Source organism: Roseateles saccharophilus (genome assembly GCF_031458095.1).
Lineage (GTDB): Bacteria > Pseudomonadota > Gammaproteobacteria > Burkholderiales > Burkholderiaceae_C > Pelomonas > Pelomonas saccharophila_A.
In genome coordinates, this window is sequence record NZ_JAVDXU010000001.1 from 2,251,950 (window position 1) to 2,307,362 (window position 55,413).

A 55,413-nucleotide genomic window follows, 5' to 3' on the forward strand; every position below is an offset into this window, starting at 1 on the left:
GCGCTGGGCAGCGACTATCACTACGGCAAGCGCCACCTGCTGCCCTTCGGCGAGTTCATCCCGCCGGGCTTCGCCTGGTTCGTTCATGCCATGAACATCCCGCTGGACGACCAGGCCCGCGGCGGCCACCAGCGCCCCTGGGCCGTGGCCGGCCAGAAGCTGAGGCCGCTGATCTGCTACGAGGATTTGTTCGGCGAGGACCTGGTGCAGAGCGCCGTGGCGGGACCGGATGCGGCGACGGTGTTCGTCAACGTCAGCAACCTGGCCTGGTTCGGCACCCTCATGATCCAGGACCAGCATCTGCAGTTCTCGCAGATGCGGGCCCTGGAGTTCCAGCGCCCGGTCGCGCGCTCGACCAACACCGGTGCGACGGCCGTCGTCGATCACCACGGCCTGGTCACGATGCGCCTGCCGCCCCTGGCGCGTGGCGTGCTGGAGGCCGAAGTCGAGGGCCGCACCGGTGCCACGCCCTACGCGCGCTGGCTGGCCGCCGTCGGCCTGTGGCCGCTGTGGATCCTGTCCCTGTTGGCCCTGACGGCCGTGCGCAGAGCCGCCCAATAGAATCGGGCACCCCCTTCTCGCCCCAACACATGCTGACCTTCCAGCAAATCATCCTGACGCTTCAGGACTATTGGTCCCAACAAGGCTGCGCCCTGCTGCAGCCCTACGACATGGAAGTCGGTGCCGGCACCAGCCACACCGCCACCTTCCTGCGCGCCCTCGGCCCCGAGCCCTGGAAGGCCGCCTATGTGCAGCCCAGCCGCCGCCCCAAGGATGGCCGCTACGGCGACAACCCGAATCGCCTGCAGCACTACTACCAGTACCAGGTGGTGCTCAAGCCCGCGCCGGCCAACATCCTGGAGCTGTATCTGGGCTCGCTGGAGGCCCTGGGGTTCGAACTGAAGAAGAACGACGTGCGCTTCGTCGAGGACGACTGGGAGAACCCGACGCTGGGCTGCTGGGGCCTGGGCTGGGAGGTCTGGCTCAACGGCATGGAAGTCACGCAGTTCACCTACTTCCAGCAGGTCGGCGGCATCGACTGCAAGCCCATCACCGGCGAGATCACCTATGGCCTGGAGCGCCTGGCCATGTATCTGCAGGGCAAGGAGTCGGTCTACGACCTGGTCTTCACCGACGGCCTGACGTATGGCGACGTCTTCCACCAGAACGAGGTCGAGCAGTCGACCTACAACTTCGAGCACAGCGACGTCGACTTCCTGCTCGGCGCCTTCGCCGCGCATGAGCGTCAGTCCAAGAGCCTGATGGAACACCAGCTGGCCCTGCCTGCCTATGAGCAGTTGCTGAAGGCCGGCCACAGCTTCAACCTGCTGGATGCCCGCGGCGCCATCTCGGTCACCGAGCGCGCCGCCTACATCGGCCGCATCCGCAACCTGGCCCGCGCCGTGGCGCAGAGCTATGTCGACAGCCGCGCGCGCCTCGGCTTCCCGATGGCGCCCAAAGCGTGGGCCGACGAAGTGATCGCGCAGATCGAACTGAAGAACAAGAAGGCGGCCGCGTGATGACGAATCTGCTCGTTGAACTGTTTGTCGAAGAGCTGCCGCCCAAGGCGCTGAAGAAGCTGGGCGAGTCCTTCGCCAGCGTGTTGTCCGACAGCCTCAAGGCCCAGGGCCTCGCCGCGGCCGATGCTGCCGTCACGTCCTTCGCCTCGCCGCGCCGCCTCGGCGTGCATGTGGCCAACGTCGCGGCCAAGGCCGCCGACAAGGCGATGCAGCAGAAGCTGATGCCCGTCGCCGTCGCCCTGAACGCCGATGGCCAAGCCACACCGGCCCTGTTGAAGAAGCTGGCATCGCTGGGCGCCGGCCCCGAGGTCGTGCCCCAGCTCAAGCGCCAGCCCGATGGCAAGGCCGAAGCCCTGTTCTGGGACAGCCTGCAGCCCGGCGCCACGCTGGCCCAGGGCCTGCAGAAGGCCCTGGACGAGACCCTGGCCAAGCTGCCCATTCCCAAGGTCATGACTTACCAGTTGGCCGACGGCTGGACGGACGTGAAGTTTGTGCGTCCCGCCCACGGCCTGATCGCCCTGCACGGCAGCGAGGTCGTGCCCGTCCAGGCCCTGGGCCTGACGTCGGGCCGCGCGACCAGCGGCCACCGCTTCGAGGCGGCGCAGCCCACGGTCAGCATCGAGTCCGCCGACAGTTATGCCTCGCAGCTGCGCGAGCAGGGTGCCGTCATCGCCAGCTTCGCCGAGCGCCGCGCCGAGATCTCGCGCCAGCTCAAAGGTGCCGCCGACGCGCTGAGCCTGACGCCGATCGATGACGAAGCCCTGCTGGACGAGGTGACGGCCCTGGTCGAGCGCCCCAATGTGCTGACCTGCGCCTTCGAGCCCGAGTTCCTGGCCGTGCCTCAGGAATGCCTCATCCTGACGATGAAGGCCAACCAGAAATACTTCCCGCTGCTGGACTCGCAGGGCAAGCTGACCCGCCACTTCCTGGTGGTCAGCAATATCGCCCCCGCCGACGCCAGTGCCGTCACGCAAGGCAACGAGCGCGTCGTGCGCCCGCGCCTAGCCGACGCCAAGTTCTTCTTCGACCAGGACCGCAAGAAGAAGCTGGCCGACCGCCTGCCCGGCCTGGCCAAGGTCGTCTATCACGGCAAGCTGGGCAGCCAGGGCGAACGCGCCGAGCGTGTGACCGCCATCGCCCACGCCATCGTCAACCAGCTCAGCATGGCGACCCTGCCCTACACGGTGGACGCCGATGACGAGTTCAAGGTGCTGGACAGCAAGGTCAAGCAGGCCGCCCAGCTCGCCAAGTGCGACCTGCTGACCGACATGGTCGGCGAGTTCCCCGAGCTGCAGGGCATCATGGGCGGCTACTACGCCCGTCACGAGGGCCTGCGCGACGGTGTGGCCATCGCCATCGAGGACCACTACAAGCCGCGCTTCGCCGGCGACGCCCTGCCGCGCAACCACACCGGCACCGTCGTGGCCCTGGCCGACAAGCTGGAGACCCTGGTCGGCCTGTTCGGCATCGGCCAATTGCCCACCGGCGACAAGGACCCCTTCGCGCTGCGCCGCCATGCCCTGGGCGTCATCCGCATCCTGGTCGAGAAGAACCTGCCGCTGGACCTGCCGGCCATGATCGACGCGGCCCTGCCGCCCTTCGGCGAGCTGATCGAGAACCCGCAGGGCACGCGCGAGGCCCTGCTCTCCTTCTTCGCCGACCGCCTCGCGGTCAGCCTGCGCGACCAGGGCTACAGCGCCCAGGAAGTCGACGCCGTGCTGGCGCTGCAGCCCGCGCGCCTGGGCGACGTGCCCAAGCGCCTGGTGGCCGTGCGCGCCTTCGCCGCACTGCCCGAAGCGGCCTCGCTGGCCGCCGCCAACAAGCGCGTCGGCAACATCCTGAAGAAGGTCGAGGGCGAGCTCCCCACGGCCATTGCGCCCGAGCTGCTGAAGGAGGCCGCCGAGCAGGCCCTGGCCGCGGCCATCGCCGAGGTCCAGCCCCAGGCCGATACGCTGTTCGAGCAGCATGACTACACCGGCTCGCTGCAACGCCTGGCGGCGCTGAAGGCCCCGATCGATGCCTTCTTCGACGATGTGATGGTCAATGCCGAGGATGCCGCCTTGCGCGCCAACCGCCTCGCGCTGCTCGGCCGCCTGCACGCCGCCATGAACCGGGTCGCCGACCTGTCGCGCCTTGCCTAAAAGTCAGATGCGCGCCGACCACGCCCATGGCATGAAGCTCGTCATCCTGGGGCGGGACGGCACACTCAACCGCTACCGTGACGATCACGTCAAGGCGCCGGAGGAGCTCGACCCGCTGCCCGGCGCGATGGAGGCCGTCGCGCGCCTGAACCACACCGGCTGGCACACGGTGCTGGCCACCAACCAGGCCGGCATCGGCCGCGGCCTGCTCGACATGGCCTCGCTGAACGCGGTGCATCTGCGCCTGAACCAGCTGCTGGCCGAAAAGGGCGGGCGCCTGGACGCGGCCTTCTTCTGCCCGCACACGCCCGAGGAAGGCTGCGACTGCCGCAAGCCGCTGCCCGGGCTGATCCAGCAGATCGGTGAACGCTTCGACGTCGAGCTCAAGGACGTCCACATGGTGGGCGCCTCGCTGACCGACCTGCTGACGGCCCAGAACGCCGGCTGCGTGCCTCATCTGGTATTGACCGGGCCCTTCGGCAACCTGGGCACCGAGGAGCTGGCCAACCTGCTGGTGCAGGTGCCCCATGCCAGGGTGCACGACGACCTGACAAGCTTTGCCGAGACCCTCATCCAGGAAGAGCGCCGCCGCGTCGCCGAGGCGCGTGGCCAGGCCCTGACCCCCGATACCCAGGCCGGAGACCTGAACTGATGTCCACCCTGCTGAGCGCCATCCGCTCGCTGATCTTTGTCATCGTGCTCATCGTCACGGTCATCCCCTGGGCCCTGGGCGTGCTGCTGCTGTCCATCTTCCGGCGCGGCGACCCGGTCTACTGGGCCTGCGCCAACTGGCTGAAGATCGCCATCTGGAGCGCGCGCTGGATCTGCGGCATCCGCTGGCGCATCCAGGGCATGGAAAATCTGCCGCCCGCGTCGGACCGCCGCGCCGGTGTCGTGCTGCTGTCCAAGCACCAGAGCACCTGGGAGACCTTTGCCTACCCCGCCCTGCTCAGTCACCCGCTGGCCTATGTCTTCAAGCGCGAGCTGCTCTATGTGCCCTTCTTCGGCTGGGCGATGGCGCGCATGGACATGATCCACATCGACCGCAGCCGCCGCACCGAGGCCTGGAACAAGGTGCTGGCCCAGGGCAAGCGCCTGGGCGGCCAAGGCAACTGGGTCATCATGTTCCCCGAGGGCACGCGCATCGCGCGTGGCCAGGTCGGCGAGTACAAGACCGGTGGCACCCGCCTGGCCATCGAGGCCGGCCTGCCCGTCGTGCCCATCGCGGCCACCGCCGCACGCTGCTGGCCGCGCAAGAGCTTTCTGCTCAGGCCCGGCATCGTCGACATCTCCATCGGCCAGCAGATCAGCCCCGTCGGCCGCGAGCCTGCGGAGCTGATGAAAGAGGTCAAGGACTGGATCGAGGCGGAGATGCGCCGCCTGGACCCCGAGGCCTATCAAAACCCTCCGCCCGCCGGCGTGGCCGGCACCGCCAACCAGCACTGAGCACCATGCCTGCCAAGCGCCCGGCCCCACTCCTGCAGGACAGCCAGCTGTCGCTGTTCGACGTGGAGCCGGAGATCACGCCGGCCGAGCCCGGCACGCCGCGCTCGCGACGCGAGCTGTGGCTGGGCCAGCACCGCATCGGCTATGAGCTCAAGCGCGCCCGCCGCCGCAGCATCGGCTTCGTGGTCGGGCCGCAGGGCCTGCGCGTCAGCGCGCCGCGCTGGGTGCCCATCAACGAGATCGAGCGCGCCTTGCACCACAAGGGCGAGTGGATCCTGCGCAAGCTGGTCGAGCAGCGCGAACGCCAGCAGCGCATCCAGGCCTCGCGCATCGAATGGCTGGACGGCGGCCGCCTGCCCTATCTCGGCGAAGCCCTGACCCTGGTGCTGGCCCCGTCCGAGCGCGAAGTCGTGTGGGACGCGGTCACGCGTCAGCTGCGCCTGCCCCTGCCCGGCGGCGCCTCGGCCGAGCAGATCCGCGACCTGGCCCAGTCCTGGCTGCAGGCGCGCGCCAAGGAAGATTTCCTGCCGCGCTGCCAGCACTTTGCGCAGATGCTAGGCGTGTCCATGAAGATGCTGCGCCTGTCCTCGGCCCAGACCCGCTGGGGCAGCGCCAGCGCTGACGGCTCCATCCGGCTGAACTGGCGCCTCATCCATTTCGCGCCAGCCATCATCGACTACGTCGTCGCCCACGAACTGGCCCATCTGCGCGAGATGAACCACAGCCCGGCCTTCTGGGACACGGTGCGCTCCGTGCTGCCGGACTTCGAGCGCTCCCGCGACGCTTTGCGCGAGGAATCGATAGTCGTGCAGTGAGCCCCTCGCCTGGTCTTGCTCCGCTGAACGCGGGCCAGCCCAGTCGGTCCCCCGAGGGGACGGCGATGCTTGCCGGATTGACCGGCAAGCACATCGCCCAGGCGGGCCGGCTAGGGGCGGCCCCGCGCTCGGCCCGAATACGGGAACGCGCTGCAATGGATTGCATGTGAATACTACCGAGCCACTGCCACCCTGACGACTTCACAAAGCGCAACACTTCGCTCCGACGCTGTCACCACAGGTACCGCGGGAGCCGGCAAAGCCGGAGGGAGCGAAGGTACCGAGCTAAGCAAGACCGCCGCCGCACGATTCACATCGTCGGCGGCGTTTCTCTTTGGCGCGGTTCAGGCCGGCAGGAATCGGTAGACGCCGTCGGCCCCCAACTCGCGCTTGAGCTCACCCTTGAGCCACAGCGCATTCAGATGGGCGATGGCCTCGCCCATGGCGAAGGTGGTCTGGTGCAGGTCGAGCTTGCGCTTGAACAGCACCGACAGCAGGCCGGCCGCATGCGTGGGCTCGGCGCGGCAGGCGGCAATGACCTCGGCCAGGCGCTCGTCATGGTGCTCCTGCAACTGGTCGATGCGCTGGTGCAGGCCCGTGAAGGGCTTGCCGTGGGACGGCAGCACCAGGGTGTCGGCCGGCAGCTCCAGGTAGCGCTTGAGCGAATCCAGATACAGCGTCAGCGGGTCGGCCTCGGGCTCGACGTCGACGACCGACACATTGGTGGAGATGCGCGGCAGCACCATGTCGCCGCTGATCAGCAGCCGGGCTTCCTCGCAGAACAGGCTGATGTGCTCCGGCGCATGACCATAGCCGGCGATGCAGCGCCACGGACGCCCGCCGATGTCGATGACGCTGCCATCCATCAGCCGCCGGTAGCTGGCCGGCACAACGGGCACCATCTTGGGGTAGTAGTCGGCGCGGGCGCGGATCTTGTCGAGCGACTCGAGGTCGGTCAGGCCATGGCTGCCGAAGAAGGCGGCCGCCGACGCACCGCCCATGCCCACCGTCGAGCTGCTGGCCAGGCGGGCCAGGTTGAAGTCGGTCGCGCTCATCCACAGCCGGCAACTCCACTTCTCGGTCAGCCAGTGGGCCAGGCCGAGGTGGTCGGGGTGGAAGTGCGTGGCGATGACGCGCAACACCGGCAAACCGTCCAAATGAGTGGCAAACACCTGCTCCCAGTTGGCACGCGTGTCGTCGCTGGCGATGCCGCAGTCGACGATGGTCCAGCCCTCGCGGCCGTCGATGCGATCGCGCAGCAGCCACAGATTGATGTGGTCCAGCGCAAAGGGCAGGCCCATGCGCACCCAGCGCACGCCGGGCGCCAGGTCCAGGGCCTCGCCGGGCTGGGGCAGGGTATCGCCCAGGGGGTAATGCAGTTCGGATTCGCGTGCGTTGGCCATGATGCTGCTCGGCTGGACTTAGACTGACGTTTACGTCAATCGAGTGTAGCCATGCCCTCCCGCAAGTCTGTCTCCGCCGCGACCGAAGCCCCACAGCCGACGTTCACGATCACCGAACTCGCTGCCGAGTTCGACATCACGCCGCGCGCCATCCGCTTCTACGAGGACATGGGCCTGCTCGAGCCCGGCCGCAAGGGGCGCAACCGCGTCTACACGCCGCGCGACCGCACCCGCCTGAAGCTGACGCTGCGCGGCAAGCGCCTGGGCCTGGCCCTGCAGGAGATCAAGCAGCTGGTCGACATGTACGACAGCCAGGCCAGCGCCGCGCCCCAGTTGCGTGCCTTCCTCACCATCCTGGCCCAGCACCGCGAGCAGCTCGAGCAGCAGCGCCATGACATCGAGGTCACGTTGGCCGAGATCCAGCAGCACGAGAAGCGCTGCCGTTCCCTGCTCAGCCAAGCGTGACGCTTTGCCGGAAAAGCCCCGCGCGTGCGTTGCGTGAGGGGCAAACCCCGCTGACGTCTTTCTCAAGCCTGTCTAGAGTCCGCCGCTCGGACCCCGTCCGGCATGTCTTTGTGGAGCTGTCATGACACTCGGACCGCGCCCCGCCCTGGCGCTCGCCCTGCCCGCCATCGCGGGCGCCCTGCTGATGCTGGCCCAGGCGGCCAGTGCCCAACAAGATGCGCCCAAGGCCGAAAGCCTGGAACGTGCGCAGAAGGCCGCCGACGCCGTCTTCCACTGGATCAAGCTCAACGCCGACAAGGGTGCAAGTCGCGACAAGCCCGCCGCCGCACCAGCGCCCGCACCCGCCCCCGTCGCACGCAAGCCGGCGCCGGCCCCGGTGACCGCCGCCGCGCCCAAGCCCGCAGCGGTTGCGAACGCAGCGCCCGCGCCCGTGCCGGCCGCCCCGGCACCGACCGCGGTCGCCGCCGCACCGCAGGCAGCACCCGAGCCCGAACCCGAACTCGAGCGCGCTCCCGTGGTGCTCGCCTCCGCGGCCCCCACGCCCGCCCCGGCTGCCCCCATGGCCGCCGCGGCCCGCGCAGCCGAGCCCCCGCCCAAGCCGGCCGAGGAGGAGGTGGAGGAGCCGCTGCGGCTGCTGGCCAAGGTCGAGCCGACCATCCCGCGCCAGTTGCAGCAGGGCAGCTTCCGCACCGGCTTCGCCCAGGTTCAGTTCACGGTGGGGCCTGACGGCTCCGTCCAGCAGGCCTCGGTCATCAAGGCCAGCCACAGCCGCCTCGGCACCGCCGCCGTGGATGCCGTCAAGCAATGGCGCTTCGCGCCCATCCGCAAAGCACGGGAAGCGGCCGTCGAAGTCGCCTTCAAGGGCGACACCGACTGATATCAGGTTCGGATGTCTCCGGCTTGACGCTGAGCCGGGACGCAGGGATGCTGTGGATGAGCCGTTAGAAGTCCTGCGGCCACCATAAGGGAGTCCCCATGTCCATCCGTCTGCTCGCCCGCGCCGTCGCGGGCATTGGTCTTTGTGCGTCCGCCCTCGTGGCATCCGCCGCCGGGCCCTACTCCAGTCTTGTCGTCTTTGGCGACAGCCTCTCCGACAGTGGCAACAACGCCTTCCTGCTGACGCAGGCCTATGGCGGCCTGCCGCCGGTGGACATCACGGGTGACGGCTACTACAGCAAGATCCCGTCGACGGCAGGCACCTATACCAACGGTGCGGTCTGGACGCAGTACTTCGCCCAGTCGCTGGGCCTGCCCCTGGCGCCTTCGCTGACCGGCGGCACCAACTTCGCCTTCGGCGGTGCGCAGACCGGTGTCGACGGCCACGAGACGCCTCAGCTGCCGGGCTTCCCGTACAGCATGAACACCCAGCTAGGCATGTATCTGGGCGCCACCGGCAACCACGCCGATCCGAACGCCCTCTACGTCGTGGCGGGCGGCGGCAACAACATCCGTGAAGCGCTTGAGGCGATCCAGCAGGGCGCCGATCCGGCCACGACGGTGCAGGCCACCGTGGCCGGCTATGCCGCCGACATGGCCGGCATCGTGGGCAGCCTCAAGCTGGCGGGTGCCCAGCACGTGCTGGTGATGAACACGCCCAACTTCGGCCTCACGCCGCTGGCCAATGCCATGGGCGTCAGCGCCGATGCCTCGGCCCTCAGCTTCGCGATGGACTCCGCCCTCGCCAGCGCGCTGTCGGGCAGCGGCGCCCTGGTCTTCGACATGTATGGCTTCATGACAAATGCCGTCGACAACGCCCCTCAGCTGGGCTTCAGCAACTGGACCAACGCCTGCGGCGCGACCGGCAGCAGCTGCGACCTCAGCACCGCCCTGTTCTGGGACGGCATCCACCCGACGACGCTGGCCCACCAGCAGCTCGCCGCCGCCGTGTTCGCGGTGGCCGTGCCCGAGCCCGACATCGCGGCGCTGTTCGCCGTCGGCCTCGTCGTCGTCGCGCTAGGGCGCCGGCGTCGGGCAGGTCTCCAGCAAGGCTGACATCGCCTCCAGAAACACCCGGGTGCGCAGCGGCATCAGCCGCCGCTCCGGGAAGACGGCCCAGCAACTCGAGCCGGGCAGGCTCCAGTCCGGCAGCAGGCGCTGCAGCCGGCCCAACTCGACCGCATCTCTGACGATGAGGCGGTCGATGCCGGCGATGCCGACGCCGCTTTGTGCCAGCTGGGCCAGCAGGCTGGGTGCGTTGGCCAGCGTGCGCTGGGCCGGCCGGGCCAGATAGGGCTCGGCCCCTTCGCGCTGCAGCCGCCAGGGCACGGGCTCGCCGGTGCGGCTGAGCAGCATCAGCCCGTGCATCTGGTCCAGGGCCTGGGGCAGCAGGGGCTCGCCGACGCGGGCCAGATAGCCCGGCGAGGCATACAGGCCCCAGTGCGTCGTCGCCAGCCTGCGCGCCGTGAGCTGGCTTTCCTCGTCCAGCATGCCCATGCGGATGGCGAGGTCGAAACCCTCGCCGATGATGTCCACGCGACGCGGCGTCAGGTCCAGCTCCAAAGACACCTCGGGGTACTGGATCGCGAACTCGGCCAGCATGCCCGCCGCGACGGTCTGGGCGAAATCCGCCGGCATGCTGACCCGCAGCCGGCCGCTGGGCTTGCGCTGGCGATGCAGGGCCAGGGCCAGGGCGCCATCCACCTCGGCCGCGACGACGCGTGCATGCTCCAACACGCCGGCGCCAAAGTCCGTCAGCGCCAGCTTGCGCGTCGTGCGCTGCAACAGCTTCTCGCCCAGCCGCGCCTCCAGCGCCGCGATGCGCCGCGACACCGTGCTCTTGGGCCAGTGCACCCGCTCTGCGGCGCGGCTGAAGCTGCCGGCGTCCATGACACGGGCAAACAGCAGCAGGTCATCGGCATCGGATTCCATCTGTATTGCTCCACCATTCGTCGCGGCCGTGACGCGTGAAATTTGCGGGCCGAGCGCCGGGCCGCTCCCCAGCCGGCCCGCCTTGGGCGATGTGCTTGCCGGTCAATCCGGCAAGCATCGCCATCCCCTCGGGGGATCGGCCAAGGTAACCCTTGGACGAGGGGCGACGTTCCATCAACGGAACAATCTTATGCAAATTGGCGACTTCCGGTGCTCGGACAGCAATCCTAGAGTTCATCCCATCGCAACCGACCCCGTACCGGAGCCCCAGATGAACATCCTGCAAATCAATGCCAGCGCCCGCCGTGCCACCGATGACCAAGGTTCGGTCTCCACCCGCCTGGCCAATGAGCTGACCGCCGGCCTGCGCGCCACCAACCCCGTCGCCACCCTGACCGTGCGCGATCTGACGCTGACGCCCCAACCCGTGCTCGACGAGATCGCCCTGGGCGCCCTGTTCACGCCGGCCGACCAGCGCACGCCCGAGCAGGCTGCCCGCGTCGCCCTGGACGATGCGCTGATCGCCGAACTGCAGGCCGCCGACACCGTCGTCATCGGCGTGCCCATGTACAACTTCAACGTCACCGCCCAGTTCAAGAACTGGATCGACGCCGTGGCCCGCGCCGGCGTCACCTTCAAGTACACCGAGAAGGGCCCCGTCGGCCTGCTGACCGGCAAGAAGGTCTTCATCGTCACCAGCCGCGGCGGCATCCACCGCGACCAGCCCAGCGACCAGATGACGCCCTATCTGCGCACCGTGCTGGCCTTCCTGGGCATGACCGACGTCGAGTTCGTCTACGCGGAAGGCATGGCCTTCGCGGCCGAACAAGGCCTGGCCAACGCCCGCGCACAAATCTCTGAACTTCTGACCGCCTGATTGAAGAACTAGGAACCGCCATGAGCACCGTCGCTACTTCCCTTGTTACCCAACCGCGCGAGGTCGAACGCCTTGTCGCCGGTCAGCCGACCAGCGACGGTGCCGGCGTCAAGCTCAACCGTGTGCTGACGCAGAACCTGCAGAAGCGCCTGGACCCCTTCCTGATGCTGGACGCCTTCGGCACGGACAACCCCGACGACTACCTCGCCGGTTTCCCCGATCACCCGCACCGCGGCTTCGAGACCATCACCTACATGCTCAACGGCCGCATGCGCCACCGCGACTCGGCCGGACATGAAGGCCTGATCAGCGATGGCGGCGTGCAATGGATGACGGCCGGCCGCGGCGTCATCCACAGCGAAACGCCCGAGCAGAACGCGGGCCGCATGGCCGGCTTCCAGCTCTGGCTCAACCTCGCTGCCAAGGACAAGATGCGCGAGCCCTGGTATCGCGATGTCGCCAGCCACGAGGTGCCCGAGTTCGAGCGCGACTGCGTGAAGGCCCGTGTCATCGCCGGCGCCAGCCACGGTGTCGAGGGCGCCGTGCAGCGCGACAACACCGAGCCGTTGTACCTGGACCTGCATTTCGCGCCGGGCGCCCGCTTCGAGCAGGCCCTGCCGCCGGAGTTCAACGCCTTCGTCTACGTCTACGAGGGCGGGCTGAAGTTCCAGACCGGCTGCCAGGTGCTGTCGGGTCGCATGGCCATACTCGCCAACACGCCGGGCAGCGACGGCGTGCGCCTGCAGGCCGGCGAGGCGCCGACCCGTGCTCTGCTGATTGCCGGCAAGCCGCTGGGCGAGCCCATCGCGCAGTACGGCCCCTTCGTCATGAACACCGAGGCCGAGCTGGTGCAGGCGGTGCGCGACTTCCAGGCCGGCAGACTGGCATAGCCGAAACCCCTCGCCCACCCTCGCTTCGCTGAACGCGAGCGAGTCCGGTCGGTCCCTCGAGGGGACGGCGATGCTTGCGGCGTCGAGCCGCAAGCACATCGCCAACCGGGCCGGCTAGGGAGCGGCCCGTCGCTCGGCCCGAATACTCGAATTCGTGCGGCATAGTCCGCTGGCATGGATCGTCTGCAAGCCATGGAAGTCTTTGTCGCCGTCGTTGACAGCGGCGGCTTCGCCAGCGCAGCGCGCAAGCTGGACCTCTCCGCCCCGGTCGTCACACGCGCCGTGGCCGAGCTGGAAGAGCGCCTCGGCCTGCGCCTGCTGACGCGCACCACCCGTGCCGTGCGCGTGACCGAGGCCGGCGCCCGCTACGCCGAGGATTGCCGGCGCATCCTTGCCGACATCAGCGACTCCGAGGCCGCCACCAGCGGCAGCCGCAGCCAGCTCAAGGGCCTGCTCAGCGTCACGGCGCCGGTGCTGTTCGGCAATCTGCACGTGACGCCCATCGTCACCGACTATCTGCGCCGCTACCCCGACGTCGACGCGCAATGCGTCTTCGTCGACCGCGTCGTCAACCTCGTCGACGAAGGCCTGGACGTGGCCGTGCGCATCGGCGAGCTGCCGGACTCCTCGCTGCGCGCTGCGCGTGTCGGCCAGGTGCGGCGGATGCTGGTAGCCTCGCCCGACTATCTCGCCGCACATGGCTGCCCGCAGCGTCCGGACGACCTGGGAGGGCATCTGCTCATCCAGCCCACCCAGGTCGCGCCCTACCCCGAGTGGCGCTTTTCCGAGGGCGACAAGCCGCTGGTGCAGCGCATCCGCCCACGGCTGCGCACGACGACCAACGACGCGACCCGCTCCTTTGCATTGGCGGGCCTGGGCATTGCACGCCTCATCAGCTACCAGGTGGCGGATGCCCTGAGGAGTGGCGCCTTGCTGCCGCTGCTGGAAGAGTTCGAGCTGCCGCCGGTGCCCGTGCACGTCGTGCATCACGAGGGCCGGCATGCGACGCAGAAGGTGCGCGCCTTCGTCGACCTCGCGGTGGACACCCTGCGCGCCAACCCCGCCCTGCGTTAGAGGTTCTGCGGCGCCCAGTCGCGAAAACGCCAGCGCAGCGGCAGCGCATCGCGCAACCACCAGCCCTCGTCGAGATGGAAGCGCCAGGCGCGTTCGGCATTCGCGAGCCCGGCCAGCTCGGGGCCATCCCAGACGATCTCCGCGCGCCCCGTCAGCGTCAGCAGGTCGCCACTCTCGAAGTCGATGAAGAGCAGGCCGGCGCGGCCGTGGAGCTGCAGATTGCCCAGGGTCATGAACATGCGGTTGCCGGAGTAGTCCGGCACCAGCAGCGTGCGGGCGTCCTCCTGCACGACGAAGCCCGCCGGACCGCCGCGATGCGACACGTCCGCGCCTGCCTTGCCCGCATGCGTGGCGACGAACAAGGTGTCGGCGGCGGCGATGAACCAGGCCGTGTCGCCATCCAGGCTGTCCACGCGCTCGATGGCACGCGGCCGCGTGTCCGCCGCGTCGCGAACCCATTCATATTCGCGACCCTGGATGTATTGCGGGCAGTTGCCGACGGTCTGCTTCACGCGCAGGCGCAGCCCCTCATCGCCGACCTCCTGCAGTTCACCGTTGACGCGATTGCGCCGCCGCGTGTGCAACTCGATCCCCAGCAGGCCCAGCGGCGCGCCCGCCGTCATGCCGGCCGCGGCCGGGTCGCCCGGGATGGGCTTGGCATCGAAAATGAGGTGCCAGGCATCCGGCGCCTGCACAAAGCCCGGCCGCCCCACCAGCACGGTGGCCCACGGTCGGCCCGCCTCGTCCACGCTGCCGGCCAGCATCAGCGGCAGTTGCTCGTAGAAGCGCTGGTGCTGCTCGGGCATGTGGTCGCGCACGACCTTGCGGCCGATCTCGTCCATGCGCTCAGCCACGCCGAGGCGGGCTTGCACGGCGACTTCGCCGGCGTGGAAGGGGGCGGCGTCCATGGTGGTCAGACTGCAGCGCGCAGGCCGGCGGCAGTGGTCTTGAAGGGAACGAAGCCCGGCAGCGCTTCAACGCGGCCAAGCCACGCGCGCAAGGCCGGATAGGGCGCCAGGTCCACGTTGCCCTCGGGGGCGTTGACGATATAGCTGTAGCCGGCGATATCGGCCAGCGTCGCATGATCACCGACGAGGAAAGGGCGGCGGGCCAGTTCGCCCTCCATGACCTTGAACAGGCCATGGGCGCGGGCGATGACCTCGTCGGCATTGAAGGGCGCGCCGAACACCGTGACGAGACGGGCCGCCGCCGGTCCGTAGGCGATCAGGCTGGACGCCACCGACAACCAGCCCTGCACCGCGGCGCGGCCGGCGGGGTCCTGCGGCAGCCAGCGCCCGGTGGCGTCGTACTTGCTCGCCAGGTAGACCAGGATGGCCGTGCTGTCCCAGACAGGGTGGCCGTCGTCCTCCAGCAGCGGCAGCTGGCCGAAGGGGTGGCGGGCGACGAACTCGGGGGTCTTGTGCGCCCGGGCCGCCAGGTCGACGTCGACCAGCTCGTGCGGCAGGCCCAGCAGGGACAGGGCGAGTTCGGCGCGATGGGCGTGGCCGGACAGGGCGTGGCGGTAAAGCTTGAGGGTCATGCGAGGCTCCTTGGCAATCAACGCCGCCCACTGTGCCCAGCCAAGGGCGATGGAGAAACCACGCGCGCCGCAAGTCATTCTTTCCACGGCTGGCAAGATTGGGGCGATGAACGAACGCCGCCACAGCCCCGCCGCCGAACGCAACGGCCCACCCATCCTCGCGGCCCTGCAGCGCCTGCTGCCGCCGCAAGGTGTGCTGCTGGAGATCGCCAGCGGCACGGGCCAGCACGCGGCCTTCCTCAGCGCCGGCCTGCCGGGCTGGCAATGGCAGCCCAGCGACTTCGAGCCCGCCGCCCTCCCGTCGATCGCGGCCTGGTGCGAAGGCCTGGAGCGCGTGCACGCGCCGATCACGCTGAATGTGCTGGATGACGTCTGGGCCGTGCCGGCACAGCTCGACGCGATCTACTGCGCCAACATGATCCACATCGCGCCCTGGGCCTGCACCGCCGGGCTGATGCAGGGCGCCGCACGGCATCTGACGCCCGAGGGCCTGCTCATCACCTACGGTCCCTACATCCTCGATAACGTGCCCACGGCGCCGAGCAACCTCGCCTTCGACGCCGACCTGCGCGAACGCAACCCGGCCTGGGGCATTCGCCGCCTGGCCGACGTGGTGGCCGCGGCCGGCAACGCCGGTCTTTGCCTGCGCGAAACCCTGGGCATGCCGGCCAACAATATGCTGCTGGCCTGGGCGCGCGCGCCTGCCGCCTGACTCTCTTTCCCCGACATGCTTCTTGGACTCCTGGTGCTCGCCGGCCTCTGGGCCGGCCTGCAGAACTCGCTCGCCGGTGGCGGCTCCTTCGTCACCTTGCCGGCACTGATCCTGTCGGGCATGTCGCCGCTGGCCGCCAACATCACGTCGACGGTGGCCCTGTTCCCGGGCCAGCTCAGCTCGGGCTGGGCGGGCCGGCGCCTCGTCGTCGGCACGGGCAATCTGTCCTTCCGCGCTCTCGTCATCATCAGCCTGCTCGGCGGTGCCGTCGGCGCCTGGCTGCTGCTGAATACGCCGTCCTCGGTGTTCGCGCGTCTGGTGCCCTGGCTGGTGCTGTTCGCCACCAGTGTGTTCGCCTGGGGCAGCTTCCTGCGCAAGCCGGTGGCGGAGGATCACCACCTCAGCGCCCGCGCAACGGCCGCGATGCAATTCCTCATCGCCATCTACGGCGGCTACTTCGGCGGTGGCATCGGCTTTCTGATGCTGGCGGCGCTGACGGTGGCGGGCATGCCGACACGCAACGCCGGCGCGACCAAGAACGTGCTGGCCGGCGTCATGAACGCCTCGGCGGTGGCCCTGTTCGTGCTGTCGCCCGAAGTGCACTGGCTGCAGGCCGTCGTGCTCGGCAGCAGCGCCATCGTCGGCGGCCTGGCCGGTGCCTGGGCCCTGCATCACGTCAACGAGAAGGCCCTGCGCATCGCCATCGTCGTGCTGGGCGTGGCGTTGACGATAGGCCTCTTCCTGCGGCCGATTTAGGCCAGCCCGGCGGCCAGATGGTCGCCAAAGGCCTTGACCTTGCCCGACAGCCGCCGCTGCGGCGGGCTGACGAGCTGCATGGGCAAGGCCTGGCCCTGCCAGTGCGGCATGGCCAATTCCATCTCGCCGCTGGCCAGCTCCTTCTCCACCAGCCAGTGCGGCGCATAGGCCAGGCCCATGCCGGCCAGCACGGCCTCGCGCACAGCCTCGCCGCTGTTGGTGCGCAGGCTGCCCGACACGCGCACGCTGACGAGGCTGCCTGGCGGCGCATCGGCACCGGGCCCCGCCTCGAAGCTCCAGGTCGGCCCGGTGCGCAGCTCGCTGTAGACGATGCAGTCGTGCTGCTGCAGGGCCTGCGGGTTGGATGGCGGCGCGATGCCGAGTTGCTCGAAATAGCCGCGCCGCGCCACGACCGCTCGGCGCACGGTGCCGATGCGCCGCGCCACCAGGCCGGAGTCCGGTTGATCGCCGATGCGCACCGCGATGTCTATGCCCTGCTCGACCAGGTCGATGAAGCCGTCGTTCAGGCGCAGGTCGATCTTCACGCCCGGGTGGGCGGCCATGAAGCTCTGCACCAGCGGCATCAGCTTCAAGCGCCCGAAGCTGCCCGAGGCCGCGACGCGCAGCCAGCCCTGCAGCCGATGCTCGCCCGCGCGCAGCTCGCTCTCGGCCTCGGCAATCTCCGCCACCAGCCGCCGCGCCTGCTCCACATAGCGCTCGCCCGCCTCGGTGAGCTTCAACGCCCGCGTGCTGCGTGCCAGCAGTTGGGCGCCCAGGGCCTTTTCCAGCGCCGCCACCTGCTTGCTGACGGCGCTCTGCGTGCTGCCCAGCTCGCGTGCCGCGGCCGAGAAGCTGCCCAGCTCGACGACCCGCACCAGGGTCTGCATGGACTGCAAACGATCTGCCATGAAGAACTTTCAGTCTTGACTGGAATAAATCTTAGGCAGACAGACCGTCTTCTGCATTGAGGGGGCAGCAATCACAGTGAGTTCACTCAACCACTGGAGCTTTTGCTCATGACTGCCTCTTCTTCTCCCATCGTCCTCATCACCGGCGCCCTGACGGGCATCGGCCGCGCCACCGCCCTCGCCTTCGCCAGAGAAGGCTCAGTTGTCGTCGTCAGCGGCCGCCGTGAAGCCGAAGGCCAGGCCCTGGCCGCCGAACTGCAGACCCAGGGCGCAAAAGCGGCGACCTTCATCCGCGCCGATGTGCGCCACGAAGCCGAGGTGCGCTCGCTGGTCGAGCAGACCGTCGAGCGCTTCGGTCGCCTGGATGTGGCCGTCAACAACGCCGGCACCGAGGGCACGAACGGCCCGATCGCCGAGCAGAGCGCCGACAACTACGACGCCATCTTCGACACCAATGTGCGCGGCGTGCTGTTCTCGCTGAAGCACCAGATGCGCGTCATGCTGGCCCAGCGCAGCGGCGCCATCGTCAACCTGTCGTCGGTGGCCGGGCAGATCGGCTTTGCCGGCGCCTCGGTGTATGTCGCCAGCAAGCATGCCGTCGAAGGCCTGACCAAGAGCGCGGCGCTGGAAGGCGCGGCGGCCGGCGTGCGTGTCAACGCGGTCGCACCCGGCCCCATCCAGACCGACATGCTGGAACGCTTTGTCGGCCGCAGCGAAGACGCCAAGGCCGGCATGCGCGCCGGCAACCCGGCGCAGCGCTTCGGCACCGTCGACGAGATCGCCCAGACCATCGTCTTCCTGGCCGGCGACAAGGCGCGCTATCTGACCGGGCAGTCGCTGGCGGTGGATGGAGGAATGACGGCGCAATGATGTCAGCGCCGGCTCGCGGCGGCCAGGGGCCGACCGCGGGCACGGCCTGGCTTCAGGTGCAACGGCAAGCCGGTTGGCAGGCGCAGTTCGGACCGCAGGCGCAGCCGGCAGCGGCTGTCGCGGCGGCTTGTTGGGCCGCCGGCGGCTGGCAGCCGCAGGAGCAAGAGGCGCCGGGGCAGTTGGCGCAGTTGCAGGCAGGGGTGGTGGGGGTTTGCATGGCGGGCTCCGTGAGAGTTGACAGGGTTGCGGACCGGTTGGTCCGTGGAAAGAATTCTGTTCACCCCACGCCTTGCCGGCTTGAACGAAACGGCTGACTTGCGCAACCGTGGCGCCAGGCGTCGGGCGCCTGTGAACACGCCAGGAGCGGTTCAGTCCTTGCGCCCCGCCCCCAGATACGTCTCGATGACACGAGGATCCGCCGCCAGCTGATCCGCCGGCCCGCTGAGCCCAAACTCCCCCGTCTCCAGCACATGCCCGTGGTCGGCCACGCGCAGGGCCGCGCGGGCGTTCTGCTCGACGAGCAGGATGCTGACGCCGGTGGCGCGCAGGTCTTCGACGATGGTGAAGATCTCACGCACGATGAGCGGCGCCAGGCCCAGGCTGGGCTCGTCCAGCATCAGCAGCTTGGGTTGGCCCATCAGCGCGCGGCCCAGGGCCAGCATCTGGCGTTCGCCGCCGGACAGCGTGCCCGCCGCCTGCGCGCGGCGCTCCTGCAGGCGCGGGAAGCGGGCGTAGACGCTCTCGAGCCCATCGCGCCAGCGCTTGTCGCCCAGCTTCCTGGGCCGCCAGCCACCGAGCAGCAGGTTGTCCTCGACCGTCATGGTGCCGAACAGCTCGCGCTTCTCGGGCACCAGCGCAAGGCCGGCAAGCACGCGCTCTTCCAGCGTCAGCCTGGCAATGTCTTCACCGGCGAAGCGCAGCGTGCGGCTGCGCGACGGGATCAGCCCCATCAGCGCGCCCAGCAGCGTCGACTTGCCCGCGCCGTTCGGGCCGATGACGGTGACGACGCTTTTTTCCTGCGCAGCAAAGCTCAGGCCGTGCAGCACCTCGGCGCGGCCATAGCCGGCATGCAGATCGCTCACTTCCAGCAACGCACTCATTCGTCCGCTCCCAGATAGGCGGCGCGCACCGCGGGGCTGGCCTGAACCTCGGCCGGCGTGCCGTCCATCAGATAGCGGCCGAATTCCATGACGACGATGCGGTCGGTCAGCTTCATGACGAAGTCCATGTCGTGCTCGACGAGCAGCAGCGACAGGCCCTCGGCCTTCAACTGCTTCAGCACCTCGGCCAGGGCCTCCTTCTCCTTGTGGCGCAGGCCGGCGGCGGGTTCGTCCAGCAGCAGCAGCGAAGGATCGCTGGCCAGCGCGCGGGCGATCTCGACCAGGCGTTGCGGGCCCAGGGCCAGGTTGCCGGCCAGCTCATGGGCCTGCTCGGCCAGGCCGACGCGGCGCAGCTGGCGCAGGGCCTCGGCACGGGCCTGGGCCTCCTCGGCCTTGTCCAGGCGCAGCATGGCGCGCAGCGTGCCGCTGCGGGTGCGCAGATAAGTACCCAGGGCGACGTTCTCCAGCACCGTCATGTCGGGCACCAGCTTCACATGCTGGAAAGTGCGGGACAGGCCCCCGCGCGCGATGTCGCGGCTCTCGCGGCCGTCAACGCGCTGGCCCAGCAGCTCGACCTCGCCGCTGGTCAGTGGCAGCACGCCGGAGACGAGATTGAAGGTCGTGCTCTTGCCCGCGCCGTTGGGGCCGATGAGGCCGACGATGTCGCCGGCGCGGATGGCGAAGCTGATGTCGTTGACGGCGACGAGGCCGCCAAAGGTCTTCCTGATCTTGCGCACATCCAGCAGCGCGGCACCGGGCTCAGGATGGCTGCGAGAACTCAGGCGCGGCGCGTTTTCGTCGACGGCACGCGGGCCGGGCGCCGGCAACCAGCGCGCGATCAGCGGCCACAGGCCGTCGGGCGCAAAGCGCAGCACCAGCACCAGCACGACGCCAAAGACGATGATCTCGTAGTTGCCCGAGCCACCGAAGACCAGCGGCAGCCAGACCTTGAGCTGGTCCTCGGCCAGCTTGACGAGGGCCGCACCGGTGAAGGCGCCGCCCACCGTGCCGATGCCGCCCAGCACGGCCATGAAGAGGTATTCGATGCCGAACTTGATGCCGAAGGGCGAGGGGTTCACGCTGCGCTGCATGTGGGCATACAGCCAGCCCGACACCGACGCCAGCAGCGCCGCGACGACAAACATGATGAGCTTGTAGCGGAAGGTGCTCGCGCCCATGGCCTCGGGCATGGTGGAGCCGCCGCCGCGGTTGGTGTTCAGCGCCCGCATGATGCGGCCCGGCCGCGAATCCAGCAGCCGCGTGACGCCCAGGGCCGCGAGCAGGGCCGCCAACCAGATCAGCAGATAGATGCGGCGCTCGCTCTGGAAGCTGAAATCACCCAGGGTGATGGCGGGCAGGCCCAGCAGGCCGTCGTATTTGCCCAGGGCATCGAGGTTGCCGATCAGGTAGTACAGCGCCAGGCACCAGCAGATGGTGGCCAGCGGCAGGTAGTGGCCCGACATGCGCAGCGTCAGCACGCCGATGACCAGGGCCAGCCCCAGCGTGATGGCGAGGCCCGCCACCAGCCCCAGCCAGGGCGACAGGCCCATGGCATTGCACAGATAGCCGGTGGCGTAGGCGCCCACGCCAGCGAATGCGGCCTGGCCGAAGGAGGTCAGGCCACCGACACCGGTCAGCAGCACCAGGCCAAGCACGACGAGGGAGAACAGGCCGATGTAGTTGAGCTGGGTGATCCAGAAGTCCGGCACGGGTGCGAAGGGCAGCACCAGCAGCAGGACGGCGGCAGCGATCGAAAGATGCGTGCGGTTCATCGTCTAGTGCTCCTCGTGATGCGGGTCCACGAAAGACCGCCAGAGGAGGACGGGCAGGATCACCGTGAAGACGATGACCTCCTTGAAGGCGCTGGCCCAGAAGCTGCCGAAGCTCTCGATGAGGCCGACGCCGAGGGCGCCCGCGAGCGCCATCGGGAAGCTGGCCAGGCCGCCGAAGACCGCGGCGACGAAGCCCTTCAGGCCGATCAGGAAGCCGGTGTCGTAATAGATGGTGGTCGACGGTGAGATGAGCAGCCCGGACAGCGCGCCGATGAAGGCCGCCATCGTGAAGGTCTGGCTGCCGGCGGCGTCGCCCGAGATGCCCATCAGCCGCGCGCCGGTGCGGTTGACCGATGTGGCTCTCAGGGCCTTGCCGGTCAAGGTGCGCTCGAAGAAGACGAACAGCGCCACGATGAGGGCGATGGAGGCGCCGAAGATGATCAGCGTCTGCCCCGTCAGGCTCAGCGGGCCGACGTCGAAGCGCGCGTCCCAGAAGGCCGGCGTGCGATAGCCCTCGGCGCCGAAGAACACCAGGCCCACGCCGGTCAGCGCGAAGTGCACGCCGACGGAGACGATGAGCAGGGTCAGCACGCTGGCGCCGGACAGGGCGCGATAGGCCAGGCGGTAGAGCAGCGGACCCATCGCAGTGACGATGGCCAAAGTCAACAGCACCTGTATCCACAGCGCCGGCTGACTCGGCGCCCACATCGGCATCACGACGGCCATGCCGATCGGGAAGCTCAGCGTCTCCACCATTCCGAAGGCGATCTTGGCCATCGCACGCCGCTCGCGCAGCCCCTGCACCACATCCAGCACGGCAGCCGCGATAGCCATCATCAGCAACAGCCACACCGTCCCCGGGACCTTGCCCATCTGCAGGGCCGCCAGCGTCAGCGCGCCGAAGGCGACGAACTCGCCCTGGGGAATGAAGATGACGCGGGTGACCGAGAACACCAGCACCAGGGCCAGGGCGACAAGGGCGTAGATGGCCCCGTTGGTCAGGCCGTCGAGGCCGAGGATGGCGGCGATGGTGAGGTCCATGGCGGCAGGGTCGTGAAGGCCCGCCCATGGTATCGGCGATTTACCGACCGAACGGTCGGGAAATCACTCAGAACGCCGACCTGCCGTCAGTCGCCGGGCTTTTCGGCCGGCGCTTTCGGCGTCCTGCCCAGCGTCCAGCGGCCGCCACCGGTCAGCTTCAGCACATGGCGGTGGAAGCCCGCCACGGCGGCGCGGTGGGCGATGCTGATCATCGTCGTGCCGCGCTCGCGCAGGCGCTCATACAGCCGCTTCTGGTTGGCGTCGTCCAGGGCGCTGGTGGCCTCGTCCAGGATGGCCACGCGCGGCGCATGAACCAGCAGGCGGGCAAAGGCCAGGCGCTGCTGCTCGCCGCCGCTGAGCAGCTTCTCCCAGTCCTCGCTGCGATCCAGGCCGCTGTCGCCCTCGGCCAGATGGCGCAGCTGCACCTCGTCGAGGATCTTCAGCAGGGCCTCATCGTCCAGTTCGCTCTGGGTGCTCGGGTAGATCAACTGGCTGCGCAGGCTGCCGGCCTGCAGATAGGGCCGCTGCGGCAGGAAGAAGACGTCTTCGCGCGGCGGATGCGAGACCTGGCCGCTGCCCTGCGTCCACAAGCCGGCGATGGCGCGCAGCAAGGAACTCTTGCCGGTGCCGCTGGCCCCGGTGATGAGCAGCGAGCCGCCCTTGGGCACGCGCAGGTTGAGCTTCTCGACCAGCACGCGCTCGCTGCCCGGCGCATGCACGGTCAGGTCCCTGATGTCCAGCTCGCTGCCTTCCTCGCGGGCAATGCCGGCCTCGGGCGGCGCAGCATCCAGCACCTCGGCCATGGCATGCAGGCGGTCGATGCCGGCGACGAAGCGGGACAGGCTTTCGAAGTTGTCGATGATGAGGGACACCGCCCCCAGCACGGCCGCGAAGGCACCGCCGGCCTGCACGGCCTGCCCCACCTCGAGCCGCCCGCCCAGCACGTCGGCCGCCAGCACGACGGCGGGTACCAGCAGGCTGACCTGGCTGAAGCCGCGCTGGAAGAGATTGAGGGCGAACTGGGCGCGGATGAGTTTGCGCGTGTTCAGCAGGGCCGCGCGCAGGCGTTGCTGCAGCTGGTGGCGCTCCTGCTCTTCGCCGCCGTAGAAGGCAATCGATTCAGCGTTCTCGCGTACCCGCATCAGCCGGAAGCGGAAATCGGCCTCGCGCTTGAGCTGCCAGTAGTTCAGCCGGATCAGCGGCCGGCCGAACAGACCGAGGGACAGCAGGGTGCCGGCCAGCGCATAGACGACGAGGAAGCCCACCAGCATGTGCGACAGCGACCACAGCACCGCGCTGAAGGCCACCAGCTGCATCAGCGAGCCCAGCAGGATGAGCAGGAAGTGCAGGGAACGGCCGGTGAAGGTGTTGACGTCCTCGGCAATGCGCTGGTCGGGGTTGTCGATCTCGTCAGCGGCGAGGTGGAAATAGCGCCGCTCGCGCAAGTAGCCATCCAGAAAGCGCTGGGTCAGCCAGCGCCGCCAGTCATTGGCATAGGCGTCGCGGGCGTAGTAGTAGGTGGCGAAGACGGGCACAGCGAAGGCGATCACCCACAGCATGGCGCGCACCGCGGCCCAGAAGCGGTCCTCGTCGCGCGCGGCCAGTGCCGAGGTCAGCTCGCCGGTCTGGTTGTTCAGCAGCACGGCGAGCTGGGTGTCGGCCAGCATCAGTACGACGATGCCAGCCAGGAAGGTCCAGGCCCAGACGCGCCTATCGCCCACCCAATAGGGCTTGGCCACGGTCAGGAAGCGTTGCAGCGCGGAGACGGAGGCGGCCATGAGGGGAGCTGTGAGTTGTGCATCAAGGCTAGCGATGGCGTCGTGGCGTCCCTGTCGGACGGCATGCCGCGGCGGGCAAAGCAAAGGCGCCCTCGTGAGGGCGCCTTGGCGTGAGAGGAATCGACGTCAGCCGTTGCGCGTGACGACGAGCTGGTTGTTGACCTGCTTGACGCCGTCGACCGCCGAGGCCAGCGTGGTGGCGCGCTCGCGCGACTGCGCATCGGGCGCCTGGCCCGACAGCGTCACCTGGCCGTCGCGGGTGTCCACATTGATCTGCGTGGCCTTGAGCTTGTCGTCCACGGCCAGGGCGGCATTGACCTTGGCGGTGATATTCAGGTCCGACGACACGCGGGCCGTCGCATCGGCCGCCTCGCGCGCCGACATGCGGGCGTCGGCCATCAGCTCGCGGCCCTCGCGCTTGGCCGCGGTCGTCGCGTTGTCCACGCGCTGGCCGGCGCTCAGCTCATCGTCGGGCTGCTGCCTGCTGCAGGCACCCAGGGCCGCGGCCAAGGCGAGGGCGGCCAGCAGGGGCAGGCGGGTGGGGGTATGGGGGTGTTTCATCGGGCGTCCTTTCCGGTGCAAGGCCTTGAGGGCCGGTCTTGCTACTTTGGGCGCCCACCCGCGTGCTGCACTTCGGTCCAGGCGCCGATCGCCTGTCGGACCGGACCGACAGGACCGGACCGACAGGACCGGGCGTCAGCCGGTGTCCTACAGGCCTGGGGGCCGCCGTCCCACGTCATCGGCCGTTGCGGGCCGCCAGCATGGGCCCCATGAAAGTCGCCGTCACCCTTGCCGGCGCCGTCGTGCTGGTCGTCGTTGCCGTTGTGGGCATGGACCTGGCCGGTTGGCCTGGCCTCGCGCCCCGGCTTGCCGCCCAGGCCGAACGCGGACTGGACATGGACGCCGGCGCCCGGCTCCATCTGCTCTGGAAGCCTCGCCTGGAGGCGCCACGGCTGCGCGTCAGCGGCACCCACGGCGAACCGCTGGCGGACGCCAAGGACGTGCTGTTGAACTGGCAATGGGGCGACATCTGGGCCTGGCGCCGCGGTGCACCGTTGCGGTTGCGCCTGGTGCAGGCCGATTCGCTGTCGCTGAACTGGCAGCGCGACGCCGCCGGCCACACGGCCTGGCCGGTGCAGCCGTCGGGCGCCCCTGACGAACCGGCCGAGATGCCGCAGATCGATCACCTCGTCGTCCGCCACGGCACGGCCCAGCTGGACGACGCGCCGCTGCTGCTGCTCGCTGACGCCCGCTTCGCCACCCAGGCCGACGGCCGCTGGACGGCCGACCTGAAGGGCAAGCTGCGCGGCCAGCAGCTCGCCCTGAAGGCGGAGGCCGGCGCCGGGCTGGCCTTGCTGGCACCCGCCGAGGCCGGCCTGCCGCCCGTCAAGCTGCGCGCCGAACTGACGCAACGCGATGGCCGCATTGCCTTCGACGGCACGGCCGCCTCACTGCTGGATGCACGTTCCCTGGACGGGCAGCTGCAGGTGCGCGGCAACTCCCTGGCCGACGTCGGCCGGCCCTTCGGCATCACCCTGCCCAGCACGCCGCCGCTGGAGCTGTCGGGGCGGCTGCAGCACGCCTCGGGAGTCTGGCAGTTGGGCAACGCGAAGGCCCGGGTCGGCCGCAGCCAACTGGCGGGCGACTTCAGCTACGACATGCGCCAGAAGCGCCCCCTGCTCAGCGGCATGCTGCGCGGCGGTCCGCTGCGCCTGGCCGATCTGGGCCCGGCCGTCGGCACCGACGCCACGCCCAGCCGGCCGGGCCGGGTGTTGCCCGACCGGCCGCTGGACCTGCCGTCGCTGAACACCATGGATGCCCGTGTCGCCGTCGCCCTGAACCAGCTCGACCTCAACACGCCCAAACTCGCGCCACTGGCGCCCGTCAACACCAGCGTCGTGCTGGAAGGCGGCGTGCTGACGCTGGAACACTTCAATGCCGGCATGGCCGGTGGCGAGCTGGCCGGGTCGCTGCGGCTGGACACCCACCCCAGCCCGCCGCAATGGCAGGTGCATGCCGACATGCGCGGCGTGGCCATCGAACAGTGGCTCAAGTTCGAAGCCAAGAGCCTGAGCGCCCACCCCGTGACGGGGCGGCTGCGCGCCGACGTCGATGTGCAGGGCCGGGGCCGCAGCACCGCCGAGCTGCTGGGCAGCCTGAACGGGCCGGTGCGCCTGCAGCTCGACAAGGGCAGCATCTCGCACCTGCTGACCGAGGCGACGGGGCTGGACCTGGCCCAGGGCCTGGGCGTGCTGCTGCGCGGCGACAAGAACCTCGAGCTGAACTGCGCGCGCGTGGACGGCAGCTTCAAGGCCGGCACGCTCAGGCCGCGCTCGGCCGTCATCGACAACCGCGACAGCCGCATCGACATCGACGGCCGCATCAGCCTCGGCGATGAGACCCTGGACCTGCGCGTCGTCGCCAAGCCCAAGGACTTCTCGCTGCTGACGCTGCGCTCGCCGGTGCGCGTACAGGGCACGCTCGCCGATCCGCGCATCGCCCTGGAGGGCAAAGCCCTGGGCGGCAAAGCCATCGCCGCCATCGCCCTGGGCGCGTTGGCTCCGCCGGCCGCCCTGCTGGCCTTCGTCGATCCCGGCGAAGACCTGCCGCCCGTGAGTTGCGACGGCCCGGCGCCTGCGCCGCGCGCCGATGCGGCCAGGCCGGCTGTAACCGCGTCGGCGCCTTCCTACCCGGCCGCGCGGCGGGGGCCGGCACCCCGCCGCCAGGGCCAGCCCTAGATTAGCCATGCCAACAGCCCAAGGAGAAACCTCATGCTGCGTTACGCCATCATCTTTTTCGTCGTCGCCCTCGTGGCGGCCCTGTTTGGCTTTGGCGGCATCGCCGCCAGCGCCGCGGGCATTGCCCAACTGCTGTTCTACGGCTTCATCATCCTGGCCATCATCAGCCTGGTGGTGGGACTGATCCGAAGGTAGCGATCGATGCAAAGCAAGGCGGCCCTGGTGATTCAGGGCCGCCTTATTCATTTGCCGATGAGTCCGGTTCAGCGGCCGCGGTGGGGTTGTTCGTGAACCGCATCCAGGAATTCGCGCAAGGTGCCGGTGCACGGCCCCTGCGGGCAAAGGAACAGGCCCTCGGCCTCGGCCGGCACATCGGCCGGGAAGCCCAGCGTCCCCAGCGAATTCATCGCATCTCCGCACAGGGCCACGGTGCGGCCGCAGCGCCAAGCCATCTTCAACAGGGCCTGCAGCTTGGCGCAGCCGGTGGGTGCCGCCCAGGCGTCGGAATTCAGCACGATGAGGCCGTCGGCCCAGTCGGCCTCGACGGGCGGCTCGCCGAACTCGTCGTCCAGCCGCCAGTCCAACCGGTGCACGCGCCTGTCCTGGGCCAGCACCTGCAGATCGTCCTCGCTGGCCTGCATCACGTCGGCGGTGCCGACCACGCAAATCAGCACGTCGGCCGCCTCGGACGAAGCGGTCTGGAGTTCGGGCGGGCAATCCGAGATCGCATTCATGGCGCAGCTCCGCAGTTGAGGATGCTGCAACTCTCGCGCCGCCACCCTGCGCCTGTCGTGAGCTTGCGGCTCGACGCCGTGTAGGACAGGGCCTAGGGAGAGAGGTGCCGCTCCACCATGTCGTCGACGTTGTCCGCCAGCCGGGCCAGCAGGCCGCCCAGCACCTCCACTTCCGCGGCGCTGAAGCCCTGCAGGGCCTCGGTCCCGAGGGCCTGCATGACGCTCTTGGCCTTGGGCATGCGCTCGGTGCAGGCCGCCGTCAATGAAATGAGGCGGCTGCGGCCGTCCTCGGGGTCGGGCAGGCGCTCGACCAGCCCGTCTCTTTCCATGCGGTTGAGCAGTTGGGCCATGCTGGGCTGCTCCACATGGGCCAGGCGGGCCAGCTCGGCCTGGGAGCGCGGCTGGCCGTCCTTCAGCGCCATCAGCACCGGCAGCTGGCCGAGGGCGAAGCCCTGGTCGCGCAGCAATTGGTCGGCCAAGCGCTGGAAGGCGCGGTGCACATGGCCGATCAACTTCAGCGGCGGCATGGAGGGACGGGACTCGGACATGGCGGCTCGCGACGAAACCTCGGAAAAGACCGTTGAACGGCCATTGACTTTACATAGGCCCCTATCTTAATATGAATAGGAGCCTATTCAATTCCACCGCCCTGCTGCCATGTCTGGGCCGCTGCCTTGAGGACACTGCAGCGGCCCCCTCGCCGTCTGCCTAACGAGCCCATCCCATGCCCGAAGCCACCGCTGCCGCCACCGCCCCGCCCCCCGCCTTCACCCCCTACCAGCGCTTCGCCACCGGCCTGCTGACCCTGCTGCAGTTCGCCGTCATCCTGGACTTCATGATCATGTCGCCGCTGGGCGCGATGATCATGCCGGCCATGTCCATGTCGGCCCAGCAGTTCGGCCTGGTCGTGTCGGCCTATGCCTTCAGTGCCGGCATCTCCGGCATCCTGACCGCCGGCTTCGCCGACCGCTTCGACCGCAAGAAGCTGCTGCTGTTCTTCTATGGCGGCTTCCTGCTCGGCACGCTGTGGTGCGGCCTGGCCACCAGCTTCGAGTCGCTGTTGCTCGCCCGCATCGTCACCGGCCTGTTCGGCGGCGTCATCGGCTCCGTCGTCATGGCCATCGCGGCCGACCTCTTCGAGCCGGCCCTGCGCGGCCGCGTCATGGGCCTGCTGCAAGGCGGCTTCGCCGCCAGCCAGGTGCTGGGCCTGCCCTTCGGCCTCTTCCTGGCCACGCATTGGGACTGGCATGCGCCCTTCCTGGCCCTGGTGGCCTTCGGCGTCGTCGGCGGCGGGCTGATCGCCTGGCGCATGCAGCCGGTGGACGCCCACCTGAAGCTGCAGAACGACCGCAGCGCCTTCGCCCATCTGTGGCACACCGTGGCCGTGAAGCGCCATCTGCATGCCTTCCTGATCACAGCCCTGCTGACGACGGGCGGCTTCATGATCATGCCGTTTGCCAGCGCCTTCTCGGTGAACAACGTCGGCATCGACCTGAAGCACCTGCCCATCGTCTACCTCGTCACCGGCATCAGCACGATGTTCGTCGCGCCGCTGGTGGGCCGGCTCACCGACCGCTTCAGCCCGTTGCCGGTGTTCCTGGTGGGCAGCACCCTCACCATCGCCATGGTGGCCATCTACACGCGGCTGGGCACGTCGTCGCTGACGACGCTGGTGGTCGTCAACGTCATCCTGTTCGCCGGCATCTTCTCGCGCATGGTGCCCTGGCAAGTCGTGGTGGCCGGCATCCCGGCGCCCGAGCAGCGCGGCGCCTTCACGGCCATCAATGCGGCCCTTCAGCAATTGGCCGGCGGCCTCGCCGCCCTGGTGTCCGGCCATATCGTGACCATCGCCGCGGACGGCAAGCTGGAGCATTTCCCCTGGGTGGGCAATGTGTTGATAGCCACGACGCTGATCGTCTGCGTGCTGCTGTGGCAGCTGCAGAAGACCTCGCCTAAGAGAAGTCCACGGTGACGAGCAGGCCGCGGCCTTCGGGGCCGGCGTCCAGGCGGATGCTGGCGCCGTTGCGCGCCGCCGCCCGCTCCGCAATCGCCAGCCCCAGGCCGCTGCCGCTCTGGGCCTGGCCGGGGATGCGGTAGAAGCGCTCGAAGACACGCTGGCGCAGGCCTTCGGCGATGCCGGGGCCCTGGTCGCTGAAGCTCAAGCGACAGCCCCCGCCCTCTCGCGGCATCAGCCGCACCGCGATGCGGCCGTTCTCGGGCGAGTACTTGATGGCGTTGCTGATCAGGTTGTCCACCAGGGCCCAGACCGTCTCCTGGTGCAGGGGTCGCTCGCAGGGCGAGTCGGCATGGAAGTCGATGTCGATGCCGCGCTGCACGGCCAGCGGCGCGGCGGCGGCCAGGCGATCACGCACCAAAGTCTCCAGAGCCAGCACCGGCAGGGCTTCCTCCGCGTCCGAGCGCGCCCTCTCCAGCGACAGCAGCTGCTGCACCAGATGGTTGGCCCGCGCCACGCCATCGCGCAAGCCCGCGCTGACCTCGGCATGGCGCTGCGCGTCACCATTGGGGCTCTGCAGCAGATGGGCATTGATCTGGATGGCCGCCAGCGGCGTCTTCAGCTCATGGGCGGCATCGGACAGGAACTCATGCTCATGCTCGATGCGCCGCCTCAAGCGCGCCATCAGGTGGTTGATGGCCGTGACCAGCGGCGACAGCTCGCGATAGCTCGTGTCCGGCAGCGGCGTCAGGTCCTGGGCCGAGCGGTTCTCGATGGCCGAGGCAAAGGCACGCAGCGGTTTCAGGCCCATGCCGATGATGAACCAGGCCGGCAGCAGCAGCAGGGGCAGGCTGAAGATGGTGGAGCGCAGCAGGAAGCTGACGCCCGAGAAGCTCAGCATCCAGCGGTCGTCCACCTCGTGGCTGCGCTCGACGACGAGGCCGCTGGCCGCGTCGCGCTCCACCGCCTGCACCCAGGCATTGCCCTCGTGCTCGGTACCGGGCAGGGGCAAGGCCTCGGGCAGGGCCGGCTTGGAGTTGTAGACCAGCGCGCCGCGCTGCCAGACCCGCACGCGCACCTGGGAGTGGTAGTCGAGCTGGCGGAACATCTCGGCGCGCACCGCCTCCAGGGCCTCGGCGGCCTGGCGCAGGCGCTGGGGTTGATCGCCGATGTCGGCCAGGTGCATCAGCAGCTCGCGCGCATGGGCCGAATTCTCGCTGGCCGTGCGCGAGCGCTGCGTCTCGCGGGCCTCCCAGGCCACGTAGAGAAAGCCACCCAGGGCGACGAACAGGGTGACGGCACTGAAGCCGAACAGCAGGCGCCGGAACAGCGACGACTGCTCAGCCTGCACGGTCGCTCTGCATCATGTAGCCGACGCCGCGCACGGTGCGGATATGGCCGTCGCCGATCTTCTTGCGCAGATTGGAGATGTGCACGTCCAGCGTCGCGCCGTCGCTGAAGGGCAGCACGCGGCGCTCCAACTCGGCCCGAGTCAGCACGCGGTCGCTCTGCTTCATCAGCGTCAAGAGCAGCGCGTATTCGGTCTTGGACAGGGTGATGGCCGCGCCGTCCAGCGTCACCCGCATGCGCTTTTCCTCCAGCGCCAGGTTGCCGAAGTTCCAAAGCGCCTCGGCCTCGCCATGAGCGCCGCTGCGGCGCAGGATGGCGCGCAGCCGCACCAGCAGCTCGGGGATCTCGAAGGGCTTGATGAGGTAGTCGTCGGCGCCGTTGTCGAAGCCCTTGAGCCTGTCCTGCAGGCCGTCACGCGCCGTGATGATGAGGACGGGCACGGTCAGGCCGGCCACTCGCAGGCGCTTGAGCAGCTCGTTGCCGTCGCCGTCAGGCAAGCCGAGGTCGAGCAGCACGGCGTCGAAGTCCTCGGCCCGCAGCCGCTCGACGGCGTCATGGGCCATGCGCACCCACACCACCTCGTGGCCCTCGTCCTTGAACACCGTCAGCAGGGCCTGGCCGATGTTGAGGTCGTCTTCGATCAGATAGATCTTCACGCCAAGAAGTCTAGCGGCGCATGCCCTGAATGTGGCTTGGGCGAAACGCGCAGGCTCCGGCGAAAACGGCCGAGAACCCCGATGGATAAAGGGAAAACGGCCAATCTTCAGGATTTCTTCAGCGCCGTTTGAAAGTTGTCTATAGAGATCCTTCAGCGGCTCACGCTCCGGATTGCGCGGCCTCTTGCCAAAACGGAGCATCGCGGCCGTTCACTTGACACATCGGACTCGCGACCCGGTGGCCGTCAGCAGAACCGGACCCGACCACTACAACATTCGAGAGGCAAACCCATGGCTCATCTGCCAGCCGCACGAGCGCCGCGCCAGCCGCGAGCGCGCGGGCTCCACACCACCCTCCCCGTCGCACGCGCCTGCGCCCTGCTGCTGCTCGGCAGCTCGGTCGCCCAGGCCCAGGAGACCGCGCCGCAATCGCTGGAGACCGTCGTCGTCACGGGCATCCGCAAGAGCGTCGAAGACTCCATCGCCACCAAGCGCAACAACTCCTCCATCGTCGAGGCCATCTCGGCCGAAGACATCGGCAAGCTGCCCGACGTGACGGTGGCCGAGTCCCTCGGCCGTGTCAGCGGCATCGCCGTGCAGCGCAGCAAGGTCAACGGCAAGGCCGCCGGCGTCAGCGTGCGCGGCATGGCGCCGGCCTTCGGCGGCTCGCTGTTCAACGGCCGCGAAGTGGCCTCCACCAGCGACGCGCGCAGCCCCGAGTTCGACCTCTTCCCGGCCGAGCTGCTGGCCAGCCTGCTGATCTACAAGACGCCCGACGCCGGCCTGGTGGGCCAGGGTTTGTCGGCCACGGTCGACATGCGCACCATCCGCCCGCTGGACTACGGCAAGCGCACCATCGCCGTCAGCGCACGCAAGGAGCGCATCGGCGAGGATTCCGGCGTCGAGGTCGGCTCCGGCAATCGCACCAGCCTGGTCTATGTGGACCAGTTCGCCAACAAGACCCTGGGCGTGGCCGTGGCCCTGAGCCGCTCGCGCGAAGACAACGGCGGCGAGCAGCGCTTTGACAGCTGGGGCGGCTGGGCGCCGCAGGTCGACTACAACGGCCAGCAGGTCACCGTGCCCGGCGGCTTCAAGTACGAGACCCAGCGCCGCCAGAGCACCCGCGACGGCGCGACGCTGACGCTGCAGTACAAGCCGAGCAGCGAGTTCAAGACCACGGCCGACGTCTTCTACGGCGCCGGCACCGAAAAGACCAAGCAGACCGGCCTGGAAGGCGCCATCGCCTTCGGCGCCGGCGTCTACGACCCCAACGGCCAGCTCAGCAACGCCACCATCAGCGGCGGCGTGGCCACCAGCGGCACCCTCAACAACTACAAGGGCGTGGTGCGCAACCACATGTTCTCGAACAAGGACCGTCTGCTGGCCCTGGGCGTGAACAGCGAACTTCGCACCGGCGACTGGCGCTGGGAGGCCGACCTGTCGCGCTCGCACGGCGTCAAGAACATCAGCAACTTCGAGACGACGGCCGGCCAGCCGGGCAACACACCGCAGGCCCAGCTTGCCACCATCAGCTGGACGGGCTTCAACGGCAGCAACTTCGCCGACGTGAAGTACACGACCAGCGGCAACTTCGCCGACCGCAACTTCGCGTTGCTGACCGACGTGGACGGCTGGGGCGGTGGCCCCGCCACGCCGCAGGCCGGCTACGCAGCCCTGCCCACCATCGACGACAAGCTGACCAGCCTGCGTCTGACGGCACACCATGATCTGGAGTGGGGGCCCATCGTCGGCGGCAAGTTCGGCATCAACCTCAACAAGCGCGACAAGGCCCGCCTGGGTGACGAGGGCCGCCTGTCCATCCTGAACGGCAGCGACGGCTACGCCAGCGCCAAGATCCCCGGCACGGCCACGGCCATTGCCGGCGCGTCGGGCATCGAGGTGGCGTCCTGGGATCCGACGGGGTCTCTGGGCAGCATCTACGCGATCAACCGCTGGGTGGACGCGACCGTGCTGTCGCGCAACTGGACCGTCGGTGAGAAGGTCGCCACCGCCTATGCCCAAGCCGATCTGAGCGGCGACCTCGGCGGCATTCCCTACAGCGGCAACATCGGCCTGCAGCTGGTTCACACCGACCAGAACGCCACCGGCAACCAGGTGGACCTGGCCAAGTGCACGGGCATCACGGTGGACACCTGCCCCTATGTCGTGCGCACCGACGGCACCAGCTACAACCACCTGCTGCCGTCGCTGAACCTGACCTTCGAGCTCGGCAACCAGCAACTGCTGCGCCTGGGCGCGGGCAAGCAGGTGGCACGCGCCAACCTCGACAACATGAAGGCCAGCCTGGACTTCGGCGTGCAGAACGCCACCGCCGTGCAGCCGGCGCTGACGGGCTTCTCCGGCAACCCCAGGCTCAAGCCCTATGCGGCCAAGGCCCTGGACATCTCCTACGAGAAGTACTTCGACAAATACGGCTACATCAGCCTGGCGGGCTTCTTCAAGAAGCTGGACAACTACGTCATCAACGCGCCGCGCGAGTTCGACTTCAAGCCCTACACCAGTGCGACGACGCCGCTGCCCGACCACGGGCCCTACAAGGGCTCGACCATCGGCTTCCTGACCCAGCCCGTCAACGGCCAGGGCGGCAATATGCATGGCTTCGAGCTGGCCATCAATCTGCCGGGACGCATGGCCTTCGACTGGCTGGACGGCTTCGGCGCCCAGGTCAACCATTCGTACACGGCCAGCTCCATCCGCCTGCCCACCAGCGGCTTCGTGTCGCCGCAGAACGGGCCGGTGTTCGCGGGCGTCGTCAACGAGATCGGCCTGCCGGGCCTGTCCAAGAATGTGACGACGCTGCGCCTGTACTACGAGAAGCACGGCTTCCAGCTCGCCTGGGCGGCGCACAAGCGCTCGGACTTCATCGGCCAGATCCTGGACTACCGCAGCGACTCGCAGTTCACCTTCATCAAGGGCGAAACCATCGTCGACGCGCAGGTGGGCTATGAGTTCCAGGAGGGTTGGTTGAAGGGCCTGTCCGTGCTGCTGCAGGGCCACAACATGACCAACACGCCCTTCCAGGAGTACACGACGGACCGCAACATCATCACCAACAAGGTGGTGTACGGGAAGACGTACCGACTGGGTCTCAATTACCGCTTCTGATCCATCGGTCCTTCACCGCGCCCGGCACGTCGTCGGGCGCGGCCTTCCTCTGCCCGACATCGTGACCACCTTCCTTCGCGCCATTGCGCGCCTTTCGCTCGCGCTGGCCTTGGCTCCCGCCTTCGCCGTGCCCCTCGCCGTCGACCAACCCAAGCCCTATGTGCAGCTCCAGCACCCGGCCTGGGCGCGCAACGCGACCCTCTACCAGATCAACACGCGCCAGTTCACGCCCGAGGGCACGCTGCGCGCCGCCGAGGCCCAGCTGCCGCGGCTGAAGAACCTCGGCGTGGACATCCTGTGGCTGATGCCCATCCACCCCATCGGCGAGAAGAACCGCAAGGGTGCTCTCGGCAGCCCCTATGCGGTGCGCGACTACCTCGCCGTCAACCCCGAGCTAGGCACGCTGGCCGACCTCAAGCATTTCGTTGCCACCGCCCACTCACTCGGGCTCAAGGTCATCCTCGACTGGGTCGGCAACCACACCGCTTGGGACAACGTGCTCGTGAAGAGCCACCCCGACTGGTATGCCCGCGACGAACACGGTCGTTTCACGCCGACGCCCTGGTACGACTGGGACGACATCATCGACCTCGACTACGGCCAACCCGCCTTGCGTCGTTACATGACCCAGGCACTCGCCTACTGGGTGCGCGACGTCGGTGTGGACGGCTACCGCGTCGATGCGGCCGGCCTGTCGCCGCTGGACTTCTGGGAACAGGCCGCCAGGGAGCTGCGCGCCATCAAGCCCGTCTTCCTGCTCGCCGAATGGGAAAGCCGCGACCTGCATGCCAAGGCCTTCGACGCCACCTACGCCTGGAGCTGGTGGGACGCGATGAAGCTGATCGCCGAAGGCCGCGCCGACGCGACCTTCCTCTACCCCTACTACGCCTGGAACCGCAAGTTCTACCCCCGCGAGGCTTACCGCCTGCTCTACACGACCAACCACGACAAGAACGCCTGGGAGGGCACCGAGCACGAGATCTTCGGCGCCGCCGTCGAGGCGGCCACCGTGCTGAGCTTCATCAGCGAAGGCCTGCCCCTGGTCTACAACGGCCAGGAGGCCGGCAACCGGCGGCGCCTGGCCTTCTTCGAGCGCGACCCGATCACTTGGAAGGAGGCGCCCGAGGGCGAGTTGCTGAAGCGCCTCATCGCCTTGAAGAAGCGCAACACGGCGCTGTGGAACGGCGCGGACGGAGCCGTCATGGAGCCGGTGGCCAACAGCATGCCCAAGCAGATCTTCAGCTTTGTGCGCAGCAATGGCAGGGACAAGGTGGTGGCGATCTTCAACCTCTCGCCCAAGCCGGCCGACGTCGTGCTGAAGGGTGACCGCCACCCCGGCCGCTATCTCGACTTCAACGGCGGCGCCGAAGTGAAGCTCGAGGAGGGTGCCGCGCTGAGCCTGCCCGCCTGGGGCTGGCGGGTGATGGTGCAGTGATGCAGCAAAACCTCGACACCGTCGTCATCGTCGGCGGCGGCACGGCCGGCTGGATGACGGCCGCCGCACTCGCCAAGGTCACGCATGGCCGTGTGACCATCAAGCTCGTCGAGTCGGAAGAGATAGCCACCGTCGGCGTCGGCGAGTCAACGATCCCGATGATCCGGCACTTCAACCAGCTGCTCGGCATTGACGAAAACGAGTTCATGCGCGCGACCCAGGCCACGTTCAAGCTCGGCATCGAGTTCCGCGACTGGGGCGCGATCGGTGACCGCTATCTGCACGCCTTCGGTCAGATCGGCCACCGCTCCACCACGCTGGCCTTCCACCACTACTGGCTGCGCATGCATCAGGCTGGCCTGGCGCCCGACCTGTGGGCCCATTCCATCAACGCCGCCGCCGCACGCGCCCACCGCTTCATGCGCGCGGACACCAGCCTGGGCCACTCGCCTCTGGCCGAGATCGTCCACGCCTTCCATATCGATGCCAGCCTCTATGCCCGCTATCTGCGCCGCCATGCTGAGAAGCTCGGCGTGCAGCGCACCGAGGGCCGCGTGCTGGATGCGCAGCTGCAGGAGAACGGCCATGTGCGCAGCGTGCGCCTCGCCAGCGGCGCGCAGATCGAGGGCGAGCTCTTCATCGACTGCTCGGGCTTTCGCGGCCTGCTGATCGGACAGACGCTGAAGACCGGCTATGAGCACTGGAACCACTGGCTGCCCTGTGACCGCGCCGTCGTCGTGCCCAGCGCCAGTGGGCCGGACCTGCTGCCTTTCACCCGCGCCACCGCGCGGCCGGCCGGCTGGCAATGGCGTATCGGCCTGCAGCACCGCACCGGCAACGGCCATGTCTACAGCAGCCAGGCCATGGGCGACGACGAGGCCGCGGCCCTGCTGATGCGCAATCTCGATGGCGAAGCCCTGGCCGAGCCGCGCGTGCTGCGCTTCGAGAGCGGCCGCCGCCGCAAGGTCTGGAACCGCAATGTCGTCGCCATCGGCCTGGCCTCGGGCTTCATGGAGCCGCTCGAGTCCACCTCCATCCATCTCGTGCAGTCGGCCATCGCGCGGCTGATCCAGTTCTTTCCGGACCAGGGCTTCAACCCCGCCGACATCGCCGAGTTCAACCGCCAGAGCGATTTCGAGACCGAGCGCATCCGCGACTTCCTGATCCTGCACTACCACGCGACGACGCGCAGCGACAGCGCCTTCTGGAACCATTGCCGCAACATGGACCTGCCCGACACGCTGCGGGACAAGCTCGACCTCTGGCGCGCCAGCGGCCGCATCGCTCGCCATGGCGATGAGCTGTTCTCCGAGGTCGGTTGGCTGCAGGTGCTGCACGGCCAGGGCATCCGCCCCGCCGCCCACCATCCCCTGGCCGACGCGCTGCCGCAAAGCGAAATCAACGACTATCTGGATGACACCCGTGCCGTCATCCAGCGCTGCGTCGCGCAGATGCCCAGCCACGCGGACTTCATCCAGGCTCACTGCGCCGCCGCCAAGGACCTCGAGACATGTTGACCCGCCGACTCTTCGCTTTCCTCGCCCTCGCCTTCTGCACCGCGGCCCAGGCCGACGAAACCCTCGCTACCGTCAGCTCACCCGACAAGCAGCTCGTCGTCACGCTGCAACTGACCGGCGAAGGCCGCCTGGCCTATCGCGTGGACCGCGGCGGCAAGCCCCTGGTCCATGCCTCGCGCCTGGGACTGCTGCTGGCCAACGCCCACCAGCTCGACGGCGGCTTCAAGCTGGTCGGCCAGAAGACCACCGACCACGACGAGACCTGGGAGCAGCCCTGGGGCGAGAGCCGGCGCGTGCGCAGCCACTACCGCGAGCTGATGCTGGAGCTGTCCCAGCCGGGCCAGGGCGGGCGCGCCATGGGCCTGCGCTTTCGCGTCTTCGACGACGGCTTCGGCTTTCGCTACGAGCTGCCCGAGCAGCCCCAGTTGCCCATCGCCCGCATCAGCGACGAGCTGACCGAGTTCGACATCGCCGAGCCCGCCACGGCCTGGTGGATCCCGGCCGGCGAGGCCCTGGTGCTGGAGTACCCCGTGCAGCGCACACCGCTGGCCGAGGTGGGCCTGGCCAACACGCCGCTGACCATGCGCACGAGGAGCGGCCTGCACCTTGCGCTGCACGAGGCGGCCCTGGTGGACTACGCGTCGATGTGGGTGCGCAAGGTTGGCGGACAAAAGCTGCGCGCCCAGCTGGCGCCGAGTGCCAGCGGTGCCACCGTTTTCAAGCAGGGTGCTTTCGCCACGCCCTGGCGCACGCTGCGCGTGGCGACTTCGGCCGGCGCGCTGTATGAGTCCAACCTCGAACTCAACCTCAACGAGCCCAACCAGCTCGGCGACGTCAGCTGGTTCCAGCCGGGCAAGTTCGTCGGCGTCTGGTGGGAGATGCATCTGGACCGATCGAGCTGGTCCAGCGGGCCCAAGCATGGCGCGACGACGGCCAATACCAAGCGCCACATCGACTTCGCTGCGAAGCACGGTTTTCGCGGCGTGCTGGTGGAGGGCTGGAACCTTGGCTGGGACGGCAACTGGGTCGGCAGCGCCTCCAGCTTCGACTACCTGAAGTCCATGCCCGACTTCGACCTCGAGGCCGTCGCGGCCTATGCCAAGGCCAAGGGCGTGCGCCTGGTCGGCCACCACGAGACCGGCGGCAATGTGGCGCGCTACGAGACGCAGATGGACGCGGCCTACGCGCTGTACGCGAAGCATGGCGTCGACGTCGTCAAGTCCGGCTATGTGACCGACGCCGGCACGGCGCAGTTCGCGAACGCGAATGGCAACGGCACCCACTTCGGTTTCACTGAGTCGCAGGAAGGCGTGCGCCATTTCGTCAACGCGGTGCGGGAAGCGGCCAGGCACAAGATCGCCATCGACACGCACGAGCCCGTCAAGGACACCGGCCTGCGTCGCACCTGGCCGAACTGGGTCTCGCGCGAAGGCGCGCGCGGCCAGGAGTTCAACGCCTGGGGCGACCCCATCAACGCGGTGGACCACGAGGTCAATCTCGTCTTCACGCGCATGCTCAGCGGCCCCATGGACTACACGCCGGGCATCGTCAGCCTCGATGGCGCCGGCGACCGCAAGCTGAACTCCACGCAGGCCAAGCAACTCGCCCTCTATGTGGTGCTGTACTCGCCCGTCGTCATGGTGCCCGACCTCATCGAGCACTACGAGCGCTGGCCCCAGGCCTTCCAGTTCATCAAGGATGTGCCGACCGACTGGGAGACCACCAAGGTCATCCACGGCGAACTCGGCGAGGTCGCGACGATTGCGCGCAAGGACAGGCGCAGCGAGGACTGGTATGTCGGCGCCATCACCAACGGTGACGGCCGGCGCTTGACGCTGTCGCTGGGCTTCCTCGATCCCCAGCGCCGCTACCGCGCCGAGATCTACCGCGACGGCGATCAGGCCGACTACCGCGACGCCCAGCATCGCTTCGACCTCGTCACCGAGCAAGTCACCGTCAAGTCCACCGACACCCTGCCCCTGCGCCTCGCACCTGGCGGCGGGCAGGCCATCCGATTCCTCGCCCTGCCCCGGTAAGCCCATGTCCGTTCCCGCATCCGCCCTCCCTGTTCAACAGGAAAGCAGCCGCGCGCCGCTTGCCATCGTCACCCTGCTGTTCTTCATGTGGGGCCTGCTGACGGCGCTCAACGACGTGCTGATCCCGCACCTGAAGGCGCTCTACACGCTGAGCTATCTGCAGGCCATGCTGGTGCAGTTCTGCTTCTTCGGCGCCTACTTCCTCGTCTCGCTGCCCGCCGGGCGGCTGATCCAGCGCCTGGGCTATCAGCGCGGCGCCGTCGCCGGCCTGGCGGTCGCCGCAGCGGGCTGCCTGCTCTTCCTGCCCGCTGCCAGCGCCGGCTATGCCCTCTTCCTGTTCGCCTTCTTCGTGCTGGCCGCCGGCATCACGGTGCTGCAGGTTGCAGCCAACCCCTATGTGGCGGCCCTGGGCGACCCACGGACGGCCTCGAGCCGCCTGACGCTGACCCAGGCCTTCAATTCCCTGGGCACGGCCGTCGCGCCGGCCCTGGGCGTGCTGATCCTGCCCGCAGGCGCCAGCGGCAGCGTGCAGGGGCCCTATCTGGCACTGGCCGCCGCCCTGTCGATGCTGGCCTTCTTCTTCGCCCTGGCCCGCCTGCCGCGCATCGCCGATGAAGCCACGCCGACGACGCTCTCGGCTGTCGAGGTCGCTCGCTCCCATCCGCATCTGCTGTGGGGCGTCGTCGCCATCTTTTTGTATGTCGGCGCCGAGGTCAGCATCGGCAGCCTGTTGATCAATTTCATGCAGGAGGCGGCCGGCCTGAGCGCCGCTGCGGCCGCGCCTTACTTGAGCCTCTACTGGGGCGGCGCCATGGTGGGCCGCTTTGTCGGCGTGGGTCTGATGCGCCTCATGGCGCCGGGCCGGCTGCTGGCCGTGCATGCGGCCCTGGCCGTCGCGCTGATCGTCGTCGGTGCCACCACCCATGGCCTCATCGCCATGTGGGCCCTGCTGGCCGTCGGCCTGTGCAACTCCATCATGTTCCCGACCATCTTCAGCATGGCCGTGCATCGTCTCGGCGCCCAGACCGCCCAGGGCTCGGGCCTGCTGTGCATGGCCATCGTCGGCGGCGCCCTGCTGCCGCTGCTGCAAGGGCACGCGGCCGACGTCATCGGCCTGCAGGCGTCGTTTGGCGTGCCGGCCCTGTGCTACGCCGGCATCGCGGCCTATGGCTGGCTGAATGCCCGGCTGTTCGACTGACATGGATGCCCAGCCCTGGCCTCGCCTGCTGGCCTGCTGGCAGGACGGCCGGCTGCGCACGCTGCTGCTGCACGCCGACGGGCGCCGCGCCCACGCGCGCGACGAGACCATCCGCGACGGCGCGCAACTGGCGCCCGCGCTGGCCGACGCCCTCGCTGCCCTGCACCGCCCCGTGCACCATGCCGTGCTGATGACGGACACGGAGCTCGCGGCCGACACGCTGAGCAAGCGCCTGGGCCTGGCCACGCTGTGCACGGTGCCCTGGGCCCGCGCCCTGCGCCTGGCGCCGGAGGACGCTTCGGGCTGGACGGGGGCCGCACGCGCCCTGGACCTGGCCCTGCACACGCCCGCCACCACCGGCGCCGTCAGCATGCAGATCCGCGCCGCTTATGCCCACCTGACCCGCTGCGAGCGCCGCGTTGCCGACGTCGTGCTCGCCAACCCCAGAGCTGCGCTGGAGACAGCCACGGCCCGCCTGGCCGAGGCGGCCGACGTCAGCCAGCCCCAGGTCATCCGCTTCTGCCGCGCCCTGGGCTTCGACGGCGTCAAAAGCCTGAAGCGCGCGCTGGCCGAGAGCCTGGCCAGCGGGGCCGTGGAGACGCCCGTCGGCCACCCGCTGCTGGCGCGCAGCACCCAGGCCCTGCGCGGCCTGGACCGCGCGACGTGGGTGCGCGCCGCCGAGACGTTGGCGAGCGCCCATCAGGTCGACGTGCTGGCCGACGCGGTCCATGCGCCGCTGCGCGACCTGGCGCTGCAGGCGCTGTGGCGGGCCGGCATCCCGGCGCGGCCGCTGCTGCCGGGCGACCTGCCGCCTGCCAAGCCCGCCGCCTGCCTGGCCCTGGGCAGCGCAGCGGCACCGCTCCCCGGCGCGGCCGGTGTATGGATCACCGAGCGCGCCCAGGCCGGCGGCGCCGCCGTGCAACTCGTCACCGGCGCCGAGTCCGAGCTGGCACCAGCCATGCTTGCCACCTTGGCGCTGCAACTGCTGCTGGCCGACGTGGCCGCATCGATGCGCTCAGGGCGCCGGCCGCAGCAGCGTCCGCGCGACCCTGGGGGCGAGACGTGACGGCATGATCTAGCGAAAGGCCGCTCCACGCTGGCCACGACGGCGGCGTGTGGGCGTTTGTCACGGATGAACGCGTTGCCGCCACCCGGTGGCTGCGTTATCGTGGGCCAGCCAGGTCACCGTTGGGAGGGTGCATGGAACTGTCGCCACGCTGGGCATGTTGCATAGCAGCAGCCGCGCTATGGACAGAACCCGCGGCAGCCCAGGTCGCGGCCCTGGTCGACCTCAGCCTGGAAGAACTGGGCAACGTCACCATCACCTCCACCGCCAAGCGCGAGCAGCGCCTGGCCGACGCACCGGCCTCCCTGTTCGTCATCACGGCCGACGACATCCGCCGCTCCGGCGCGACCCGTCTGCCCGAGGCCCTGCGGCTGGCGCCCAATCTGCACATCGCCCAGGTCTACAACAGCGGCTATGCCATCAGCGCCCGCGGCTTCAACGGCAGCGCGGCCAACAAGCTGCTCGTCCTCATCGACGGCCGCTCGGTCTACACGCCGCTGTTCGCCGGCGTGTTCTGGGACGTGCAGGACGTGCTGCTGGAAGACGTCGATCGGATCGAGGTCAGCAGCGGCCCGGGCAGCACACTGTGGGGCGTCAACGCGGTCAACGGCGTCATCAACATCATCACCAGGAGGCCCGCGGCCACGCGCGGCACGCTGGCCGCCGTGTCCGCGGGTGACCAGGAGCGGGCGTCGGTGTTGCGCCACGGCTGGTCGCTGGGCAATGACGGCGACATGCGGCTGTATGTGAAGCACACGACCCAGGACCGCACCGAGACGGCCGCCGGCACCCCGGTGGAAGACGCGGGCCACATGCTGCGCGGCGGCTTGCGCGCCGACTGGGGCCGCGGCGGCGAGCGCTTCACGCTGCAGGGCAATGGCTATCGCGGCAACCACGGTCAGCCCCTGCCCGGCAGCATCAACATCACGGGCGTCAAGTTCGCGCTGGACACCATCACACTGTCGGGCGCCAACCTGCTGGCGCGCTGGGAGAAGCCGCTGGCTGGCGGCGACCTCAGCGTGCAGGGCTACCTCGATCGCACCGTGCGCGTGACGCCCCCCACCTTCGACGAGACCCTCAGCATCGCCGACCTCGAAGTGCAATACACGCTGCGGCCCACGCAGGCCCACACGGTCGTGCTCGGCGCCAACCATCGCCGTTCGCGCGACTATGTAGGCCATGGCGCACCGCAGTTCGCCTTCCTGCCGGCCCGCCGGGATCAGGCCTGGACCAGCCTCTACGCCCAGGATGAAATGACCCTCGCCGACAGCCTGCGACTGACGCTGGGCGCGCGTGTCGAACGCAATGACTACACGGGCAACGAGTTCCTGCCCAGCCTGCGCCTGGCCTGGAAGCCGGCGCCCGACCAGCTGTGGTGGGCCGCGGCCACCCACACGGTCCGCGCGCCGTCGCGCCTGGACCGCGACATCTACATCCCTGCCCAGCCGCCCTTCATCCTGAACGGCGGCCCGGACTTCCGCTCCGAAACGGCCAATGTGCTGGAGCTGGGCTACCGCGGCCAGCTGAGCCCGGCCGTGACACTGTCGGCCACAGCCTTTCATGGCGACTACGACCATCTGCACACCCAGGAGCTGGCGCCCAGCGGCACCTCGGTCTATTTCGGCAATGGCATGAAAGGCCGGGTCAGCGGGCTGGAAGCCTGGGGCAGCCTGCAGGCCACCCCCTGGCTGCGCCTGCATGGCGGCCTGACGCTGCTGCGGCCCCGCCTGGAGCTCAAGCCGGGCAGCATCGACACCGCCGGCTCGGTGGCGGCGGCCGAAGGGGCGATGCCGCGCCGGACCTGGCGGCTGCGCGCCGCCCTCAACCTGCCGCGCGAAGGCGAGCTGGATCTGGTGCTGCGCCATGTCGGTGCGCTGAGTGCCCCCAGCGTGCCGGCCTATACGGCTGTGGACCTGCGCCTGGGCGGACGGCTGTCGGCTGACGTCGACATCGCGCTGACCGCCCGCAACCTGTCTGGCAGCCATGGCGAATTCACGGACCTCCAGACGCGTACCGAGTTCGGTCGCACTATCCAGCTCCAGGTCCGAATGCGCTGGCAGTGATGGCGAACGCTGCCCTCGTCCGCCGAATGCTGCTGCTCGCGGCGCTGGCCTGCGCCGGTGCGGCTCAGGCAGGCGAGGACGACAGCCTCGTCGAATACCAGGTCAAGGCGGCCTTTGTCTGCAAGTTCGGCAACTATGTCGAATGGCCGCCTGCGGCCTGGGGTGCGGCCGGCGAGCCCTTTCGCATCGGCGTGCTGGCCAGCGAGGCCGTCGTCGAGGAGTTCCGCCGCACGGCGGCCGCCGCTTCGGTGGCGGGCCGGCCGGTGGAGGTGCGCAAGCTCGCGCGTGGCGAGGTGCCGGAGGGCATCCACGCCCTCTTCGTGTCGCGCGGCATGACGGCGCAACTGCCCGCACTGCTGGCGGCCCTGCAGGGCCGGCCGGTGCTGACGGTCACGGAACTTGACCCCGGCCCGGCAACGGGCATGATCAATTTCGTGGTCGTGGACGACAAGGTGCGTTTTGACATCCTGTTGCCCCCGGCGGCGCAAAGTAGCCTCAAGATCAGCGTGCGCCTGCTCGGCGTGGCGCGACGGGTTGAAGGCAGGTCATAGATGTTCAGGCTCTCGCTCCAACGCAGGCTGCTCGGCGTCACGATGCTGACGTCACTGGTGGCCCTGCTCGTCGCGCTGGGTGCCATGGTGGCCTATGACCTCAAGTCCTATCACGAGGGCTGGGTGGCCGACCTCAAGTCCCAGGCCGAACTGCTCGGCCACGCGACGGCACCGGCCCTGGAGTTCGACGACGTCAAGGTCGCCAGCGAGAACCTCGCCCTGCTGCGCCTGCAGCCGCGGGTGCGGGCCGCCGCCATCTACGGCGCCCAGGGCGAGCGCTTCGCGTCCTACACGGCCGCCGGCGCCGAGGGCAGGCTGCCCGCACGCGCCGAGACGCAGGGCGTGCACCGCGCCGATCGCGACATCGCCGTCACCCTGCCCATCGCGCAGGACGGGCGCGCCATCGGCAGCGTCTATCTGCGCGCCGAGTACGCCCTGGTCGAGCGGGTGCTGACCTATCTCGGCATCGCCGCCATCGTCGCCCTGGTGGCCCTGGGCATCGCCTTCCTGCTGTCGATGCGGCTGCAGCGCGCCGTCGTGCAGCCCATCCTCGCCATCAGTGATGTGGCCCGGGATGTCATGCAGCGCCAGGACTATTCACGCCGCGCCCCCAAGGCCACCGAAGACGAAGTGGGCGTGCTGGCCGACTCCTTCAACGGCATGCTGGGCGAGATCGAGAAGCACGCCCGGGAGGTCATGCGGCTGAACGAGCAGCTGGAAGCGCGCGTGCGCGAGCGCACCGCCCAGCTCGAGACCTCCAACGAAGAGCTCAGGCTGGCCACGGCCACGGCCGAGAAGGCCAACCGCGCGAAGTCGGAATTCCTGTCCAGCATGAGCCATGAGCTGCGCACGCCGCTGAACGCCATCATCGGCTTCGGCCAGCTGCTGGGCACCAATATCGCCGATGCCAAGCCGGAGCGGCGCCAGGAGTTCGTCGACCACATCGTCGGCGCCGGCAAGCATCTGCTGACGCTGATCAACGAGATCCTCAACCTCGCACGCATCGAGAGCGGCCATGTGGAGTTGTCGGTGGAGCCGGTGCTGATGGCCGATGTGCTGGAGGAATGCCGCCGCATGATCGAGCCGATGGCGGCCCAGCGCGGCATCACGGTGGAGTTCACGCAGGACAGCCACGAAGTGGCGCTGGCCGACCGCATGCGGCTCAAGCAGGTGCTGCTCAATCTCGTCAGCAACGCCATCAAATACAACCGCAAGCAGGGCTGGGTGCATGTGAGCTGCACCGCCATCGACGCCGACCATGTACGCCTGGCGGTCCAGGACAGCGGCCAGGGCCTGCAGCCGGAGCAGGTGCAGGCCCTGTTCCAGCCCTTCAACCGCCTCGGCCAGGAAGGCGGGTCCGAGCAAGGGACGGGCATCGGCCTGGTCGTCACGCAGCGCCTCGTCGAGCTGATGGGCGGACGCATCGGCGTGGACAGCACGCCCGGCGAGGGCAGCGTGTTCTGGGTCGACCTGCAAGCCTCCGACCAACCCGCCCTGCCGCGCGAGGCGACCGACTGGGGCGCCCTGACCCAGCTGCCCGCGGCCACGCCGGCGCGCAGCGGGCCGGCGACGGTCCTCTATGTCGAGGACAACCCGGCCAGCCTCAAGCTCGTCGAGGAAATGCTGGCGGCGCGCGGCGGCATCCGGCTGCTGTCGGCGGGCAATGGCCAGCTCGGCGTGGAGATGGCGCGCGAGCACCAGCCCGACGTCATCCTGATGGACAACAACATGCCGACGATGACGGGCCGCGAGGCCCAGGCCGTCCTGAAGCTCGACCCGCGCACGGCCCACATCCCCGTCATCGCGCTGACGGCCAATGCCATGCCCGAGGCGGCGGCGTCCGGGCTGGCCGCGGGCTTCTACCGCTACCTGACCAAGCCCCTGGATCCGCGGCGCCTGCTGGAGGCCCTGGACAGCGCGCTGGCCACGGCACGGCGGCGCGGCGGCAAGCCGCCCATCTCTTTCTGAGCGCTCAGGCGGCGGCCGCGCCGCGCTGCTGGGCCCTGAAGCGGCGCTGGGCCAGCACCAGCATACGGGCGAAGGAGATGGCGGAGCGGGGTGCCGGCTGCGCGGGCCGGGCGGGCGGGGTCAGGGTGTTCATCCGAAGTCCTGCTGGAGGTCAACCGAAGGTGAAGGCATAGGCCCGCGCACCGGGGGCGTCGAAGCGGATCTCGAAAGTCCGCTCACGCACCGGGCCGCGCTGGCGCACAAGTTGGTAGAGGCGCTCGCCACTGGCCATGCCGCGGCCCTCGGCGTCGACATCCACGCCCGCGTCGGCACCCGGCGGCTTGCCGTCGATGGTGATGCGAAAGGGCAGCGGCTTGCCGTCGGCGCCGGGGCCGAGCACGAGATGCAGGTCGCGGGCATGAAAGCGCAGCGCCACGCCGCCGCTGTCGCCCGACAGCTCGGCGTATTCGGCCTTCACGGTCCAGTCGCCGGACAGCGTCCACTCGTTGAGCCGCGGGTTGCCGCCGCCATAGCGCTTGAGGCGGTCCGGCAGGATGCCGCGCGCCGCACCATGGGCATGGCCGAGATAGGTCTCGGGTGAGCGCACGTTGGCCAGGTCGGGGGCGGCGCCGATGCCGTTCAGCGCAACCGGGGCCATGCCGGCGTCGGGCGCCTTGCCGGATTCCTTGAGCAACTCGCGGATGAGCTGCTCGGCGCGCTCATAGTCGCCCTCGCCGAACTGCTGGTGGCGCAGCTTGCCCTGGGCGTCGAGGAAGTACAGGGCCGGCCAGGCCTGGTTGTTGAACGCGCGCCAGATCCTGAAGTCGTTGTCCAGCACGATGGGGTAGTCGAGCCTGCCGTCCATGGCCGCCTGACGCACGCGCTTGACGTCGCGCTCGAAGCCGAACTCCGGCGCGTGCACGCCGATGACGACCAGGCCTTGCGGGCCGTATTTCTGCGACCAGGCGCGCAGCCAAGGCAGGGTGCGCTGGCAGTTGATGCAGGAATAGGTCCAGAAGTCGACCAGCACGACCTTGCCGCGCAGGCCGGCCAGCGTCAGCGGCGGCGAGTTGATCCATTCGCCACCGCCCTGCAGGCTGGGCTCGGCGGGCGCAGAGGCCGTCATGAAGATGGCGAGCAGCAGGGCGAGGAATCGTTTCATGATGGTCAGATGAGTCTCAGCGTCATGGCCTTCAGCGTCGCGGCGGCCCGGGTCGAGCATTCCAGCTTGCGGAAGACGCTTTCCAGATGGGCACGCACGGTGCTCGGGCTGATGCCCAGCACGCGCGCGGCTTCCTTGTTGCTTTCGCCCTGGGCGATGCGGCTCAGCACCTGGACCTCGCGCTCGGTCAGCGGCGAGGCGGCAGGCGCGGCGCGGGCCGGCAGCGGGCCGCCGGCCAGGGCCTCGACCGTGGCGGCGTCGAGCCGGCCCGCTTCGGCCTCGCCGCGCAGGCGCTGCAGCGCATGGGTTTCGTCGAGCGCGTGCGCGCCGGGGCGTGCCGTCTGCAGGCCGACGGCGCAGGCAGCCGTCGCGAGCACGCGGGCCTCCTGTGCGATGCCCTCGGCCCGCACGCCGCGGTAGTGTCCCGAGCCGTCCAGGCGCTCCTCGATGAAGGAGGCCAGGAGGGCCTCGTCGCGCAAGGCCTCGATGCGGCGGCCGGCGCGCTCGGCCCAGTAAGGCACCAGGCGCAGCTTCTCCTGGTCGGCCTCGCCGAGGGGGCGGGTCGCCTCGAGCACGTTGTTGGGCACGGACGAGCGGCCGATGCCGTGGATGAGGCCGGCGCGGTAGACGCGGCCCTGGGCGGCGCCATCCAGGCCCAGATGGGCGGCGCAGCGGCGCGCGGTCTCGGCCACGCGGCGCGACAGGCCCAGCATCCACGGCAGCTTGAGGTCGATGACATCGGCCACCAGCTCCAGCGCAGCCATGCGCCTGTCGTCGCCGAACGCCGCCTTCAGCGCCTCGCTGCTGGCGGCGCCGCGGTCCAGGGCGTCCATCCAGTCGGAGCCCTGCTCGCGCACGAGGTCGACCAGAGAGGCGGGATAGCGGTGGTCGGCGCGCTCGGCGATGGTCTGCAGCGCGCCGTGCAGGCCGTAGGTGCGCGATAGGATTTCCAGGTCGCTCGCCAGGGCGACGAGATAGACCGTGGGCGGCACGGCGGCGCCGCTCAGGCCCATGGGCTGGCCCGTGCCATCAAAGGCCTCGAAGCAGTGGCGCAGCGTGGCCCTGACCGCGTCGGGCAGGGCGAGTGTGCGAGCGATGCCTTCGGCCACCTCGCAGTGGATGCGGGCCATGGGGCCGACGCTGCCGATGATGCGGGCGATCTCGGTCGGCGAGGTCAGGGCCAGCATGGCGCGCCGGCCGCCGACGTCGTCGCCCATCATGTCGGCGAACTCCGGCGCATTGGCCGTGCAGCCCGACCAGCGCAGCAGGGCCGCCCAGGCCGCATCGACGCAGGCCCGAGGTCCGCAGCCGCTGGCTTCGGCCAGGCGGGCCGCCAGCCAGGCCGTGCGCGCGGAGTGATCCACGGGCTGGCCCATGCTGAGGTCGCCGACGAAGGCCAGCGCACAGACGACGTCGAAGACGGGGATGGAGGCGCTGCTGCTGGGGTTCATCGTTATTGCGAGTTCTTCACGGCATCCAGGATGGTCGCCGCAACCTGGGCCGGTGCGGACTGCTGGGGCACATGGCTGGTCTTGACCTCGCTGACCTTGGCACCGATGAGCTTGGCGAAATCGCGCTGCAGGGCGGGCTGGATCATGTGGTCGTTGGCGGCGACGAGGTACCAGCTCGGCTTGCTCTTCCAGGCGGCGACGCTGACCTTCTCGCCGAAGGCCTTGCCGGCGATGGGGCCCTGGGTGGCGGCCATGACGGCGGTCTGGGCGGCGGGCAGGTCCTGGGCGAAATGCTTGCTCATGCCTTCATCGGACAGGCGCAGGAAGCCGGCGGCGTCGGGCACCAGGTGCGACAGGCCGGCCGGGGCGGGATAGGCCTTGCCCAGCTCGCCGACGGCCTGGCCGACGTCGGGGGCGAAAGCGGCGATGTAGACCAAGCTGGCGACCTTGTCGTTGGCACCGGCCTGGGTGATGACGGTGCCACCCCAGGAATGGCCGACGAGGACGACCTTGCCCGGTGCGGCATCGATGGCGCGCTTGGCGGCGGCCACGTCGTCGTCCAGCGAGGTCAGCGGGTTCTGCACCGCCGTCACGCGCACGCCCTTGGCCTGCAGCAGCGGGATGACCTTGGCCCAGTCGGAGCCGTCGGCGAAGGCGCCGTGGACGATGACGACGCTGGGTTGCGGTTCGGCTGCGTGGGCAGCAAAGCCCATGGCGAGGGCAGCGGCGGCGATGGAGAGCTTGGTGGCGGAGTTCATGGTGGTGATTTCCTGGGTGGGTTGGGGACGGAACGAACTGTCCTTTTTCCCCGCCCTGGCGAACATTGGACGAATGTCCGATCAGGCCGCCTTGCTGGCGTCGATGACGGCCTGCGCGAAGGCGGCCGGCGCTTCCTGAGGCAGGTTGTGGCCGATGCCGCCCTTCAGTTCGCGGTGCTCGTACTTTCCAGTGAAGCGCTTTGCATACGCGGCCGCCGGCGGATGCGGCGCGCCGTTCGCGTCGCCCTCCAGCGTGATGGTCGGCATGGCCACGCTTTGCACCGTTGCCAGCCTGGCCTCGAGCGCGTCATAACGCGCCTCGCCTTCGACGAGGCCAAGACGCCAGCGGTAGTTGTGGACGGTGATGGCGACGTGATCCGGGTTGTCGAAGGCCGGCGCCGAGCGCTCGAAAGTGGCGTCGTCGAAGCGCCATTCGGGCGAGGCCTGGCGCCAGATCAGGCGGGCGAAGTCGCGGTGGTTCTTCTCGTAGCCGGCGCGGCCGCGGTCGGTGGCCAGGTAGAACTGGTACCACCAGGCCAGCTCGTCGGCGGGCGCCAGCGGCTGTGGGCCGGCTTTCACATTGGTGACCAGATAGCCACTGACCGACACCAGGCCCTTCACGCGCTGCGGCCACAGGGCCGCCATCACGCAGGCGGTGCGGGCGCCCCAGTCGCAGCCAGCAACAACGGCTTGCGGGATGCCGAGGGCGTCGAGCAGCGCGATGGCGTCGGCGGCAATGGCGGTCTGCTGCGCATTGCGCGGCGTCGCGTCAGACAGAAAGCGCGTGCTGCCATAGCCGCGCAGATAGGGCACCAAGACGCGGTAGCCCTGCTCGGCCAGGCGCGGCGCGACCTCTTCATAGGTGTGAATGTCGTAAGGCCAGCCGTGCAGCAGCAGCACGGGCGGGCCGTTGCGCGGGCCGAGGTCGGCGTAGCCGATGCTGAGGACGCCGGCTTCGATCTGGCGCAGCTCGTCAAAACCGCGGGGCGCCGCGGCAAAGGCCGAAAGGGAAGAAGAGCCGGCAACAGCAGCAGCGGCGGTGAGGAAGGTACGGCGGTGGAGGTTCATGTCGGGGGGGGCTGCGGGGTGGCGAAATCGTTGGAAGCCATTATTCTTGACTGATCGTTCAAAAACAAGTTTAATTTGATCCATGGCAAGACCTTCCGAATTCGACAGAGACGAAGTCCTCCTGCGCGCGATGGAGGTGTTCTGGTGTCATGGCTATGAGGCCACCGGCATGCCGGCCCTCGTCGAGGCCATGGGCATAGGCCGTCAAAGCCTCTACAACGCCTTCGAGAGCAAGCGCGGCCTCTTCCTGGAGGCCCTCAAGGTCTACCAGAGCGAACGCGCCAAGTCGCTGCAGAAGGTGCTGGGCTCGGCCCCCTCGCCGCTGGCCGGCATCGAGACGCTGCTGACCTCCATCGCGACGTCGACCGGCGTGGCCCGCACGCGCGGCTGCCTGTCAGTCAACACGGCGACCGAGATCGGCGTCAGCGACGACGAGGTGGCCGACATCCTGCGCCGCGGCGCCCAGCAGTCCAAGGCCGACCTGGCCGCCGCTGTCGAAGCGGCCAAGGCCCAGGGCGAGCTGCCCGCCGCGCTGGACGCCCAGGCTGCCGCCGAGTTCGTGCTGACCGTCATGCGCGGCCTGCGCGTCAGCGCCAAGGCCGGCGCCGCCGTCAGCGAGACCCGCAATGTCGCCCGCATGGCTCTCGCAGCCCTGCGCCACGCCCCATCCGATTCCTGACCCCCCACAAGGAGCCCACGCCATGCGCACCATCGAGAAAATCGTCTACACCGCCCACACCCACACCGCCGGAGGCCGCGAAGGCTGGGGCAAGTCCAGCGACGACCAGCTGGACGTCAAGCTCAGTACGCCCGGCTCCAGCAAGCCCGGCACCAATCCCGAGCAGCTCTTCGGCATCGGCTACGCGGCCTGCTTCATGGGCGCGATGCGCCGCGCCGGCGTGCCGCTGGGCATCCGCGTGCCCGATGAGGTCAGCATCGACGCCGATGTGTCTCTCGGCACGACGGCCGACCAGGGCTTTGCGCTGGCGGTCAAGCTGACCATCAATCTGCCCGGCCTCGAAACCGAGCAGAAGAAGCAACTCGTCGACGGCGCCCATCAGATCTGCCCCTATTCGCATGCGACGCGAGGCAATATCGACGTGCGCTTCGAGATCCTCTAAGCGTTCAAGAGGAAGTCCACGAAGCACCTCACCCGCAGCGGCACATGCCGCTGGTGGGGGTACAGCAGGTTGAAGGGTCGCGAGCGGCCGCCCCAGGGTTTCAACAACTCGACGAGGCGGCCCTGGCCCAGCTCCTCCTCCACCGTGAAGCGATAGGCCTGGAAGAGGCCGGCGCCATGGCGCGCCAGCGTCACGCCGGCCAGCACGTCGTCTGAGCAGCTGGTGCTGCCGGTGGTCAGGCGCTCGACGTCCTGGCCGCCTTCGCGGAACAGCCAGGGAATGGTGCGGCCGCTGCTCGGCAGCTCGAACTGGATGCAGTCGTGCCGATCCAGATCCTCGAGTGAGCGGGGCTCGCCGCGGCGGCGCAGATAGTCCGGCGCGGCCACCAGCACCAGCTCGGCATCCTCAAGATGCCGCGCGATCAAGGTCGAGTCGGCCGGCGCACGCACACGCACGGCGAGGTCATAGCCCTCGGCCGCGAAATCGATGTTGCGGTTGCTGACGTGCACGTCCACGCGGATGTCGGGAAAGCGCTCGCGAAAGGCCGGCAGGCGCGGCAGCAGGCGGTGGTGGCCATAGGTGGTCGGCACGCTGATGCGCAGCAGGCCGGTGGGCGAGATCTGGCGGCCGCTGACCTCACGCTCGGCCTCCACCAGCTGGTTCAGCACCTGGCGGCATTGCTCGTAATAAGCCTGGCCGGCGTCGGTCAGGCGGATCTGGCGCGTCGTGCGCACGAACAGGCGCACCCCCAACCTCTCCTCCAGCCGCGCCACCGTGCGGCTGACGGCCGCCGGCGTAACGCCCGTCGCCGTGGCCGCGGCGGTGAAGCCGCCGAGCTCCGCCGCCGTGCAGAAGAGCTCCAGGCTGCCCAGCATCAGATCGTCGAATTGGCGGTTCATGACATCACATGATGTAAAGACTGAAGTGGTTGCGATCTTATTTATTGATCCGGTCGTCGCCAATAAATTGACTCCACCCGCAACACATCGGAGTCATCCATGAGCACTTCCTCCTCTCCCCGCACCGTCATCGTCACCGGCGCCTCCAGCGGCATCGGCCTCGCCATTGCCGCCGCCTTCCTGAAACTGGGCGACCGCGTGGTCGGCAATGCCCGCAACGCGGAGCGGCTGCAGCAGGCCGCAGCTGGCCTGGGCGCGCATGCCGACAACTTCCTCGCCGTCGCCGGCGACGTGGCCGATCCGGCCACTGGCGCCCGCCTCGTGCAGGCCGCCATCGACCGCTTCGGTCGCGTCGACGTCCTCGTCAACAACGCCGGCATCTTCAACGCCAAGCCCTTTGTCGACTACACGCCGGCGGAACTGGAGGCTCTGGTCGACACCAACCTCAAGGGCTTTGTCTATCCATCGCAGGCGGCAGCAAGGCACATGATCGAGCGCAGGGCTGGCCACATCATCAACATCACGGCGGCCATCGCGGCCCAGCCCATCCAGGGCGTGCCAGCGGTGCTGCCGGTGCTGATCAAGGGCGGCATCAACCAGGCCACACGCGCCCTGGCGCTCGAGCTGGCGCCGCACAACGTGCAGGTGGCCGCCGTCGCCCCCGGCATCGTCGACACGCCGATGTACACGGCCGACATGCATGGCTTCCTGAACACGCTGCAGCCGGCCGGCCGCATCGCGAGCGCGCAGGAGATTGCCGACGCCGTGCTCTATCTGGCCGGCGCGGCCTTCACGACCGGTGTCGTGCTGCCGGTGGACGGCGGCATGAGCTCGGGCAAGTGGTGAGGAGGCGGCCATGCCCTATGTCCGCATCGAAGTCACCCGCGAAGGCGTGACGCTGGCGCAGAAGCAGCAATTGATCGCCGAAGCGACCGAGATGATGGTCCGCGTGCTGAACAAGGACCCGGCCGCCACCTTCGTCGTCATCGACGAGATCGATACCGACAACTGGGGTGTTGCTGGCCGCACCGTCACCGAGCTCAGGCGAGAACAGGCGGCACAAATAAAAAGATGAGGGTGCTCGTCTCGGCCGACGAAGACCCTCATCGAACCACTAGCGGGCCACACCCGGACCGCTGGCGGAGACACACTGCATCAGAACTTCATCTGAGCGGTCAGCTGATAGGTACGGCCCGGATCCCAGTAGCTGCGCACGGCGAGCTCTTCCTGGATGTAGGACTTCTGCGTGGCCTTGTTCAGGTTGGCCACGTCAAAGTTGAGCGACACGCCCTGCTTCCAGCCCACCCAGTCGCCGATCTCGAGCCGGGTCGACAGGTCGGCCTGGAAGTAGGCCTTGTTGTACTTGAGCATGGTGCCCGCCGGGATGGAATCCGTGTTCTTCGACTCGAATGGAGTCCGGGCCTGGTAGCTGTTGCTCAGGCGGATGGAGCCGCGGCTGTTTTCGAAGTACAGGGTCAGGTTGGCCGTGTAGGGCGCAGCGCCAATCGGCACCTGGCCACTGGTGCCTGCGTCCTGCTTGGTGCGCGTGTAGTTGGCGTAGAAGCCGAAGCCGTTGATCGGTAGGAAGCGGTCCAGCGACTGCGCCCAGCTCAACTCCCAGCCCTTGAGCTTCAACACGTCGGGCGTGTTGACCGGCTGCGACAGCGGAATGTTGAACTTGTCGGGGCCGCCGGCCGCAGTCACCGCCAGGTCGATCGCGCTGCCCGCCGCGTACTGCAGCGAGTCGGCACCGAACTCCTGACGGATCTGCGTCAGCGTCATCTGGCGCACGACAGTGCGCGGGAAGTTCTTGATCTTCTTGTCGAAATAGGCCGCCGCGACATAGCTGCCCTTCTTGTCCGTGTACCACTCCCAGCCCAGGTCCAGGTTCTTGGACTCAAAGGGCTTGAGCCCCGGGTTGGTGGCGGTGGCGTTGGACAGGGCCACGTCGTTGGACGTCGCCCTCAGCGGCTGCAGCGCCTTGGGGTCGGCCCGGGTGATGGCCTTCGAAGCCGCCGCGCGGACGATCATGTCGTCAGCCAGGTTGTACGCCAGCGTGCCGCTGGGCAGGGTGTTGCTGTATGAAGTCGCGCCGGTCGTCTCCGTGACAAGGTTCGGGTACAGGCCACCATTGGTCAGGCCTGCATTGCGCGGATCGGCCACATTGCCGGTGTAGGCGCCGACGGTCTGCATCGTGTGCGTGCGGCGCAGGCCCGCGTCATAGCGCAGCAGGCGGCCGAGGACGTGCGTCTGGCCAGCCACCTCGATGTAGCTGCCGAAGACGTTTTCGGTGAAGTCCTGGGGAGAGGTTCCGCTGAGGGCGTTGCTGCCCGCAACCTGGACCATGTTGGCGGTGATGTTGTTGTAGCCGGTGGCCCCAGAAAAGCGGCTCCAGTCAATCACCACGAAGCCGTTGGGGCCGGGTACCAGGTACTTGGTGATGTCCGGCACGGCCGAGCCTTGATACGCCAGCGCCGGCCCCCCGGCCGTCGAGCCCTGGCCATAGCCCGGGTATTGCGTCGCCGGGTTGGCTGTCACCGGAGTGATCACGCAGCCATTCGGGTTGGTGGTGTTGGGCGCGTACATGCGGACGTTCAGGTTGCCGCC

General features: G+C 68.9%; 52 protein-coding genes (2 of these 52 running past the window's edge). 31 read left to right on the forward strand and 21 right to left on the reverse strand.

What is annotated here, in order from left to right; all coding sequences use genetic code 11:
• The 6 genes in view from lnt to J2X20_RS10260 are tightly spaced (at most 29 nt apart) and all read left to right on the forward strand, a layout consistent with a single transcriptional unit that may run on beyond the window.
• Positions 1–561 carry the final stretch of an apolipoprotein N-acyltransferase gene (gene lnt / locus J2X20_RS10235; protein WP_310264045.1) on the forward strand. The gene continues 885 nt to the left of window position 1, outside the view, so 561 of the gene's 1,446 nt are visible here — the last part of the coding sequence; its start codon lies beyond the left edge, outside the window; the stop codon is at positions 559–561.
• Positions 562–590: 29 nt separating this feature from the next.
• A complete protein-coding gene (gene glyQ / locus J2X20_RS10240; RefSeq protein ID WP_310264048.1) occupies positions 591–1,520 on the forward strand; it encodes a glycine--tRNA ligase subunit alpha in 930 nt (309 codons plus the stop codon).
• The gene (gene glyS / locus J2X20_RS10245) at positions 1,520–3,661 is read left to right on the forward strand and encodes a glycine--tRNA ligase subunit beta (RefSeq protein ID WP_310264051.1); all 2,142 of its coding nucleotides are present in this window, start codon (positions 1,520–1,522) and stop codon (positions 3,659–3,661) included. Before glyQ ends, glyS begins: the two co-directional genes overlap by 1 nt.
• Positions 3,662–3,668: 7 nt before the next feature.
• Positions 3,669–4,313, forward strand: a complete 645-nt coding sequence (gene gmhB / locus J2X20_RS10250; RefSeq protein ID WP_310264054.1) for a D-glycero-beta-D-manno-heptose 1,7-bisphosphate 7-phosphatase — start codon at positions 3,669–3,671, stop codon at positions 4,311–4,313.
• On the forward strand, positions 4,313–5,107 hold the full coding sequence (locus tag J2X20_RS10255) for a lysophospholipid acyltransferase family protein (protein WP_310264056.1): 795 nt from the start codon (positions 4,313–4,315) through the stop codon (positions 5,105–5,107). The genes gmhB and J2X20_RS10255 overlap by 1 nt, the downstream gene beginning before the upstream one ends.
• Before the next feature lie 5 nt (positions 5,108–5,112).
• Positions 5,113–5,922, forward strand: a complete 810-nt coding sequence (locus J2X20_RS10260) for a M48 family metallopeptidase (protein WP_310264059.1) — start codon at positions 5,113–5,115, stop codon at positions 5,920–5,922.
• Positions 5,923–6,266: 344 nt separating this feature from the next.
• Here J2X20_RS10260 and J2X20_RS10265 read toward each other — a convergent pair whose 3' ends face one another.
• Positions 6,267–7,325 carry an MBL fold metallo-hydrolase gene (locus tag J2X20_RS10265; RefSeq protein ID WP_310264061.1) on the reverse strand — a complete coding sequence of 353 codons (1,059 nt, stop codon included), beginning with the start codon at positions 7,323–7,325 and terminating at the stop codon, positions 6,267–6,269.
• Positions 7,326–7,376: 51 nt separating this feature from the next.
• Here J2X20_RS10265 and J2X20_RS10270 point away from each other — a divergent pair, with 51 nt between their 5' ends.
• The 3 genes from J2X20_RS10270 to J2X20_RS10280 all read left to right on the forward strand — a co-directional run bounded on the left by J2X20_RS10270 (position 7,377) and on the right by J2X20_RS10280 (position 9,782).
• A complete protein-coding gene (locus J2X20_RS10270; RefSeq protein ID WP_310264064.1) occupies positions 7,377–7,790 on the forward strand; it encodes a MerR family transcriptional regulator in 414 nt (137 codons plus the stop codon).
• Between the two features lie 121 nt (positions 7,791–7,911).
• Complete coding sequence (locus tag J2X20_RS10275) at positions 7,912–8,667, forward strand: TonB family protein (RefSeq protein WP_310264065.1); 756 nt, start codon at positions 7,912–7,914, stop codon at positions 8,665–8,667.
• A 98-nt stretch (positions 8,668–8,765) separates the two neighbouring features.
• Positions 8,766–9,782 (forward strand): SGNH/GDSL hydrolase family protein, encoded by a 1,017-nt coding sequence (locus J2X20_RS10280; protein ID WP_310264068.1) that lies wholly within the window; start codon positions 8,766–8,768, stop codon positions 9,780–9,782.
• Here J2X20_RS10280 and J2X20_RS10285 read toward each other — a convergent pair.
• Positions 9,744–10,658, reverse strand: a complete 915-nt coding sequence (locus tag J2X20_RS10285; RefSeq protein ID WP_310264071.1) for a LysR family transcriptional regulator — start codon at positions 10,656–10,658, stop codon at positions 9,744–9,746. The two genes, J2X20_RS10280 and J2X20_RS10285, sit on opposite strands and share 39 nt — an antisense overlap.
• A gap of 271 nt (positions 10,659–10,929) precedes the next feature.
• Here J2X20_RS10285 and J2X20_RS10290 point away from each other — a divergent pair, with 271 nt between their 5' ends.
• The 3 genes from J2X20_RS10290 to J2X20_RS10300 all read left to right on the forward strand — a co-directional run bounded on the left by J2X20_RS10290 (position 10,930) and on the right by J2X20_RS10300 (position 13,499).
• On the forward strand, positions 10,930–11,535 hold the full coding sequence (locus J2X20_RS10290; RefSeq protein ID WP_310264074.1) for an FMN-dependent NADH-azoreductase: 606 nt from the start codon (positions 10,930–10,932) through the stop codon (positions 11,533–11,535).
• A 20-nt stretch (positions 11,536–11,555) separates the two neighbouring features.
• A complete protein-coding gene (locus tag J2X20_RS10295) occupies positions 11,556–12,425 on the forward strand; it encodes a pirin family protein (RefSeq protein WP_310264077.1) in 870 nt (289 codons plus the stop codon).
• A 174-nt stretch (positions 12,426–12,599) separates the two neighbouring features.
• Complete coding sequence (locus tag J2X20_RS10300; protein ID WP_310264080.1) at positions 12,600–13,499, forward strand: LysR family transcriptional regulator; 900 nt, start codon at positions 12,600–12,602, stop codon at positions 13,497–13,499.
• Here the strand turns inward: J2X20_RS10300 and J2X20_RS10305 are convergent.
• Both J2X20_RS10305 and J2X20_RS10310 read right to left on the reverse strand, forming a co-directional pair.
• Positions 13,496–14,407, reverse strand: coding sequence for a pyridoxamine 5'-phosphate oxidase family protein (locus J2X20_RS10305; protein ID WP_310264083.1), 912 nt, complete (start codon positions 14,405–14,407; stop codon positions 13,496–13,498). The genes J2X20_RS10300 and J2X20_RS10305 overlap by 4 nt on opposite strands.
• 5 nt (positions 14,408–14,412) lie before the next feature.
• Entirely contained in the window at positions 14,413–15,039 is a 627-nt protein-coding gene (locus J2X20_RS10310) for a glutathione S-transferase family protein (RefSeq protein ID WP_310264087.1), read from the reverse strand.
• Positions 15,040–15,145: 106 nt separating this feature from the next.
• On the opposite strand from J2X20_RS10310, the gene J2X20_RS10315 reads away from it, so the two are divergent.
• Positions 15,146–15,751, forward strand: a complete 606-nt coding sequence (locus J2X20_RS10315; RefSeq protein WP_310264090.1) for a DUF938 domain-containing protein — start codon at positions 15,146–15,148, stop codon at positions 15,749–15,751.
• A gap of 15 nt (positions 15,752–15,766) precedes the next feature.
• Positions 15,767–16,507, forward strand: a complete 741-nt coding sequence (locus J2X20_RS10320; RefSeq protein WP_310264092.1) for a sulfite exporter TauE/SafE family protein — start codon at positions 15,767–15,769, stop codon at positions 16,505–16,507.
• Here J2X20_RS10320 and J2X20_RS10325 read toward each other — a convergent pair.
• Positions 16,504–17,415, reverse strand: coding sequence for a LysR family transcriptional regulator (locus J2X20_RS10325; RefSeq protein ID WP_310264094.1), 912 nt, complete (start codon positions 17,413–17,415; stop codon positions 16,504–16,506). The two genes, J2X20_RS10320 and J2X20_RS10325, sit on opposite strands and share 4 nt — an antisense overlap.
• Before the next feature lie 108 nt (positions 17,416–17,523).
• Here J2X20_RS10325 and J2X20_RS10330 point away from each other — a divergent pair, with 108 nt between their 5' ends.
• On the forward strand, positions 17,524–18,285 hold the full coding sequence (locus J2X20_RS10330) for a glucose 1-dehydrogenase (protein ID WP_310264097.1): 762 nt from the start codon (positions 17,524–17,526) through the stop codon (positions 18,283–18,285).
• A gap of 368 nt (positions 18,286–18,653) precedes the next feature.
• Here the strand turns inward: J2X20_RS10330 and J2X20_RS10335 are convergent, their stop codons facing one another.
• The 5 genes from J2X20_RS10335 to J2X20_RS10355 form a co-directional block, all read right to left on the reverse strand.
• Positions 18,654–19,385, reverse strand: a complete 732-nt coding sequence (locus J2X20_RS10335) for an ABC transporter ATP-binding protein (RefSeq protein ID WP_310264099.1) — start codon at positions 19,383–19,385, stop codon at positions 18,654–18,656.
• Positions 19,382–21,157 (reverse strand): branched-chain amino acid ABC transporter ATP-binding protein/permease, encoded by a 1,776-nt coding sequence (locus J2X20_RS10340; protein WP_310264101.1) that lies wholly within the window; start codon positions 21,155–21,157, stop codon positions 19,382–19,384. The genes J2X20_RS10335 and J2X20_RS10340 overlap by 4 nt, the downstream gene beginning before the upstream one ends.
• A gap of 3 nt (positions 21,158–21,160) precedes the next feature.
• Entirely contained in the window at positions 21,161–22,198 is a 1,038-nt protein-coding gene (locus J2X20_RS10345; protein ID WP_310264103.1) for a branched-chain amino acid ABC transporter permease, read from the reverse strand.
• Positions 22,199–22,284: 86 nt separating this feature from the next.
• Positions 22,285–23,976: an ABC transporter ATP-binding protein/permease gene (locus tag J2X20_RS10350; RefSeq protein ID WP_310264106.1), complete on the reverse strand. Its 1,692-nt coding sequence runs from the start codon at positions 23,974–23,976 to the stop codon at positions 22,285–22,287.
• A gap of 126 nt (positions 23,977–24,102) precedes the next feature.
• Entirely contained in the window at positions 24,103–24,537 is a 435-nt protein-coding gene (locus J2X20_RS10355; protein ID WP_310264109.1) for a BON domain-containing protein, read from the reverse strand.
• Positions 24,538–24,746: 209 nt separating this feature from the next.
• Between J2X20_RS10355 and J2X20_RS10360 the strand changes: the two genes are divergently transcribed.
• Both J2X20_RS10360 and J2X20_RS10365 read left to right on the forward strand, forming a co-directional pair.
• Positions 24,747–26,714 carry an AsmA family protein gene (locus tag J2X20_RS10360; protein ID WP_310264111.1) on the forward strand — a complete coding sequence of 656 codons (1,968 nt, stop codon included), beginning with the start codon at positions 24,747–24,749 and terminating at the stop codon, positions 26,712–26,714.
• A 33-nt stretch (positions 26,715–26,747) separates the two neighbouring features.
• A complete protein-coding gene (locus tag J2X20_RS10365; RefSeq protein ID WP_310264112.1) occupies positions 26,748–26,909 on the forward strand; it encodes a DUF1328 domain-containing protein in 162 nt (53 codons plus the stop codon).
• 68 nt (positions 26,910–26,977) lie between these two features.
• Here the strand turns inward: J2X20_RS10365 and J2X20_RS10370 are convergent, their stop codons facing one another.
• Together J2X20_RS10370 and J2X20_RS10375 are read right to left on the reverse strand one after the other, a co-directional pair.
• Positions 26,978–27,448, reverse strand: coding sequence for a hypothetical protein (locus J2X20_RS10370; RefSeq protein ID WP_310264115.1), 471 nt, complete (start codon positions 27,446–27,448; stop codon positions 26,978–26,980).
• 92 nt (positions 27,449–27,540) lie between these two features.
• Positions 27,541–27,996 (reverse strand): MarR family winged helix-turn-helix transcriptional regulator, encoded by a 456-nt coding sequence (locus tag J2X20_RS10375; protein WP_310264118.1) that lies wholly within the window; start codon positions 27,994–27,996, stop codon positions 27,541–27,543.
• A 176-nt stretch (positions 27,997–28,172) separates the two neighbouring features.
• On the opposite strand from J2X20_RS10375, the gene J2X20_RS10380 reads away from it, so the two are divergent.
• Positions 28,173–29,420 (forward strand): MFS transporter, encoded by a 1,248-nt coding sequence (locus J2X20_RS10380; RefSeq protein ID WP_310264121.1) that lies wholly within the window; start codon positions 28,173–28,175, stop codon positions 29,418–29,420.
• On the opposite strand, the gene J2X20_RS10385 is transcribed toward J2X20_RS10380, so the two are convergent.
• Both J2X20_RS10385 and J2X20_RS10390 read right to left on the reverse strand, forming a co-directional pair.
• On the reverse strand, positions 29,401–30,753 hold the full coding sequence (locus J2X20_RS10385) for an ATP-binding protein (RefSeq protein ID WP_310264123.1): 1,353 nt from the start codon (positions 30,751–30,753) through the stop codon (positions 29,401–29,403). The genes J2X20_RS10380 and J2X20_RS10385 overlap by 20 nt on opposite strands.
• Positions 30,743–31,408: a response regulator transcription factor gene (locus J2X20_RS10390; protein WP_310264125.1), complete on the reverse strand. Its 666-nt coding sequence runs from the start codon at positions 31,406–31,408 to the stop codon at positions 30,743–30,745. Before J2X20_RS10390 ends, J2X20_RS10385 begins: the two co-directional genes overlap by 11 nt.
• Positions 31,409–31,699: 291 nt before the next feature.
• Here J2X20_RS10390 and J2X20_RS10395 point away from each other — a divergent pair, with 291 nt between their 5' ends.
• The 9 genes from J2X20_RS10395 (at position 31,700) to J2X20_RS10435 (ending at position 46,368) form a co-directional block, all read left to right on the forward strand.
• On the forward strand, positions 31,700–34,534 hold the full coding sequence (locus tag J2X20_RS10395) for a TonB-dependent receptor (protein ID WP_310264128.1): 2,835 nt from the start codon (positions 31,700–31,702) through the stop codon (positions 34,532–34,534).
• Between the two features lie 61 nt (positions 34,535–34,595).
• Positions 34,596–35,969: an alpha-amylase family glycosyl hydrolase gene (locus J2X20_RS10400; RefSeq protein ID WP_310264130.1), complete on the forward strand. Its 1,374-nt coding sequence runs from the start codon at positions 34,596–34,598 to the stop codon at positions 35,967–35,969.
• Positions 35,969–37,486, forward strand: a complete 1,518-nt coding sequence (locus J2X20_RS10405) for a tryptophan halogenase family protein (RefSeq protein WP_310264131.1) — start codon at positions 35,969–35,971, stop codon at positions 37,484–37,486. Before J2X20_RS10400 ends, J2X20_RS10405 begins: the two co-directional genes overlap by 1 nt.
• Positions 37,480–39,522 (forward strand): glycoside hydrolase family 97 protein, encoded by a 2,043-nt coding sequence (locus tag J2X20_RS10410; protein WP_310264133.1) that lies wholly within the window; start codon positions 37,480–37,482, stop codon positions 39,520–39,522. Before J2X20_RS10405 ends, J2X20_RS10410 begins: the two co-directional genes overlap by 7 nt.
• A gap of 4 nt (positions 39,523–39,526) precedes the next feature.
• On the forward strand, positions 39,527–40,720 hold the full coding sequence (locus J2X20_RS10415; RefSeq protein WP_310264135.1) for a sugar MFS transporter: 1,194 nt from the start codon (positions 39,527–39,529) through the stop codon (positions 40,718–40,720).
• Between the two features lies 1 nt (position 40,721).
• On the forward strand, positions 40,722–41,786 hold the full coding sequence (locus J2X20_RS10420) for a MurR/RpiR family transcriptional regulator (RefSeq protein ID WP_310264137.1): 1,065 nt from the start codon (positions 40,722–40,724) through the stop codon (positions 41,784–41,786).
• 134 nt (positions 41,787–41,920) lie between these two features.
• Complete coding sequence (locus J2X20_RS10425) at positions 41,921–43,849, forward strand: TOL_0244 family TonB-dependent receptor (protein ID WP_310264139.1); 1,929 nt, start codon at positions 41,921–41,923, stop codon at positions 43,847–43,849.
• Between the two features lie 26 nt (positions 43,850–43,875).
• The gene (locus J2X20_RS10430) at positions 43,876–44,400 is read left to right on the forward strand and encodes a TOL_0243 family YfiR-like periplasmic protein (protein ID WP_310264140.1); all 525 of its coding nucleotides are present in this window, start codon (positions 43,876–43,878) and stop codon (positions 44,398–44,400) included.
• Entirely contained in the window at positions 44,401–46,368 is a 1,968-nt protein-coding gene (locus J2X20_RS10435) for a sensor histidine kinase, YfiR-like protein-associated (RefSeq protein ID WP_476453984.1), read from the forward strand. It abuts the gene before it with no gap.
• Positions 46,369–46,372: 4 nt separating this feature from the next.
• On the opposite strand, the gene J2X20_RS10440 is transcribed toward J2X20_RS10435, so the two are convergent.
• The 5 genes from J2X20_RS10440 to J2X20_RS10460 all read right to left on the reverse strand — a co-directional run bounded on the left by J2X20_RS10440 (position 46,373) and on the right by J2X20_RS10460 (position 50,786).
• Positions 46,373–46,501 (reverse strand): hypothetical protein, encoded by a 129-nt coding sequence (locus J2X20_RS10440; protein ID WP_310264145.1) that lies wholly within the window; start codon positions 46,499–46,501, stop codon positions 46,373–46,375.
• An 18-nt stretch (positions 46,502–46,519) separates the two neighbouring features.
• Positions 46,520–47,509 carry a thioredoxin family protein gene (locus tag J2X20_RS10445; RefSeq protein WP_310264148.1) on the reverse strand — a complete coding sequence of 330 codons (990 nt, stop codon included), beginning with the start codon at positions 47,507–47,509 and terminating at the stop codon, positions 46,520–46,522.
• A 5-nt stretch (positions 47,510–47,514) separates the two neighbouring features.
• Positions 47,515–48,960, reverse strand: a complete 1,446-nt coding sequence (locus tag J2X20_RS10450) for an HD domain-containing phosphohydrolase (protein ID WP_310264152.1) — start codon at positions 48,958–48,960, stop codon at positions 47,515–47,517.
• Positions 48,961–48,962: 2 nt separating this feature from the next.
• Positions 48,963–49,718 carry an alpha/beta fold hydrolase gene (locus J2X20_RS10455; RefSeq protein WP_310264155.1) on the reverse strand — a complete coding sequence of 252 codons (756 nt, stop codon included), beginning with the start codon at positions 49,716–49,718 and terminating at the stop codon, positions 48,963–48,965.
• 81 nt (positions 49,719–49,799) lie between these two features.
• Positions 49,800–50,786, reverse strand: coding sequence for an alpha/beta fold hydrolase (locus tag J2X20_RS10460; RefSeq protein ID WP_310264157.1), 987 nt, complete (start codon positions 50,784–50,786; stop codon positions 49,800–49,802).
• An 82-nt stretch (positions 50,787–50,868) separates the two neighbouring features.
• Between J2X20_RS10460 and J2X20_RS10465 the strand changes: the two genes are divergently transcribed.
• Together J2X20_RS10465 and J2X20_RS10470 are read left to right on the forward strand one after the other, a co-directional pair.
• The gene (locus J2X20_RS10465) at positions 50,869–51,465 is read left to right on the forward strand and encodes a TetR/AcrR family transcriptional regulator (protein WP_310264160.1); all 597 of its coding nucleotides are present in this window, start codon (positions 50,869–50,871) and stop codon (positions 51,463–51,465) included.
• Between the two features lie 22 nt (positions 51,466–51,487).
• Positions 51,488–51,907 (forward strand): organic hydroperoxide resistance protein, encoded by a 420-nt coding sequence (locus J2X20_RS10470; RefSeq protein ID WP_310264162.1) that lies wholly within the window; start codon positions 51,488–51,490, stop codon positions 51,905–51,907.
• Here the strand turns inward: J2X20_RS10470 and J2X20_RS10475 are convergent.
• Positions 51,904–52,806, reverse strand: a complete 903-nt coding sequence (locus tag J2X20_RS10475) for a LysR family transcriptional regulator (protein WP_310264166.1) — start codon at positions 52,804–52,806, stop codon at positions 51,904–51,906. The two genes, J2X20_RS10470 and J2X20_RS10475, sit on opposite strands and share 4 nt — an antisense overlap.
• A gap of 99 nt (positions 52,807–52,905) precedes the next feature.
• On the opposite strand from J2X20_RS10475, the gene J2X20_RS10480 reads away from it, so the two are divergent.
• Positions 52,906–53,652 (forward strand): SDR family NAD(P)-dependent oxidoreductase, encoded by a 747-nt coding sequence (locus J2X20_RS10480; RefSeq protein ID WP_310264168.1) that lies wholly within the window; start codon positions 52,906–52,908, stop codon positions 53,650–53,652.
• 10 nt (positions 53,653–53,662) lie between these two features.
• Positions 53,663–53,881: a tautomerase family protein gene (locus J2X20_RS10485; protein ID WP_310264169.1), complete on the forward strand. Its 219-nt coding sequence runs from the start codon at positions 53,663–53,665 to the stop codon at positions 53,879–53,881.
• An 80-nt stretch (positions 53,882–53,961) separates the two neighbouring features.
• Here J2X20_RS10485 and J2X20_RS10490 read toward each other — a convergent pair whose 3' ends face one another.
• Positions 53,962–55,413: the 3' portion of a TonB-dependent receptor gene (locus tag J2X20_RS10490; RefSeq protein ID WP_310264171.1), read on the reverse strand. Its footprint extends 1,659 nt past the window's final position; only the last 1,452 of its 3,111 coding nucleotides appear in the window; its start codon lies beyond the right edge, outside the window; the stop codon is at positions 53,962–53,964.

Bases quoted from the DNA above. Each gene is read 5' to 3' on its own strand.
- J2X20_RS10455 (WP_310264155.1), bottom strand. From the start codon at position 49,718: ATGAACTCCGCCACCAAGCTCTCCATCGCCGCCGCTGCCCTCGCCATG.
- J2X20_RS10470 (WP_310264162.1), top strand. From the start codon at position 51,488: ATGCGCACCATCGAGAAAATCGTCTACACCGCCCACACCCACACCGCC.
- J2X20_RS10450 (WP_310264152.1), bottom strand. From the start codon at position 48,960: ATGAACCCCAGCAGCAGCGCCTCCATCCCCGTCTTCGACGTCGTCTGT.
- J2X20_RS10435 (WP_476453984.1), top strand. From the start codon at position 44,401: ATGTTCAGGCTCTCGCTCCAACGCAGGCTGCTCGGCGTCACGATGCTG.
- J2X20_RS10380 (WP_310264121.1), top strand. From the start codon at position 28,173: ATGCCCGAAGCCACCGCTGCCGCCACCGCCCCGCCCCCCGCCTTCACC.
- J2X20_RS10310 (WP_310264087.1), bottom strand. From the start codon at position 15,039: ATGACCCTCAAGCTTTACCGCCACGCCCTGTCCGGCCACGCCCATCGC.
- glyS (WP_310264051.1), top strand. From the start codon at position 1,520: ATGACGAATCTGCTCGTTGAACTGTTTGTCGAAGAGCTGCCGCCCAAG.
- J2X20_RS10260 (WP_310264059.1), top strand. From the start codon at position 5,113: ATGCCTGCCAAGCGCCCGGCCCCACTCCTGCAGGACAGCCAGCTGTCG.
- J2X20_RS10405 (WP_310264131.1), top strand. From the start codon at position 35,969: ATGCAGCAAAACCTCGACACCGTCGTCATCGTCGGCGGCGGCACGGCC.
- J2X20_RS10330 (WP_310264097.1), top strand. From the start codon at position 17,524: ATGACTGCCTCTTCTTCTCCCATCGTCCTCATCACCGGCGCCCTGACG.
- J2X20_RS10485 (WP_310264169.1), top strand. From the start codon at position 53,663: ATGCCCTATGTCCGCATCGAAGTCACCCGCGAAGGCGTGACGCTGGCG.
- J2X20_RS10275 (WP_310264065.1), top strand. From the start codon at position 7,912: ATGACACTCGGACCGCGCCCCGCCCTGGCGCTCGCCCTGCCCGCCATC.
- J2X20_RS10280 (WP_310264068.1), top strand. From the start codon at position 8,766: ATGTCCATCCGTCTGCTCGCCCGCGCCGTCGCGGGCATTGGTCTTTGT.
- J2X20_RS10320 (WP_310264092.1), top strand. From the start codon at position 15,767: ATGCTTCTTGGACTCCTGGTGCTCGCCGGCCTCTGGGCCGGCCTGCAG.
- J2X20_RS10345 (WP_310264103.1), bottom strand. From the start codon at position 22,198: ATGGACCTCACCATCGCCGCCATCCTCGGCCTCGACGGCCTGACCAAC.
- J2X20_RS10460 (WP_310264157.1), bottom strand. From the start codon at position 50,786: ATGAACCTCCACCGCCGTACCTTCCTCACCGCCGCTGCTGCTGTTGCC.
- J2X20_RS10475 (WP_310264166.1), bottom strand. From the start codon at position 52,806: ATGAACCGCCAATTCGACGATCTGATGCTGGGCAGCCTGGAGCTCTTC.
- J2X20_RS10255 (WP_310264056.1), top strand. From the start codon at position 4,313: ATGTCCACCCTGCTGAGCGCCATCCGCTCGCTGATCTTTGTCATCGTG.
- J2X20_RS10365 (WP_310264112.1), top strand. From the start codon at position 26,748: ATGCTGCGTTACGCCATCATCTTTTTCGTCGTCGCCCTCGTGGCGGCC.
- J2X20_RS10370 (WP_310264115.1), bottom strand. From the start codon at position 27,448: ATGAATGCGATCTCGGATTGCCCGCCCGAACTCCAGACCGCTTCGTCC.
- J2X20_RS10375 (WP_310264118.1), bottom strand. From the start codon at position 27,996: ATGTCCGAGTCCCGTCCCTCCATGCCGCCGCTGAAGTTGATCGGCCAT.
- gmhB (WP_310264054.1), top strand. From the start codon at position 3,669: ATGCGCGCCGACCACGCCCATGGCATGAAGCTCGTCATCCTGGGGCGG.
- J2X20_RS10440 (WP_310264145.1), bottom strand. From the start codon at position 46,501: ATGAACACCCTGACCCCGCCCGCCCGGCCCGCGCAGCCGGCACCCCGC.
- J2X20_RS10415 (WP_310264135.1), top strand. From the start codon at position 39,527: ATGTCCGTTCCCGCATCCGCCCTCCCTGTTCAACAGGAAAGCAGCCGC.
- J2X20_RS10305 (WP_310264083.1), bottom strand. From the start codon at position 14,407: ATGGACGCCGCCCCCTTCCACGCCGGCGAAGTCGCCGTGCAAGCCCGC.
- J2X20_RS10420 (WP_310264137.1), top strand. From the start codon at position 40,722: ATGGATGCCCAGCCCTGGCCTCGCCTGCTGGCCTGCTGGCAGGACGGC.
- J2X20_RS10265 (WP_310264061.1), bottom strand. From the start codon at position 7,325: ATGGCCAACGCACGCGAATCCGAACTGCATTACCCCCTGGGCGATACC.
- J2X20_RS10315 (WP_310264090.1), top strand. From the start codon at position 15,146: ATGAACGAACGCCGCCACAGCCCCGCCGCCGAACGCAACGGCCCACCC.
- J2X20_RS10430 (WP_310264140.1), top strand. From the start codon at position 43,876: ATGCTGCTGCTCGCGGCGCTGGCCTGCGCCGGTGCGGCTCAGGCAGGC.
- J2X20_RS10465 (WP_310264160.1), top strand. From the start codon at position 50,869: ATGGCAAGACCTTCCGAATTCGACAGAGACGAAGTCCTCCTGCGCGCG.
- J2X20_RS10340 (WP_310264101.1), bottom strand. From the start codon at position 21,157: ATGAACCGCACGCATCTTTCGATCGCTGCCGCCGTCCTGCTGCTGGTG.
- J2X20_RS10285 (WP_310264071.1), bottom strand. From the start codon at position 10,658: ATGGAATCCGATGCCGATGACCTGCTGCTGTTTGCCCGTGTCATGGAC.
- J2X20_RS10350 (WP_310264106.1), bottom strand. From the start codon at position 23,976: ATGGCCGCCTCCGTCTCCGCGCTGCAACGCTTCCTGACCGTGGCCAAG.
- J2X20_RS10360 (WP_310264111.1), top strand. From the start codon at position 24,747: ATGAAAGTCGCCGTCACCCTTGCCGGCGCCGTCGTGCTGGTCGTCGTT.
- J2X20_RS10300 (WP_310264080.1), top strand. From the start codon at position 12,600: ATGGATCGTCTGCAAGCCATGGAAGTCTTTGTCGCCGTCGTTGACAGC.
- J2X20_RS10295 (WP_310264077.1), top strand. From the start codon at position 11,556: ATGAGCACCGTCGCTACTTCCCTTGTTACCCAACCGCGCGAGGTCGAA.
- J2X20_RS10445 (WP_310264148.1), bottom strand. From the start codon at position 47,509: ATGAAACGATTCCTCGCCCTGCTGCTCGCCATCTTCATGACGGCCTCT.
- glyQ (WP_310264048.1), top strand. From the start codon at position 591: ATGCTGACCTTCCAGCAAATCATCCTGACGCTTCAGGACTATTGGTCC.
- J2X20_RS10335 (WP_310264099.1), bottom strand. From the start codon at position 19,385: ATGAGTGCGTTGCTGGAAGTGAGCGATCTGCATGCCGGCTATGGCCGC.
- J2X20_RS10425 (WP_310264139.1), top strand. From the start codon at position 41,921: ATGGAACTGTCGCCACGCTGGGCATGTTGCATAGCAGCAGCCGCGCTA.
- J2X20_RS10325 (WP_310264094.1), bottom strand. From the start codon at position 17,415: ATGGCAGATCGTTTGCAGTCCATGCAGACCCTGGTGCGGGTCGTCGAG.
- J2X20_RS10290 (WP_310264074.1), top strand. From the start codon at position 10,930: ATGAACATCCTGCAAATCAATGCCAGCGCCCGCCGTGCCACCGATGAC.
- J2X20_RS10395 (WP_310264128.1), top strand. From the start codon at position 31,700: ATGGCTCATCTGCCAGCCGCACGAGCGCCGCGCCAGCCGCGAGCGCGC.
- J2X20_RS10355 (WP_310264109.1), bottom strand. From the start codon at position 24,537: ATGAAACACCCCCATACCCCCACCCGCCTGCCCCTGCTGGCCGCCCTC.
- J2X20_RS10270 (WP_310264064.1), top strand. From the start codon at position 7,377: ATGCCCTCCCGCAAGTCTGTCTCCGCCGCGACCGAAGCCCCACAGCCG.
- J2X20_RS10410 (WP_310264133.1), top strand. From the start codon at position 37,480: ATGTTGACCCGCCGACTCTTCGCTTTCCTCGCCCTCGCCTTCTGCACC.
- J2X20_RS10480 (WP_310264168.1), top strand. From the start codon at position 52,906: ATGAGCACTTCCTCCTCTCCCCGCACCGTCATCGTCACCGGCGCCTCC.